Genomic DNA, 55,383 nt, shown 5'->3' on the forward strand with positions numbered 1-55,383 from the left:
GGCAGCGGTCCCCGCCACGAGCGAGTACGTCGCCGTGATGCTCGCGTTCGTCCCCGTCCTCGCCGCGTCCTTCGCGCTCGAGCAGATCGTCCGCTCCGAGGGTGCCGCGCGGCAGGCGATGATCGGCCTGGTCCTGTCCACGGTCGGCAACCTGGTGTTCGACGTCCTGTTCATCCTGGGGCTGCACTGGGGTGTCGGCGGCGCCGCACTCGCGGTGGGCCTGGCCAACGTGGTCTCGATCGCCTACTGGGTGACGTGGCTGCAGCGGAACAGCGAGAACGTCAGCTTCGCGCCCAAGTGGTTCACCCTGCGTGCGGACATCCTGAAGCCCGTGTTCGGCATCGGCGTCGGCGAGCTGCTGCAGTCCGCGTTCCTCATCGTCACGACACTCGTCCTCAACAACCTCGCCGCCGCCTACGGTGACGACCCGCTGGCAGCGATGGGCGTCGCGGTCCGCATCGCCCAGGTGCCGGAGTTCCTGGTGATGGGCGTGACCATCGGCGTGCTGCCACTGCTCGCCTACGCGTTCGGCGCGGGCGACGCCGATCGACTCCGCTCCGGCCTGCGCGCCGCGGCCCTGACCGTCGGCGGCATCGTGCTCGTCTTCTCCGGCACCGTGTTCGTGTTCCGCGAGCAGGTCTTCACGATCTTCTCCGGTGACCACTCGGTGCTCGCGATCGGCATGACGATCCTGACGGCACAGCTCGTCGCCGCCGTCGTCAACGGGTTCACGGGACTGCTCACCTCGCTGTTCCAGGCGACCGGGATGGTCATGCCCGCGATGGTGCTGTCGATGGCGCAGGGCGTGCTGTTCATCCCGATCGTGATCGCCGGCAACGTGTGGTTCGGGCTCGCCGGGATCATCTGGGCACTCACCGTCACCGAGGGCATCGTGTTCGTCGCCGCCGTCGTCCTCTGGCTGGCGACGCGGGGTCGCATCGCCCGAGGCCTGGCCGAGGGCAGCGCGGCACGCGCCGACGCCGCTCTGGAGGCCACCCCTGTGGCGTGAGGCGCGTCGCCCCCGGCGTCACGCACCACGTGCGGACGGGAGGCCCGCTGCCGGTCCGGCACCGGGCCTCCCGTCCGTCGCGTGGTCGCGTGACGTGCGCCGCGTGCGCTTCGTGCGTGCGCTTCGTGAGCAGGAACGGTCGGGTGCGCGCGTGCGACCCGACCGATTCTGCTCACGAAGTGCGCGACGCGACGCGACGCGGCGCCGCCCGCGCGCTACGCGCTGCGGCCGCGCCGCAGCAGCAGCACGACGACCGCGCCGGCCACCAGGACGGCCCCGGCGCCGAGGCCGATCCACACGCCCGGCGCGATGCCCGGCGACGAGGACGGAGCACCGTCCGAGGCTCCGGTGGCCGTCGCGGTGGCGCTCGGCGTGGGAGCGGTGCTCGCCGTCGGAGCGGGGCTCGGGGTCGGGGTGGCACTCGCGCTCGGGGTCGACGCCGGGGCTGCGGCCCGGTACTCGAACGCGAGCGTGCCCTCGATCGGGTGGCCGTCCGGCGACACGTACCGCCAGAGCACCGTGTAGCTGCCCTGGTCGAGGTCGACCGCGCGGCGCATGGTCGTCCCGGAGACCCTCACGTCACCCGTGGCGACGTCGGTGCCCGAAGCGTCGGTCACCTGGATCCGGAGTCCGGCGTCGAGGCCGGCGAGCGGCGCTTCCGAGAAGGTCAGGTCGACGGACTCGAGCGGTTCGGTGACGACCGCCCCGTCCGCCGGGGTACTGCCGGTCAGGGCCGAGTGGGCCGACGCGGGCTGGACACCGACGAGCGTCAGCAGTCCCGCCGCGACGATCGCCAGTGCCGCCGCCGTGGTTCGGGCTGTGCGCATGCGCAGACTCTACCGACGGCCGAGCGGCAGCCCGCTGGGGGTCAGAGCTGCTCGCCGAGGAAGTCCGCGTAGGTGGGCTCGTAGCGCGCTTCGCTGACGCTGACGAGCTGGTGGCCGGTTCCTTCGAGGCGTTCGGCGACGAGGGCGGCGAGGTCCTCGGGCGAACGGAGCCCGTGGCGGTGCCACGCGTTCTGGATGGTGGCGGTCATGGTGACCAGCCCTTCGTCGAGATGATGCGCATCTCGGATCCGCCCGGGTCGACCCGCTGTGCCAGACCCCACAGATCGTGAGGAGCATCGTGACGACGAGTCCCTGATGACTGACCCGGTACCGCAACGATACGGTCGGGCCGGATCGCCGTCGAGGCGGATGCGCTTCGCGGCTGACGGACGCGACGGACCGGCGACGCGGGTGCGCTGTAGCGTCGGCGCATGGAGATCCTCTTCGTCCACGGCGCGCTCGTCCGCGACGGCGACTGGTGGTGGCAGCCCACCGCCGACCTGCTGTTCGAACGCGCCGGTGTCCGCAGTCGATCGATGGCACTGCCGTCCTGCGGCGAGGGCCCGTCCGGCCGCCCCGAAGGCGGTCTCGCCGAGGACGCGGCAGCGCTCCGGGCCGCGCTCGACCGCAGCGACGGCGCGATCGTCGTCGGGCACTCGTACGGCGGCACGGTCGTCGCCGAGGCCGGTCAGCACGATGCTGTCGAGCACCTTGTCCACGCGTCGTCCTACCTGCCCGACGTCGGATCGGCGCAGGCCGGGATCATGTCGGACGAGCCCGACCCGGTGGCGATCGGTGATGCCGGGGACGGAGCCCTGGCACTGGTCGGGTACGACGCCTCGTCGTTCGGCGCGCGGTTCCTGCAGGACGCCGTCCCCGAGGTGCAGCGGGCTGCGTGGGACCGCGTCACCGCACAGTCCGCTGCCGCGTTCGTCACGCCGACGACCGCCGCGGGCTGGCAGGGCGTCGACTCCACCTACCTGGTCTGCACCGAGGACCGGAGCACCACCGTCGGCCTCCAGCGAGCGCACGCGGCACGGGCGACGCGGAGCGTCGACGTCCCCACCGGGCACCATCCCTTCATCACCCGACCCGACCTGGTCGTCGAGCAGCTCGAGCTGCTGCTCGGAAGCGCCGCGGCTTGAGACGTCGCGACGACGGACGGGAGGCCCGGTGCCAGCTGGCACCGGGCCTCCCGTCATCAGGGGGTCGCGCCCAGGGCGCGGGTCCGCTCGATCAGTCGGTGCCGGAGTCGAAGGCCGCGCCCTCGGACGCGAGGTCCGTGCGACGACCCATCGCGTCCTCGGCGTCGGAGGCGACGATCGCGCCGCCGAGGATCTCCTCGGCCTCGCCCGCCTCGAGCTCGCCGACGAGCTCGGCCGTCGCGCCACCGATGAGGCCGGCGGCGGCGTACTGCTCGAGCCGCGAACGGGAGTCCGCGATGTCGAGGTTGCGCATGGTGAGCTGGCCGATGCGGTCGTCCGGGCCGAAGGCGGCGTCGCCGACGCGCTCCATCGACAGCTTGTCCGGGTGGTACGACAGCGCCGGGCCCGTGGTGTCGAGGATCGTGTAGTCGTCACCGCGACGCAGGCGCAGCGTGACCTCGCCGGTGACGGCGGAGGCGACCCAGCGCTGCAGCGACTCGCGGAGCATGAGGGACTGCGGGTCGAGCCAGCGGCCCTCGTACATCAGGCGACCGAGACGGCGACCCTCGTTGTGGTACGAGGCGACCGTGTCCTCGTTGTGGATCGCGTTGAGCAGACGCTCGTAGGCGATGTGCAGCAGCGCCATGCCCGGAGCCTCGTAGATGCCGCGGCTCTTCGCTTCGATGATGCGGTTCTCGATCTGGTCGGACGCACCCAGGCCGTGGCGGCCGCCGATGGCGTTCGCCTCGTAGACCAGGGCGACCGCGTCCGTGTACTCGACGCCGTTGATCGCGACGGGGCGACCGGCCTCGAACCGGACGCTGACGATCTCGGTCGCGACCTCGACGTCGTCACGCCAGGCGGCGACACCCATGATCGGTTCGACGATGTCCAGGCCGCTCGACAGCTCTTCGAGGCTCTTCGCCTCGTGCGTCGCGCCCCAGATGTTCGCGTCCGTCGAGTACGCCTTCTCGGTGGAGTCGCGGTACGGGAACCCGCGGGCGACGAGCCACTCGCTCATCTCCTTGCGGCCGCCGAGCTCCTCGACGAACTCGGAGTCGAGCCACGGCTTGTAGACGCGCAGGCGCGGGTTGGCCATCAGGCCGTAGCGGTAGAACCGCTCGATGTCGTTGCCCTTGTAGGTGGAGCCGTCGCCCCAGATGTCGACGCCGTCTTCCTTCATCGCGCGGACGAGCATCGTGCCCGTCACCGCGCGGCCGAGCGGCGTCGTGTTGAAGTACGTCTTGCCACCGGAGCGGACGTGGAACGCACCCGTCTGCAGGGCGACCAGGCCTTCTTCGACCAGGGCGCTCTTCGCGTCGACCAGTCGGGCGATCTCGGCGCCGTACTCGTGGGCGCGGCTCGGGACGGCGTCGATGTCCGGCTCGTCGTACTGGCCGATGTCGGCCGTGTACGTGCAGGGGATCGCTCCCTTCTCGCGCATCCAGGCAACGGCGCAGGAGGTGTCGAGACCCCCTGAGAACGCGATGCCGACTCGTTCGCCGACGGGGAGACTGCTCAGGACCTTGGACACGGGTCAATCGTACGGGGCCAGCGGGCCCGACTACCGTCCGGGGCGACGGTTGTGGAGAACTCCACCGCCGGAGTGCGGCCTTCTGGTCGCGTGCTGGTGCCCCTGGACGGCACTGCAGGGACTCGAACCCCTTCGACCTGCTGGTGCACCGAAGCGAAGCGTTCGCAAACTATCGGACACCGGTAAGACGCTTGTCCGAGATGGCGCGTGACGGCCGGTTGGCCGAGGTGCTGTCCGGGCCCGTACGCCATGAGCCGAAGCAGAGGGAGCTCGCACAGCAACGGCGCCTCTCCCCCGCCGAGATCGACCGCCTCGCTGCGGAGTACTCGGCGGGCGCAGTGACCGTCCGGCAGCTGGCCGGCAAGTGGGGCGTCAGCCGAAACATCGTCCTGAAGCATCTGCGGAGCCGAGGGTTGGAGCTCGGACCGCAGCCGTTGACCCGCTCGGAGATCTTCCAAGCTCGAAGGTTCGCCAGCACGTGCATGTCGCTGAACGCGATCGGACGGGAGATCGGACGGGATCCGAAGACGGTGAAGGCGGCGCTGGCGGGAACGGATTCGGACTAGGCGGCCTCGTCGGCCTCGCGTCTGTTACGGTCGAGCCCGCCGAGCTCGAGGAACGTGCGGGCGAGCTTCCGCATGTCGATCCCCGGACGGACGACCGGAAAGACATGCACCCCAGCCCCTACCGACTCGACATCCGGTCCCGCCGCGGCGACGAGGTCTCGCGACAGCAGGAATCGGATGGCCGGCCAGTTCCCCGCGCCCACCATTCCTACATAGGCGGAGTGCAGGTTCGAGAGATGAGCCCGGTGCTTTCCGACGCGGTTCGGAAGCGAAGGCTCCCGTCTCGACGCCTCAGCGATGTGCGCGAGGACCTGCTCGTCGGAAAGGTCGACCGAGGGTGCGTAGAAGCGGTGGATCTCCCATTGGGCGACAGGAGGAACCAGGGCAAAGAACTGGGGCGCCTCGAGCCAGAGCAACGCGAGCAGCGACTTGCGGACCAGGTGCGCCTCAGGACCGATTCGTGCCATGCCGTCCGATCATCTGTCGTCAGGATGAGCTTCGACGAGCCAGAACGCAAGCGTAAGCGTGCTGATCTGGCTAGATGATCCTTACCTCCTGATGGTCCGTAGCGACACACACTCCGTCCTTGACCAGGTAAACTTCGACGTAATGGCGACCCCGATATGCAGTCGGTTCGTTACGGCGAAGTGTCCCCTCGTCGAGAAAGACCTGCCCGCGGATGCAATTGGCCTTGATCGCTTCGGCCCCCGTGTTCCGCACTTTCCAGTAGACGTCCACCTTCCCAGTAGCGTTATGGGTGACCCGGAACCTAATCGTCGATCCCCGCAAAACGACGTTCCCACTTTTCGTGAGAACCCGGTCGCGGAAGCCTTGCCGCCTCGCCGTTTGACCGGCAATTCGAATCCGATGCTCTCCGTCGAGCCGAGTGCGGATCCCCCATTTTCCTTCGAGCGTCTCCTCGGTGTTTTTAACCCCGGCCAAACCGAGGTGCGCGGCGCTGGCCTTCTTCAGTTCCGTGTCAAATGTGGCGAACTTGTCGCCGAATAGACGGCGCCATTTCGCTTTCGACTGTTCGAGGTCGGTCTCGTCATAGGCCTCGTCGACCCAGCCGCGGTACGTGTGAATCCGGTTCCGGAAATTCTCGTACTTTTCCTGGGTCCACCGGTGATTGAAGTTCTGCGAGGGCTCGCTCGGATCGTCGATGCTTGGCATCACCTCGTTGTCCTGGAGGTAGTCGTCGAGCGATCCGATGATGCTCTTCAGCGCGCTAGGCACGTCCTTGTACTGCGAATCGTCTCCCCACGCGGCCGCGTCGTTCACACTGTTGCCAAGAAGGATCGAGAGAATGACCGACTTGCAGTCGAAGGTATTTTTGAAATCCCGAAGATACTTCATGAGACGGATTACCTTGACGAGGCGTCCGCTGGCCAGACGATTCTTTCCGTCCAGCCACTCGTTGTAACCCTCGGGATTCGTCAGTTCGAACAAGTTTTCGTCGCGGTTCGTGATGTAGTGCTCGCCGTGACGCTCCATGTACGGAACGACGTCAATATGGAACGCATTCGCGTAATCGACTTTCACGCACCGAGCGTGTCGGCTCACCATATCTCGGTATGTCGCGCTCGAACGAAAGACCGTGTAGAGCTCCTGCACGTAGTCCTCCGCCTCCCACCCTTCAACTTCGTCCATTTCGAGGAGGAGGTCGGCGTCAAACTCGTCGTTCTGCTGGACGGGATTGATTATCGTCCGGTGCGCGTAGCTGCCCTGCGGAAGCACATCAATGAAGTTCTCCGCGAACTGGTCTTCGCCGGTCTGCAAAAAATTCGTGATCGCGGCAACTCGCTCGTTGAGTTGAGTGATCCGGGCGTCGCTCAGATTCACCTTGTTGGCAAGAAAGGCATCGAAGTGCTTTACGAGCTTCATTTCGTCTCCTGTTCCGAAATCAGCGACCGAACGGGGACGAACGGTTCAGCAGGCGAGTCGAAGAAAGTTTTGCGAAGGAGCGGAAGCTGGGTCCGGGCATAATCGGCGCCGAGCGCCCTGAGCTCCGGAATCCCCGCGATGTCGTCGAGCGCGTACTGCCGTTCATCCACAGACGGTGACACACGAACCACACGCTCGTGCCCCAACAGTAGCATCGCCGTACCTATCGATGCGGACGACTGTCCTGCCATGAAGACCTTCACAATGCGCTTCGCCCAGTAGTTGAGCAAGCCGAGTCGTCGCGAACGGCTCGCCTTGAAGTTCGCCGGCGAATCGGTACACCCTACAGCGAGCAGGTCGACGTCACCCTTCCTCCACTCAAGCAGTCCAATTGCCTCAACAGCGCCAGTGCCCATGGGGTTGTTCGCCCACATTCCCCCGTCAACCAACGGAACCCCGTTGGACAGGCGGTGCGTCGGAAAGTACGTCGGGGCCGCAGCGGTCGCCATCGCAACATCGACGGCCTTCATCTTGTAGTCGCGTTCGAAGCGCTCGTGATGGGCGGTCTTGAACACGTTCACGGCGCCTGTGGAAAGGTTCAGGGATGGAATCACGAGACGGGTGACGCTTTCGCCGAGCAGTCGGTCACCAAGGACTTCCTCGAGAGCCTTCCTGAGCGGGGCTGGGTCGTATTTGGCCGCAAGGACCTGCTTCAGCATGCCCACCTTTTTGCCGCCGCGGAAGATCAGCGGGCCCTTCTCTTCATAGAAGGCGAGCACATCCTTCGCCGGAATGCCTAGCCCAAGGGCGATCGCGATAATTCCACCAGTCGAGGTACCGACGATGAGGTCGAAGTAAGATCCGATCGGCTGATCGAGCTCGCTCTCCAAATCTGCAAGAAAGGCGGCAGGAAATACTCCTTTGATACCTCCGCCGTCGATAGTGAGGACTCGCCGTGGAGTGTGTTCGTTCATATCTGTACTCATTGCTCTCCTACTTATGCGCTGTCAGGTTGATTTTTGCAAGCACCACCGACATTTCCCCGCAACGGTGGGTCGTCTGACCAATATTTCATAGTCGTGTGAACGACATCACCGATACATACCCCAGGGTGACGTCAGCGCCGAGACGCCCTCAAACCAGATACCGGCGCAAAAAGCCTTATGGGAGACTAACTTTCCGACAGGGGTCGTCTACACGGCTCGCCGCGTCATAGAAATGAAAAAGTCCGATACGGCCTGGCCGATCGGACTATCCGGACCCCTGCAATAAGGGATACGTATTCATAATATTGGTGCCCCTGGAGGGACTCGAACCCCCAACCGTTTCCTTAGGACGGAACTGCTCTTCCATTGAGCTACAGAGGCTGGCGCGTCCACTCTAGCGGCGGAAGCCCTGGAGGAACGCGTGCAGTTCGTCGACGAACAGGTCGGGCTGCTCGAACGGCGCGAAGTGCCCACCGCGGTCGAGTTCGTGGTGGAACACCAGGTTCGTGGTGCGCTCGAGCCACTCGCGCGGCGCCCGCACGATGTCGCCGGGGAAGATCGAGAACCCGGACGGCACCTCCACCCGTCGTTCCAGCTGCTCCGCCGGGATCGCCGCGTTCGCGTGGTACATCCGCATCGCCGAGCCGATCGTGCCCGTGGCCCAGTACTCGGTGAGCAGCGCCAGCACCTCGTCGCGCGTGTAGACCGACCACGGGTCCCCGTCGCAGTCGCTCCACGCCCGGAGCTTCTCGAGGATCCAGGCGGCGAGCCCCGCGGGCGAGTCGTTCAGCCCGACGGCGGCGGTCTGCGGCTTCGTGCGGTGCAGCATCGCGTAGGCGCCCTCGGCGGTGCGCCACCGATCGGTCGCGGCGACGAACTCCCGCTCGGCGGCGGACAACGTCGACGGATCGAGGCCCGGCCAGGCGAGCCCGCCGTCGATGCGGTGCACGGCGACGACCCGGTCTGGGTGGTCGAGTGCCAGGTAGCGGGCGACGTGCGTGCCGATGTCGCCACCGGACACCGCGAACAGCTCGTACCCGAGGTCCGTCATCAGCGTCGCCCACATGCCGGCCACCTGCCGGGCGTCGAGCACCTGCGGCGGTGCATCCGAGAACCCGTAGCCGGGCATGTCCGGCACGACGACGTCGTACCCGGCGGCGACGAGCATCGGCAGCACCTTGCGGTACCGCCAGCCGGAGTCCGGCCAGCCGTGCGCGAGCAGGACCGGCAGGGCGTCGGACCGCTCGGCACGGGCGTGGAGCACGTGGATCCCGATGCCGTCCACGACGGCACGGCGCGAGGGCAGCGCGGCGAGCTCGGCGCGGTGTGCGTCGAAGTCGAACCCGTCGGCCCAGTACTCGACGAGCGGGCGCAGGACGTCGAGGTCCACGCCGAGCGACCAGCCGACCCCGGCGGGCGCGTCCGGCCAGCGCGTGGCACGCAGCCGAGCGCGCAGGTCGTCGATGGTCGCGTCGTCGATGTGCGGTGTCTCGCCCATGCCGGCGACGCTAGTCAGCGCCACCGACGAACGGAAGACCGCAGACCGAGCGTGACCTCGTCGAGGTCCCGTGCCTGGCGACGCCCGTCAGTCGCGGTCGCTGCCCTGCGGCTTCGGCAGGTACGGCTGGATGGCCGCCGCGAGGGCCGCGGGAGTCATCGACTGCAGCCACATCGTGCCCGGCCCGTGCACCTCGGCGAGGAACATCGAGTCGCCGAAGACCTTGTTCTTGATGCCCTTCACCGTGGCGAACTCGACGGGCATCCCGGCGCGGTACATCGCCAGGTGCCCCGGGTGGATCAGCAGCGACTCCCCCGCCGCGAGCTTCACCTCGGTGAGTGCCCCAGCGAGCTGCACCCAGGCGGTCCCGGTCCCGCTCAGCTTCTGGAACACGACACCGGCACCGCCGAAGATGCCGGCGCCGAGCCGCTTCTGCAGCCCCACCGACACGTCCACGCCGAGGGTGCTGGCGGTGTACGAGCCGTTCTGCACCATGTAGGTGTCGTCCGGGTCGACGGTGATCTCCCGGATCGTGCCGGGCAGTTGCGCGGCGATGCTGAGCTGCCCACCGATTGGTGGCGCCGTGTACCGGGTGAGGAACAGCTGCCCACCGCCGAGCACCCGCTTCAACCCGTTCAGGAAGCCGCCTCCGCCAGCGTGCGTGGTCGAGGTGTCCATCTCGAACCCCGTGGTGAGCCAGGCGATGTCGCCGCCCTCGGCGATGACCTGCTCGCCGGCGTCGAGGGTGATGTGCAGGACGGGCATCGTCGTTCCGGAGATCTCGCTGTGCATCAGTCATTCATCCCTCGTGTCGCGGGTCCGTCGGTCTCGCCGCCGCCGGTGGTTGTGTGGCGTTCCCGGCGGCTGCGGAGTGTCTCGCGCGCCACGCTGATCGCGATCGCGACCGAGAGTGCGATCAGGATGATCTCGATGACTCCGGTGGTTGCCGGGGGCTCGGCGCCCTCGTGGTTGCGGCCCGCCGTCTGCAGGAACAGCGCGGCGTCGTTGAGCCCGTGCAGGAGCATCGGCACCCACAGCTTCCCGGTGGCGCGGCGGGCCGCGTAGAAGAGCGCTCCGTCCATGCTGAGGAACGCAACCTGGAACAGGACCAGGCCGAGCGGGAGTCCGGCGATCACGAAGCCGACCACGTGGGCGAGGCCGAACATCACCGAGGAGACGATGAGGACGACGAACTCGGAGTGGTGTGCCCGGAGCGCGGTGACGAGGATCCCGCGGAAGAACAGCTCCTCGCCGACGCCGACGCCGAGCGCACCGATGAGCACGACGACGATGATCCCGGCCGACGCCTCGGACCACGGCACGAGGCTGAACAGGATGGCCGTGCCGGTCAGCGACAGAGCCGGCGCTGCAAGCCACCACCAGCGCCGGGGTTGCCCGACGGCGACGGAGCGCTCGTGCCAGATGTCGTTCCACCAACCCGACCGCCGAGCGAAGAACACTCCGGCGACGACCATGATGCCGACCGGGACCCAGGTGCCGACGAGCCAGTCCGCGATCGGGTGGTGCTCCCCGTCGACGACGGCGCTGAGCAGGTTCCCCACCCCGGCGGCCATGAGGACGTAGACCACACAGGCGACGAGGGCGATCCAGAACAGCCGCGGGACCTCGCGACGCCCATCGATCGGGGCGGTCATGCGGCCACTCCCTGCTGGTCGGTCTCGGTCGAGGCCCCGGTCTCGGGGCTGCTGGCACGGCCCTTGATGAAGAAGAGCACCAGGAGTGCGAGCACCGGGTAGGCGAAGTTGAAGATCCCCGCGAAACCGATCAGCCCGGCGTCACCGGCGGCTGCAGCGGTGGTGTCGATGCCACCGGTCGCCAGGATCGTGGTCGGGTCGGTCGCCGCGTGCAGGAGCATCGCGGGGACGATGCTGCCCGTGACCCGCATCGACAGGTAGAACATCATGCCGGCGCCGAACGTGTACACGACCGTGACGGCCACCGTGACGAGCGGTGTCCCTCCGATGGCGTTCGAGGCGTGCATCAACCCGAACAGCAGCGACGACAGCAGCGCGACGGTGCGTTCGGTGTGGTGCCCGCGTCGGAGGAGGTTCACGGCGACGCCACGGGCGATGAGCTCCTCGGCGAACCCGATGCAGAGACCGAGGAAGAGCACCGCGAAGACCACGGAGACCGAGTACGACGACCAGTTCGTCGCGACGAGCCGGATCACGATCGGGACGAGCAGCAGGACGACGGCGATCCACATCCACCCGCGTCCGGGCAGTGGCTGGCGACCGAAGACCTCGCGTCCCCATCCGAGCGTGCGGACGAAGACCAGGGTGAGCAGCCCCATCACGATGATCGGCAGGGCGACGCCCACGATGACCCCGCGGGGTGTGGCGAACACCTCGTCCGCGGTGATGCCGCTGGCGAGGGTGTGGGCGTTCAGCCAGCCGAGCCCCTCGTAGACCGCCAGGTAGAGGACGACGGCCAGCACCGCGCGCCACCAGCCGCCGCGGTTCCAGAACCGCTGCCACGGGTTCCGACCGGCTGCCGTGTCGGTCGAGCGCTCTGTTCCTGCGGCCATGCTGTCCTCGCGGGTCTCGGTCGTCGGGGCACGTGGTGACTCGTCCTCACGTCAGCGTAGTGCGAACTCGGATCGCTCCGAGCGCCGTGAACGCGCGACGGGACGGACTGGAGGCCCGTGGCCGTGCCCGCCACGGGCCTCCAGTCCGACACGCGGCGCGCCGCGGCGGCCGCTACGCGGCCACGAGGTACTCGTCCCACTCCGCCTGCGGACGCTCGATGCCGCGCACGACCCACGAGGACCCGTGCGGCACCTTCGGCGGGAACCGGAGGCGCCACCCCATCTCCTGCGGGGTGCGGTCGCCCTTGGTGTTGTTGCAGGCCAGGCAGCAGGCGACGAGGTTCTCCCACGAGTCCTGCCCACCGCGCGACCGCGGCTGCACGTGGTCGATCGTGGTGGCGTGGCGGCCGCAGTAGGCACAGTGGTTGCCGTCCCGACGCAGCACACCGCGACGGGACACCGGCACGAGCCTGGAGTGCGGGATGCGCACGTAGCGGGTGAGGATGATGACGGACGGACGGTCGTAGCTCGACGTCGACCCGGTGACCGGGTGTTCGACGTCGGCGGCGACGATGGCGGCCTTCTGGTTCATGACCAGCACGAGGGCTCGTCGGAACGAGATCACCGCGAGGGGCTCGTAACCGGCGTTGAGGACGAGAGTGCGCATGGGTTCCCTTCCGACGTGCCTGGACGGCTTCCAGGCGCTGCGGGTGCGTCGGACCGACGACGCGAACAGGTGAGGACGACCTGTTCACACCCCTGGAACCACGAAGAGCACCACCCGGATGGGCAGTGCTCTCGTCATGCAGGGGCGTGCTCGTGCACGCAGGCTGTGCTCGACCATATGTCGACGCGCGCGCGCCGACCCATGGTGCGGGTCGTGCGGAACATCGACATGAGGGTCTCCTGTTCGCGCCGGTGCGGACCGGTGCAGCGTCAGGTTAACCCAGAAACCGGCCCGGCACGAGAGTGCGCGGGCCGGTTCCGGTGAAGTTCACACGCCGGAGGGGCAGTGGTCGCTAGATCCCGAAACGGACGATGTGGTAGTCGCTGGTCCAGATCGGGCGGATCTGCACGGTGCCGCCGGGCTTCGGGGCGTCCATGATCATGCCGTTCCCCATGTAGAAGCCGTCGTGCGCCTCGTTGTTGAAGATGACGACGTCACCGGGCTGGGCCTCGGACTCGGGGATCGTGGTGCCGGCCTGGTCCTGCAGCGGCACCGAGTGCGCGAGGTTGATGCCGTACTGGGCGTACACGAACATGATGAAGCCCGAGCAGTCGAAGCCCGACGGGTCCGCGCCACCGAAGACGTAGGGGGTGCCGATGTACTGCTTGCCCGTGGCGACCACGGCCGGCAGCGAGAACGGGGTGTCGGCGGCGGACGAGCTGGCCGCGTACTCGGCGGCCGTCGGTCCGGTGTACGAGGAGTACTGCTTCGCCGTCGCGGCCCGGGCGGACTGGGTCTGCTCGGCCTGCTCGGCGGCTTCCTTCGCTGCGGCGGCCTGGTCGGCGGCGGCCTGCTTGGCGGCCTTCTCGGCGTCGAGCGTCGCGGTGGAGGTCGCGCCGAAGCCGTCACGGCTCGTGTCGGCGAGCGCCACGGCGTCGGAGACCGACAGTTCCTGGCTCTGCGTGGCACGGACCTGACGCTGGGCATCCGCGGCGGCGGTCGAGTTGCTCGAGGTCGTCGCGGCGAAGGCCGGGGCGACCGCGACCGTGCCGAACATGCCGGCGGCCACGGTGAGGACGACCGGCGCGAGGAACTTGCGCTTGCGCGACGACGAGCTGGCCTTCGCGGTGCTCGCGGCTGCGGCGGCCTGCGCGGCACGACGACCACCGGGCAGCGGGGCGGAGCGCACCGGCACGACCTTGCGGACCGGGCGGCCCTCGGTCTCGCGCACGGCCCGCCGGGTGAGCGGGGCGGTGGTGGCGTTCTCGGTGTTCGTCGGGTTCGCGGGCGTCTGGTCGTCCGCGGCGGTACCGGTCTGCGTCAAGAGGTGGGTCTCCAACGTCTCGTCATCACGCCGCCGTGGGTGTCCGGCGGTGTGCAACCCCATCCGTTCGTCATCGTTTCCGATCGAGGCAGGAGACGGGTTCGAGACGTCCTGCCACGGGTCTCCGGCTCAGGGGCAGCGCGGCGACTCGGACGAGTGTACGGAGGCGTCGTTACCGTGTCGAGACCAAACGCCCCGGAGGTAACGAAACGGTAAAGACTCTCAGGGAGGAACAGGAACGGTCAGTCCCGCTCGATGTAGACGTGCTGCGCGACCTCGATGGGCAGCTCGATGCCCGAGTCCTCGCCCTCGACGCGGACCGCGACGTAGGCGCCCGCACGCTGCACGCTCGCCATGCGCCCGGGCATGACCCCGGCGGTGCGGAGCTGGTGCAGGAGCTCCGGTTCGAACTGCACGGGCTCGCCCAGGCGTCGGACGACCCCGGTCGTGACGGCGTCGGTGCCCTCGGTCGCGGCGACGATGTTCTGGACACCGTCGAGGAACCCGGCGGCCGCGGGGCCACCGATCTCGGCCAGTCCGGGGATCGGGTTGCCGTACGGCGACTCCGTCGGGTTGCCGAGCATCTCGAGCAGGCGGACCTCGACCTGCTCGCTCATGACGTGCTCCCACCGGCAGGCCTCGTCGTGCACGAAGGCCCAGTCGAGTCCGATGACGTCGGCCAGCAGTCGTTCGGCCAGACGGTGCTTGCGCATCACGTGGGTGGCACGGGAACGACCTTCGTCGGTGAGCTCCAGGTGGCGGTCACCGGAGACGACGACCAGGCCGTCGCGCTCCATGCGGGCGATGGTCTGCGAGACCGTCGGGCCCGAGTGTCCGAGGCGCTCGGAGATGCGCGCGCGCAGCGGCACGATCGCCTCTTCCTCGAGGTCGAGGATGGTGCGAAGGTACATCTCCGTGGTGTCGACGAGATCGGTCACGGTCCGCCTCTCATGTCTGGGCCCAGCGCCGACCACACTACTTGTTCGCACCGACGAACACCGACCGGCGCCCGGGTGCACGTGAGAAAGGGTCATCCGACGCGGTGGACGAGCGGGTCGAACCCTCCCCGTCCGGCCGGTACACGGGCTCGGGCAGGCGGATCGTCGTCGGTAGGATCGGTGCATGGCAGACATCGTCATCCCGGCCGAACTCCTCCCCACCGACGGTCGCTTCGGCTGCGGTCCGTCGAAGATCCGCGGCGCCCAGCTCGAGTCCCTCGTGACGCGCGGTGCCACGATCCTCGGCACCTCGCACCGCCAGAAGCCCGTGAAGGACCTGGTCGGCAGCGTCCGCTCCGGCCTCGCCGACCTGTTCCAGATCCCCGAGGGCTACGAGGTCGTCCTCGGCAACGGCGGCTCGACCGCGTTCTGGGACGCCGCCGCGTTCGGCCTCATCGAGCGCCGGGCCGAGAACCTGTCCTTCGGCGAGTTCGGGTCGAAGTTCGCCAAGGCCGCAGCGGCCCCGTGGCTCGAGGCTCCGCACGTCGTCGAGGCACCGGGTGGCTCCCTCGCCGCACTCGAATCGGTCGAGGGCGTGGACGTCTACGCCTACCCGCACAACGAGACCTCGACGGGCGTCATGGCTCCGGTCGTCCGCGCGACCGGTGACGCCGGCGCCCTCACCGTCGTCGACGCGACCAGCGCCGCCGGTGGCGCCCTGTTCGACGTCAGCGCCACCGACGTCTACTACTTCGCCCCGCAGAAGAACTTCGCCTCGGACGGCGGCCTGTGGCTCGCGCTGCTCTCCCCCGCCGCGATCGAGCGGATCGAGCGGATCGCCGCCTCCGACCGGTACATCCCGGAGTTCCTGTCGCTCAAGAACGCCGTCGACAACTCGCGCCTGAACCAGACCCTGAACACCCCGGCGATCTCCACGCTGCTGCTCCTCGACGAGCAGGTGCGGTGGATGAACGAGTCCGGTGGCCTGGCGTGGGCGGACCTCCGCACGAAGACCTCGTCGTCGACGATCTACGACTGGGCCGAGGCCAGCGCCTGGGCGACCCCGTTCGTCACCGACCCCGCCGCTCGCTCCCAGGTCGTCGCCACGATCGACCTCGACGACTCGATCGACGCCAAGGCCGTGGCCGCGACCCTGCGCGCGAACGGCATCGTCGACACCGAGCCGTACCGGAAGCTCGGCCGCAACCAGCTGCGCGTCGCGACGTTCACCGCGATCGACCCGGACGACGTCGCGAAGCTCGTGCGCGCGATCGACTTCACGATCGACGCCCTGCGCTGACGTCGGGGACACCCGCCAGAACGAGGACGGGCCCGGCACCACCGGATCGGTGGTGCCGGGCCCGTTCGTCGGTCCGGGTGGGTCAGGCGCGGTGGAAGCCCGGGTCGGCCTCGCCGGCGTCGAGCTGGTCGACCTCGAGATCGGCGTCGGGCTCGAACGGCTGCACGCGGCGGGCACGGCGGCGACGGGGCGGTTGCGGGGCCTCGTCCTCGGCAGCCGAGCTGGCGGAGGTGTCGGTGTCGCTGTCGCTCACATCGGCGAGCGCATCGACGTCCACACCCTCGATGTCATCGTCGTCCGATTCGTCGAGGTCGTCCTCGTCGGCGTCGAACTCGTCGTCATCGTCATCGTCGTCGTCCGACTCGTCGTCGTCCTCGTCGTCATCCGAGCCGTCGTAGTCGTCGTCCTCGTCCGAGTCCTCGTCGTCCGACTCGTCGTCGTCTTCGTCGTCGTCGGACTCGTCGTCGTAGTCCTCGTCGTCGGAGTCCTCGTCCGACGCGTCCTCGGCGCCGTCCTCGCCCTCGTGCTCCTGCGCGGCCCGGTACTCGGCCAGTCGCTCGGACCACGGCACCCACTCGGGCGCGACGAGCGAGCCGTCCCCGGGCATCAGCTCGACCTCGAGCACGGTCGGTTCGTCGTCGCCGACCTTGGCGACGCTGACGGTCCACCGCCACCCGGGGTAGCCGGGCAGCCGGTTGGCGAACAGGACGGACACGACGCCGTCCCCTTCGTCCACGGTGCCGACGGGTGCACCGACGGTCGACTCCGGGGTGACCTCGAGCAACGCCTCGCGCGCCAGGTCGGTGTAGTTGATGGACGCTGCGTCGATGGGCGCTGCGTCGATGGGCGCTGCGTCGATGGACGCTGCGTCGATGGGCGCTGCGTCGATGGGCGCTGCGTCGGTCGACGCTGCGTCGGGAGCCGTCTCGGCCCCTGCTGTCTCGGACTCGGTCATGGGGTCACGCCTCCAACTGGTCTGCGACGTGCCGCAGGATGGCGGCGATGCGATCGCCGTTCTTCGGGTAGCGGCCGTGGCGGAGGTCTCCGCTGATCCGGTCGAGTTCCTTCACCAGGTCCTCGACGATCACGGCCATGTCGTCCGCGGAGCGACGGGTCATCCGCGACAGCGACGGCTGGGGCTCGAGCAGCCGCACGGACAACGCCTGCGACCCCTTCTTGCCCTGGACGACGCCGTACTCCAGCCGCGTGCCGGCCTTGACGGTCACGACGCCGTCGGGCAGCGAGGACGCGTGCAGGAACACCTGGTCGCCGTCGTCTCCGGTGATGAAGCCGAAGCCCTTGTCGTCGTCGTAGAACTTGACCTTGCCGGTGGGCATGCGTGGACTCCTCGAGGTCGTGGTACGGCCGTGGTGCGTCGGATATCCTGGGTCGATGGCCAAGCCGACCCGATCAACCGGGAACCCGCAGGACTCCGCAGAACCCCCGGTGACGTTCAATCGTACCGAACGCGCTCTGGCGTTCATGATCGGTGGGATCATCATCCTCGGCTTGCTCTGCTTCGTCGCGATGATCATCATGTGGCTCACCGCACCGGCTGCCCAGGGTGCGATGCCGTGGCCGGTGGTCATGGCGATCCCGCTCTTCGGCTTCCCGATCGCCATGGTGCTGGTCTTCACGCTCCTCGGCATCACCTGGACACGTCGCGCACGAGCGAACCGGACGGCTCGCTGACGTCCGCCCCGGACGCTGGCACCGGACGATGACGACCACCGCCGACCTCGCCGCCCGACTCCGGGCGATGCCGGACGATGCGCTCGAGCGCCTCGTCACGGCGAGGCGACTCCCCACCGCTGCACTCGCCGAGACGGGCCCGCAGCGCATCACCGACTTCTTCGACCTCGCCGAGGCGCTCCGCAGCGACGACGCCGTGGACGCCGCCGTCGAGCACCTTCCGCGCGCGACGATCCTCGCGCTGCGTGACGGCGGAGCCGTCGACGCGCTCGGCCCCGCGATCGAGCTCGGCCTCGCCGACGAGGACGGCGCGGTCGACGACGCGGTCGCCGCACGCGTGGCCGCCCACCCCGACCTCACCTCGCTCGACGAGCAGCCTGGAGGCCCGGAGCAGGTCCGCCCCGCTGCTCCCGCCCTCGACGCCGCGGCGCTCGAGCGTGCGCGCACCACCGGCGCGGAGCAGGCGTTCGCGACGATGACCGTGCTCGCCGAACTGCTGCGGGCGGTCGACGCCGGCGCGGTCCGCGAACTCGTCAAGGGCGGGATCGGCATGCCGCTCGCCCGCACCCTCGCCGAGCGCATCGGCACCGACGCCGAACTCGTCGCGGGTCGCCTGGCGCTGCTCGACGGCATCGGGTTCGCCGACCCCGACACCGGACGCTGGATCGTCACCGACGCCGGGCACGCCTGGTTGCTCGCCGGGTGGCCGGAGCGCTGGGTGTCGCTGGTGGCCGCGTGGTCGGACACGCTCCCGCCCGCCGTGCACCAGGTGCTCGACCTGGCCGACGGGGACCTGCGCGACCTCGTGCCGCTCGGGCGCTGGGCGTACCCGGCGGGGTCCCGCTGGCTCGATGCCCTGCTGCTCGACGTCGCCGGCACCGCGGCGTCGCTCGGCCTGGCGGTCGACGGCATCGTGACGAGCACCGGCCGGGCGCTCCTCGACGGCGACGCCGAGCAGGCCGCCGACGACCTGCCGGGCACCGTCGAGCGGGTCTACCTGCAGCACGACCTCACCGTCATCGCACCGGGGCCGCTCGCGCCGGTGGACGACGACGCCCTGCGCACCGTCGCCGTGCTCGAGGCACCGGGCCTCGCGGCGCGCTACCGCATCTCCGAGGACACCCTGCGCGCGGCGTTCCGGGCCGGACACTCCCGCGACGACCTGCTGTCCCTGCTCGGACGGCTGTCGGCCACCGGGATCCCGCAGCCCCTCGCCTACCTGATCGACCAGGTGGCCGGACGCGACGGCAGCATCGTCGTCGACCGGGGGCCGGGTGGCGTCGGGACCGAGGTCCGCGGCACCGCCGACCAGCTCGACCTCGTCGGGGTGGACGCCGAGCTCCGGCAGCTCGCGTGGGAGCGGCCCGACCTGACGACGCTGACCACGCGCTACCCGCCGCACGTCGTGCACACCGCGCTCGAGGACCAGCGCTACCCGGCCGTCCTGACGACCGCAGCCCGCCCCGAAGCGCACCACGGGCCTCCCGGCCGGCGCAGCCCCACCGGACGCTCGCCGGAACAGTCGGCGCACGCACTCGTCGAACGGCTCCGTCTGACGACGCAGCGCGGCGACGCGGAGCCGGAGCAGGAGTGGCTCGGTCGGCAGATCGACCTGGCCGTGCGCGGTCGCACGCCGATCCGTGTGACCGTCCGGATGCCGGACGGCTCGGAGCGGCCGTTCTCGATCGTGCCGACCTCGGTCGCGGCCGGACGCGTCCGCGGGCGGGACACGGCCGTCGACGTCGAGCGGACCCTGCCACTGTCGCTCGTCGTGTCGGTCGAGAGCGACGCCTGAGCCGCGCGGTCACCCGCACGCAGGTGCCGACGGCTAGGCTGGCAGGTCATGAACGGACCGCTGATCGTGCAGAGCGACCGCACCGTGCTCCTCGAGGTCGCGCACCCCGATGCCGAGGACGCACGCCACGAGCTCGCGGCCTTCGCCGAGCTCGAACGCGCTCCCGAGCACGTGCACACCTACCGGATCACCCGCCTCGGACTCTGGAACGCGCGCGCCGCGGGCCACGACGCCGAGGCGATGATCGACACCCTGGAACGCTTCGCGAAGTTCCCCGTGCCGCAGAGCGTCACGGTCGACATCCGCGACACGGTCTCGCGCTACGGACGGCTCGTGATCCGTCGCGAGGAACGACCCGATGCACCCGTGATCGCGAACTCCCCCACCGAGGAACTCGAGCGGCTACCGCTCCTGCTCCTCACCGCCGAGGACCCGTCGGTGCTGGCTGAGGTCATCCGGTCGAAGCGCATCAAGCCGTTGCTCGGTGACATGCGGTCCTCGACCGAGGTCGAGCTGCAGCCGTGGGCGCGGGGACAGATCAAGCAGGAGCTCGTGAAGCTCGGCTGGCCGGCGGAGGACCTGGCGGGCTACACCCCTGGCCAACCCCACCCGATCGACCTGGACACGGCCGAGTGGCACATGCGGCCGTACCAGGAGCAGGCCGTCGACACGTTCTTCGCCCAGGGCTCCGGGGTCGTCGTGCTGCCCTGTGGTGCGGGCAAGACGCTCGTCGGCGCGGGCGCGATGGCGACCGTCAAGGCGACCACGCTCATCCTCGTGACGAACACCGTCTCGGCGCGGCAGTGGCGCACCGAGCTCCTCAAGCGCACGACCCTGACGCCGGAGGACATCGGCGAGTACTCGGGCAGTGTCAAGGAGATCCGGCCGGTCACGATCGCGACCTACCAGATCCTCACCGCCCGCCGGAAGGGCGAGTACACGCACCTGTCGCTCCTCGACGCCCTCGACTGGGGCCTCATCGTCTACGACGAGGTGCACCTGCTGCCGGCGCCGGTGTTCAAGCTGACCGCCGACCTGCAGGCACGCCGCCGCCTGGGCCTCACCGCGACGCTCGTGCGCGAGGACGGCCGCGAGGGCGACGTCTTCTCGCTCATCGGGCCGAAGCGGTACGACGCCCCGTGGAAGGAGATCGAGGCGCAGGGCTACATCTCGCCGGCCTCCTGCTACGAGGTCCGCATCGACCTGCCGCACCAGGACCGCCTGGAGTACGCGGCGTCGAGCGACGACGAGCGCTACCGGCTCGCCGCGACGTCCCCGGCCAAGACCCCGGTGGTGCGGGAACTCATCGAGAAGCACCGTGGTGAGCAGATCCTGGTGATCGGGCAGTACATCGACCAGCTCGACGAACTGGCTGCGTCGCTCGACGCCGCGGAGATCACGGGGGCGACCCCGGTCGACGAACGGGAGCGGCTGTACGACGCGTTCCGGTCCGGCGAGGTCGACGTGCTCGTCGTCTCGAAGGTCGCCAACTTCTCGATCGACCTGCCCGACGCGACCGTCGCCATCCAGGTCTCCGGCTCGTTCGGGTCCCGGCAGGAAGAGGCGCAGCGGCTCGGCCGGCTCCTCCGCCCGAACAAGGACGGCCTGCCCGCGTCGTTCTACACGCTCGTGGCCCGGGACACCGTCGACCAGGACTTCGCGCAGAACCGGCAGCGCTTCCTGGCGGAGCAGGGCTACTCGTACACGATCCTGGATGCCGACCAGGTCCAGACGCCCGTGGGCTGACGTACGAACCGCTCTCAGGAAACCCCGAGGGAACAGTCAGAAGATAAGACCATGAGCGATGGCCCCAAGATCCTGATCGTCGACGACGAGCCGAACATCCGCGACCTCCTGACGACCTCGTTGCGCTTCGCCGGTTTCGCCGTGCGTGCGGTGGGCAACGGAGCACAGGCGATCTCCGCCGTGCTGGAAGAAGAGCCGGACCTCATCATCCTCGACGTGATGCTGCCCGACATGAACGGCTTCGGCGTGACCAAGCGCCTGCGTTCCTCGGGCTACACGTCGCCGATCCTGTTCCTCACGGCGAAGGACGACACCGAGGACAAGATCACCGGCCTCACCGTCGGCGGCGACGACTACGTCACCAAGCCGTTCTCGCTCGACGAGATCGTCGCCCGCATCAAGGCCATCCTCCGTCGCACCATGAACGACGAGGAAGACGCGATCATCCGCGCCGGCGAGCTCACGATGGACCAGGACACGCACGAGGTCACGATCGGCGACGCGCAGATCGAGCTCTCGCCCACCGAGTTCAAGCTGCTCCGTTACCTGATGCTCAACCCGAACCGCGTGTTGTCGAAGGCGCAGATCCTCGACCACGTGTGGGAGTACGACTTCAACGGCGACGCGGGCATCGTCGAGAGCTACATCTCGTACCTGCGCCGCAAGCTCGACCAGTACTCCGCCGAGCCGATCATCCAGACCAAGCGCGGCTTCGGGTACATGCTGAAGGCGTCCAAGGCCTCGTAGCACCATCACCTCTTCACGGCGGTCGTCCGGTTTCACCGGGCGGCCGCTGTCTATCGTTGGGGCAGCATGCACACGCGAATGAACCACTGGTGGGACGGGATCTCCCTGCGCACCAAGATCACCGGGATCACGGTGCTGCTCGTCGCGCTCGGATTGCTCGTCGCCGGACTCGGCACGATGACGGTGCTGTCCACCTACCTCATGCAGCAGCTCGACAACACGGTCAAGCAGACGACCGAGCAGCTCGAGGGTCAGAACATCAGTGACGGCGAGCAGTACTGCAAGCTGTCCGTCGTGGTGTCGCAGAGCGCCTACGTCGCCGCGTACGACGCCGACGGTGACCGGATCTGCCAGACGAAGGCGTCGAGTCGACCCGACGTCCGTGAAGCCACCCTGGTCGAGGCCTCGCAGTCGAACCAGCGCATCTCGCTGTACGACAGCCAGCACAACCACGAGTGGCGTGCCCAGATCATCCCGGCGTCGCTGCAGAACCAGTCCGACGGCACCACCGAGACCGGCTACGTGCTCATCGCCGTCTCCAGTGCCGGCACCGACGAGACGATCGGCAAGTTCACCGCGATCTTCCTCGGGTTCGGGGCCTCGGTCATCCTGCTCGGCGCCATGCTCACCCGGCTGCTCGTCACCGCGACCTTCGACCCGCTGCGCGACGTCGAGGACACCGCTGCACGGTTCGCCGCGGGTGACTTCAACCAGCGCCTCGAGGCCGACACCCCGAACACCGAGGTCGGCCGCCTCAACCGCTCCCTCAACGTCATGCTCGAACGGATCGACTCCGCGTTCGAGGACCGCGAGCGCACCATCGCCCAGATGCGCCGGTTCGTCGGGGATGCCTCGCACGAGCTCCGCACGCCGCTGGTGTCCCTGCGCGGGTACGCCGAGCTGTACCGGATGGGGGCCCTGCGCAAGGAAGAGGACGTCGCCCAGGCGATGGAGCGCATCGAGAAGGAAGCGCAGCGGATGGGCCTGCTCGTGCAGGACCTGCTGCAGCTCGCCCGCATCGACGAGTCGAAGCCGCTCGAGCTCGGCCCGGTCGACCTCGTCGCCATCGCCCGTGACTCGGCGCTCGACACGATGGCCTCCAACCCCGACCGCGAGATCCAGGTCCTCGTCGAGGACTCCCTGACCGGCGAGAGCGTGCCCCAGGCCGTCCGTCCGTCGGCGTCGTCGTCCATCGGCTCTCCGGACTCCGGCGAAGCACCGCCCGTGTCGCCAACCTCGGCGAACACCACCGGGCCGATCGCGTTCTCGCGCCAGACCATCGCCCGACTCCGGGCCCGTCGCACCCGCGCCATGAACATCAACGCCGGTGCCGCGCCGACCGACGAGACCACCCCGCTGCCCACGGTCGTGCTGCCGAAGCGCCCGCCGATCGTCCTGGCGGAGGAGAACAAGATCCGCCAGATCGTCACGAACCTGATGGGCAACGCCATGCGGTTCACGGCGAACGACGACCCGATCGAGATCGGCATCGGCGTGGACGACGAGCGCGGCATGGCACACCTCGACGTGATCGACCACGGTGAGGGCATCCCGCCGCAGCTGCGCGAGAAGATCTTCCAGCGCTTCTGGCGTGCGGACACCTCCCGCGCCCGGGACACCGGCGGCTCGGGCCTCGGGCTCGCCATCGTGTCCGGCATCGTCGCGGCGCACAACGGCTCGGTCGAGGTATTCGACACCGAGGGCGGCGGCGCCACCTTCCGCGTCTGGCTCCCCCTGCTCCCCCGCGACTTCTCCGCCTGACCCACGCGGGGCGCGCGGCCCGGGCGGCCTTGCCGTCCCGCGTGCGTCCCGAGCGGTCACAACACCCCGTCCGACGCCGCCGAGTGGTCACGATCTGTCGTCTGCGCGCCCGCTGACCGACAGTTCGTGACCGACCGGCGCACAGCCGACGACATGTCGTGACCGCCCAGCGACCAGAACTTCGGCGTGGCGATCACGGCCGTCACGCTGACCGCCGACGACGTCCGACCGCTCGGACCTCGAACGCTTGGCGGAGTCGCTCGAACACCACCGCGGGTCGGTGTGCGTCCGACGCCGTCGCGTGGATCACGAGCCAGTCGTTCACCACGAACCCGTTGTCCCGTCGTTGATCGTGTCGGAAGGTGTCGCGCTCGCGGTGGTGATCGCCGTCGTACTCCAACGCGATGCCGAACTCCGACCACGCCATGTCGACGCGGCCGAGGAACCGACCCGCACCATCGTGCACGTCGACGTTCAGCTCCGGCTCGGGGAACCCCGCTTCGACCACTGCCAGACGGAGCCAGGTCTCCTGCGGCGACTCCACCCCGGCCCGGACGAGGTCCAGCGCGCGCCGAGCAGCGAGCGCGAAGCGTGTGCCGGGGCGGATCGACGCACGGAGGTCGTCCGCCGTCGCCAGCCCGGCTGGTCCGACGAGGTGGTCCCCGATTGCGACCAGCGCGTCCCGATCGACCACGCCGGCGCACTCGAACCACATCTGCGCGGGGACACTGACCGGGAACCCGCGGTGTTCGACGGTCCTCGGCCGGTCCAGCCGGTGCGCGACCACGCCGGGCCGACGCATCCGGCACCCGTCCCTCGCGGTCGAGACGTGCACCGGGCCGACCGAGCGCACCGACTGCGGCAGTGGCGCACCCCAGATCGCGGCGGCCGTCGTGTGGCTGAAGAACTGGTCGGGACGCATGACCAGGGTGACGGCGCCGATGAAGTCCACCGAGTCGATCGGAGCACGCACACCGTGGACCGGGGCTGCCAGGTCGGTGCGCCGGAGTCGTTCCGGATCGATGCCGTGACCGACCGCATCTGCCACGCGGAAGGTGGTGCGGTCGAACGGAGCAGGGAGGCGACGGGCAGCTGACATGCCGTCATGGTCGTTGCGGGGCACGTGGGCCGGCCACGGTCACTCGCAACCTGTGGAGAACGAGGTGAGCCGGGCCTCCTGTGTGGGAGAGACGACCCGCGGACACGCGCAGGCCGCACGCACGAGCCGGTCACGACTCCCCGCTCCCGCGCCGCCGGACGGTCACGATGTGTCGACTGGAACGGGCCGAGCCGACGGTTCGTGACCGCTCGGCGGACCTGAGCGGGGTGTTGTGACCGCCCGCCCGGGCCCCGCCACCGCACACGCGGAAGGCCCCCGCCCCCACACACACGGAAGGGCCCCACACGCGCAGCGTGCGGGGCCCTTCCGTCAGACGGACTTAGAAGTCCATGCCACCCGTCGGGTCGCCAGCCGGAGCGGCAGGGGTGCGCTCGGGCTTCTCGGCGACGACGACCTCGGTGGTCAGGAACAGACCGGCGATCGACGCAGCGTTCTGCAGCGCCGAACGCGTGACCTTGGCGGGGTCGATGATGCCGGCAGCGATCAGGTCGACGTACTCGCCGGTCGCGGCGTTGAGGCCCCAACCCGACTCGAGCTCGCGGACCTTGGCGGCGACGACACCCGGCTCGAGACCGGCGTTCAGCGCGATCTGCTTGAGCGGCGCGTCGATGGCCACGCGGACGATGTTCGCACCGGTCGCCTCGTCACCCTCGAGCTCGAGGGCCTCGAGTGCGACGGCACCGGCCTGGATGAGGGCGACGCCACCACCGGCGACGATGCCCTCTTCGACGGCAGCCTTCGCGTTGCGGACGGCGTCCTCGATGCGGTGCTTGCGCTCCTTGAGCTCGACCTCGGTCGCGGCACCCGCCTTGATGACGGCGACGCCACCGGCGAGCTTCGCGAGGCGCTCCTGGAGCTTCTCGCGGTCGTAGTCGGAGTCGGTCGCCTCGATCTCGGCACGGATCTGGCGGACACGGCCGGCGATCTGCTCGGCGTCGCCGGCACCCTCGACGATCGTGGTCTCGTCCTTGGTGATGACGACCTTGCGGGCACGACCGAGCAGGTCGAGCGTCGCGTTCTCGAGCTTGAGGCCGACCTCTTCCGAGATGACCTGGCCGCCGGTGAGGATCGCGATGTCCTGCAGCATGGCCTTGCGGCGGTCGCCGAAGCCCGGGGCCTTGACGGCGACGGACTTGAAGATGCCGCGGATCTTGTTCACGACGAGCGTGGCCAGGGCCTCGCCGTCGACGTCCTCGGCGATGATCAGGAGCTGCTTGCCCGCCTGGATCACCTTGTCGACGACCGGCAGGAGGTCCTTGATGTTCGAGATCTTCGAGTTGACGATCAGGATGTAGGCGTCCTCGAAGACGGCTTCCTGACGCTCGGGGTCGGTGACGAAGTACTGCGACAGGTAGCCCTTGTCGAAGCGCATGCCCTCGGTGAGCTCGAGCTCGGTGCCGAAGGTGTTCGACTCCTCGACGGTGACGACGCCTTCCTTGCCGACCTTGTCGATGGCCTCGGCGATGAGCGCGCCGATGGTCGGGTCAGCGGCCGAGATCGACGCGGTCGCGGCGATCTGGTCCTTGGTCTCGATGTCCTTCGCGTTGGCGAGGAGCTGGTCGGAGACGGCGGCGACGGCCTTCTCGATGCCGCGCTTGAGCGACACGGGGTCGGCACCGGCGGCGACGTTGCGGAGGCCTTCGCGGACGAGCGCCTGGGCGAGGACGGTCGCGGTGGTCGTTCCGTCACCGGCGACGTCGTCGGTCTTCTTGGCGACCTCCTTGACGAGCTCCGCACCGATCTTCTCGTACGGGTCGTCGAGCTCGATCTCCTTGGCGATGGAGACACCGTCGTTCGTGATCGTGGGGGCGCCCCACTTCTTCTCGAGGACGACGTTGCGGCCGCGCGGGCCGAGCGTCACCTTCACGGCGTCGGCCAGCTGGTTCAGGCCGCGCTCGAGGCCACGGCGGGCCTCCTCGTCGAAAGCAATGATCTTAGCCATGTGGTTTTTCGTCCCTCCCGGACGTCGTCTTGGGGGTCGTGCTGGCACTCAGCGTGAGCGAGTGCCAACGCCGATTCTGGCACTCGCCGGGTGTGAGTGCAACACAGTCGGGAGGCTCGTGACGACTTCCCAGGACACGTCGCGTCCGGCGGACCCCGCACCACCACCGCGGTCACGCTCCCGGCACCGGTCACCGTCCCCGCACACGACGAACGCGCCGCCCCTGACGGGACGGCGCGTTCTGGAAGTGGTCGTGCTCAGGCGGGGCGGACGGACTCTGCCTGCGGGCCCTTCGACCCGGTGCCGACGTCGAACACGACGGCCTGGCCCTCCTCGAGGACCTTGTAACCCGACATGTCGATGGCCGAGTAGTGCACGAACACGTCCTGGCCCCCTCCATCCACGGTGATGAAGCCGAAGCCCTTTTCAGCGTTGAACCACTTCACGGTTCCGTTGGCCATGATCTCTTGCTCCCTGGTACTGCAGTGCGGAACGACGTGATCGTCGTCTGCATGGGACTCTGACCGAACCGGTCCGATCAGGCAAGAGGTGTGACGTTGTTTCACGTCGATTCCGTCAGAAATCAACGTGCCCGAAACACAGCCGTCACACAATGCGCGAATAACGCGGTGGAACCGGGATCAGCCGGTGTAGTCGGCGCCGAGGACGACGCTCACGTCGGCGTTCGGGAACGCCGCGGACTGCTGCACGGCCGTGACGCCGAGCTGCTTCGCGATGCCCTGCGCGACCGCCGCCTGCGACGCCTGCTGGTAGTAGACGATCGTCGACGTGGAGCCCGTCGTGCCGGCGTCTCCGGTGGAGGCGACCTGCCAGCCGGCGCCGGTCAGCGCCGCACTCGCCCGGCTGGCGAGGCCCGTGGTGGTCGTGCCGTTCAGCACGACGACGGTGGTGGTGCCCTGCTGTGCCGGCGTCGCGGCCGCGGCGCTGCCCGCCCCGGCCGAACCGGACCCGGCGGACGAGGACGCGGACGGCTTCGACGTCGCCGAGGGCTTCGCCGTCGCGGACGTCGACGTGGACGTGGAGGGCGAATCGGATCCGTTGAAGGAGTAGCTGCCGTTCAGCACCGCGAGGGCGAGCACCGCGACGCCGACGAGCACGCCGGTGGCGAGCGCCGCCCAGGCGAAGACGATCCAGCCACGCCCGCGACGCTGTGCCCCGCGGTGCGCACCGACCCGCGGGCCGTCGGCGACGTCGTCGAACCGGTCTCGGGGGAATCTCGTGCTCATCGTTCCTCTTCACGTCCTTCGGGAGCTGCACCGGGCGCGACGAAGCTGCGCGTCGCCCGGGCGCTGGTGCGCGCGTGACGGAGCCGCTGCAGCCGGGTCACGAGCTGCGGGTCGTACGCGAGTGCCGCGGGTGAGTCGATCACGCGGTTCAGCACCTGGTAGTAGCGCGCCGCCGACATCTCGAACTCCACCCGGATCTCCGCTTCCTTCGTGCGGTCGTGCCGTGCCCGGTCCTGCTCGAACGACAGCACGTGCTTCGCGAGCTCACTGAGCTGGTCAGCACCGAGCTGGTCGGCACCGAGCTGATCAGCGCTGCGCTGGTCGACGCTGCGTTCGTCGGTGGGGCTGGTCACGGCGGTTCCGATCACGTATCGGGTAACGGGTCTCGCACATCGTAGGGGTGGAGTCGATCCGGACCCTGGTACGGCGCTGGACTGTCGCGAACACCGGTCACAGGTTCGGCGCACGGAACCAGCGCACACGCGTGCCGAACGGGTCGGAGACGGCGACCGCGACGCCGTCGAGCGAGACCGTCGCGAAGGCGTCAGGGTCGGCCGCGTCGACGTCGTCGGGCAGCGTCGCCGCCACCCCGCGCAGGATCCCGGTGCGTTCGAGGGCGATCCAGTGCACGCCCCGCGCACGGATCCGGTCCACGAACCGCTGCCGGTCCGCACCCGGCACGTAGACCAGGGTCCCGGTGGTCAGGACGACCGGTTCGACGTCGTCCGGCAGGGCGTCCAGTGCACGGTCGAGGTCGCCGGGCACGGCGCCGACGAGCCGGTCTGGAGGCACGGTGAGCGTCGCGCGCGCAGCCTGACGCATCAGGGCGGTCCGGTCCGACGCCTCGGGCGGGACGGCCTCGACCAGCCGGTCGAACGCACCGGGGACCGACAGGTCGATCGGGTTCGGGTCGAGCGCCACCCGGGCGCCGACCCTGATCGGGACGGTCGCGGGTGTGGGAACGGCCCCGGAGGTGTTCGCCACCAGCCGGACCGAGGGATCGGCGACCGCCGTGTGCATCCGGAGGACCGCGGCCCCGGAACCGACCCGGTAGTCCAGGGTCACCCGGTCCGGGATCGAGCACAGCCCGGCGGCGGCACCGGCGTCGACCAGGCCGAGCGGACGCGCGGACCCTTCGGCGAGCGCCGCGAACAGCGGGATGACCGGTGCGAGCCGTTGCGGGTCGTTGGCCTGCACCGTGGCGGAGGCGAGGGCCGTGATCAGCGCGGGGCGGGCCTCCAGGCCGAGCGCGCGCAGCGCACCAGGGTCCGACGGGTCCGCGCCCAGCCGCCGCGCGACCGCGAAGAACAGTTCCGGCTGCCGCTGCTGCTCGGGGACCTCGGCGAGGAGCGCGACGAGGGAGTCGTCGAGCGACCGTGCCCAGGCGGCGTACGCCGGCGAGACGGCCTGGACGCGGTCGGCGTAGGCGTCGTACCGGGCGCGGGTGTCCATCAGCGCCCGGGCCGGTGCATGCCGACGTGGCGGATGCCGGCCTCGTCGTACGGTTCCCCGAACCGCACGAAGCCGTACCGCTCGTACAGGGCGGCGACGTACTCCTGGGCGTGCAGGACGAACGGGTCGTGCCCGTGTTCGTCGAGGACGGCGGCGACGAGCCGGCCGGCGATCCCCTGCCCACGGTGTCCGGGGTCGGTCGCGACCCGGCCGATCACCCACGCCGGTGGCTCCGCGCCGTCGGGGTGGACCTCGTCGGCCGCCGGACGGATGAGCCGCAGGTACCCAACCGCATCGGTGTCCGTGCCGAACCACCAGTGCTCGGTGTCGGGCTCGCGGTCACGGCCGTCGAAGTCCTCGGCGGTGACCCGCTGCTCGAGCGCGAACACGCGGTTGCGCACGACGACGATGCCGTACAGTTCGTCCGTCGTCAGACGGGTCCAGCGGGCGTGGTGCACGGAATGCTCGGACATCGTGGCGAGTTTAGTGAAGTGGTCGGGAGTGCCCGGAAGAGCCCGGCCGGAAGCAGGAGGAACCAATGGCATACAACGTCGACAAGTCCGACGCCCAGTGGCGCGAGGAGCTCTCCCCGGACCAGTACGCCGTCCTCCGCCAGGCGGGGACCGAACGACCGTGGACGGGTGAACTCCTCGACGAGGAGCGCGCCGGCGTCTACACCTGTGCGGCCTGCAACGCGGAGCTGTTCAAGAGCGGCACGAAGTTCGACTCCGGCTGCGGCTGGCCGTCGTTCTACGAGTCGGTGAACCCGGACGCCGTGCAGCTCATCGAGGACAACTCCCTCGGCATGGCCCGCACCGAGGTCCGGTGCGCGAACTGCGGTTCGCACCTGGGCCACGTGTTCCCGGACGGGTTCGGCACCCCCACGGGTGACCGGTACTGCATGAACTCGATCTCGCTGAACTTCTCGGAGAAGTCGGGCGAGTGAGCCCCGGACGCCCTCACCGGTAGGATGAGCGGCGTCAGCCGGCATGGCGCAATTGGTAGCGCACCGTACTTGTAATACGGGGGTTGCGGGTTCAAGTCCCGCTGCCGGCCCCAGACGAAGCGATGCCCCGGGCGAAGTCTCGCCCGGGGCATCGGCACACGGAACGCGGATCAGGGGGCGTTCCGGGCGCTGGACGCGGTAACCAGCCGGTCGTGCGACGAGGATGACACCTCACCGACCCGCACGTCCACACCCGGACCCCACATCCGCGGAAATCCGCACGATGTGCACGAACGCGCAGCGGTCCTGTCCGCTCAGCGTCCGCCAGCTCAGCGTCCGCCAGCTCAGCGCCCGCCGGTGATCTTCCGCTCCCGCTGCGCGACGCCGGCCGTGCCGTAGGGGTAGTCGTCGATGCGGGGAGCGCTGGCGTCGGTCAGCCGGTCGAGCTCGCCGTCGGTGAGCACCAGGTCCGCGGCACCGAGGTTGTCCTCGAGCTGCGACAGGGTGCGGACGCCCAGGATCACGCTCGTGACCGCGGGCCGGGCCAGCAGCCAGGCGAGTGCGACCTGCGACTTCGAGGCGTCGTGGGCGTCGGCCACCTCGGAGACGGCGTCGAGCACCTCCCACGTGCGCTCGTCACCGTTGCGGGCTTCCCACGCCTCCATGCCGCGCTGCGGGTTCTCGCCCAGGCGGGTGGCGCCGGTCGGGGCCTCGTCGCGCTGGTACTTGCCGGAGAGCCAGCCGCCGGCCAGCGGCGACCAGGGCAGCAGGCCGATGCCGGCGTCGAGGCAGGCGGGCACGACCTCGTGCTCGATGTCGCGGACGAGCAGGTTGTACTGCGGCTGCAGGGTGACGGGCGGTGCCCAGCCGTGGGCCTTCGCCTCGTAGACGGCCTTGGTGACCTGGTAGCCGAGGTAGTTCGAGAACCCGTAGGAGCCGATCTTGCCGGCGGACACGGCGTCGTCGAGGAACCGCAGGGTCTCGTCGATGGGGGTCAGGGCGTCCCACGCGTGCATCTGGTACAGGTCGATGTGGTCGACGCCGAGCCGCTCGAGCGAGGCGTCGAGGGCCACGCGCAGGTGTCGTCGGGACAGGCCGAGGTCGTTCGGGCCGTCGCCCTGCGGGAACCGGCCCTTGGTGGCGAGGACGACCTGCGCGGCCTCGGTGGGGTGTGCTGCGAGCCAGCGGCCGATGATCCGCTCGGACTCGTTGCCGGAGTAGACGTCCGCCGTGTCGACGAGCGTGCCACCGGCGGCCACGAAGGCGTCGAGGATGGCGTGTGAGGTGGGTTCGTCGGCTTCGCTGCCGAACGTCATGGTGCCGAGGGTCAGCGTCGACACCGATGTCCCGCTGTTGCCGAGGAGTCTGTAGTCCATGGCGGGGACGGTACGCCCGGTGCCGTCCGACCGAGGGGACCCACGAGTACCCCTCAGCGCGGGGCGGACAGGAAGCGCAGCGCCGCTTCGCGGAACGGCCGCGAGGTCGGGGCGTTGAAGTGGTTGCGCCCCGGGATCTCGAAGAAGGTGGCGTCCGGCGCGGCCTCGGCGAGCCGGACCGCGCTGTCGCGGATGCCGTCCTCGCTGCCCGCGGCGATCAGGAGCGGCTGCGCCGGGGCGTTCTCCGGGGTCGGCTCGATGCTGTTCCGCATCCCCTCGACCATGGCCACGAGCGCGCCGAGGTCGTTGCCCTCGACGTTGCCCGCCATCGTCAGGTAGCCGTTGGTGACGCGGTCCTTGATCGGGGTGCCGTCGGCGATGTACGCCTTCGCCTGGTCGACGCGGACGCGACGCATCGGGTCGGCGTCCGGGATCCCGCCGAACACCGCGCGCGAGATCCGGCCCGGCAGCCGCTCGGCGGTGTGCCAGCCGACCCGTGCGCCGAGCGAGTAGCCGAGGAACGCGACGTCGTCGAGCAGGTACGTGTCGATGACCGTGGTGACGTCGGCGACGAGCAGGTCCATCGAGTAGGCACCCGGGTCGTGCGGCTTCGCGCTCGCGCCGTGCCCGCGCTGGTCGAGCGCCAGGACCCGGTACCCGGCACGGACCAGGTGCCGCGTCCAGCCCGAGGCGTGCCAGTTGAGCACCGCACCGGACGCGAAGCCGTGCACCGCGATGACGGCCGGGGCGTCGGGGTCGCCGAAGTCGTAGGTCGCGAGTCGCAGCCCGTCGGGCGACATCACGAACCGGGGGCGGGGCGCTTCGGGGACGAGTGACATGTCCTCTCAAGCGTATCGGGGCAGTGTGGTGGCCATGGACGGCTACGGCGGCGATCAGATCCGGGCGGCGGAGCGCCCCCACCTCGACGCGGGGGAACCCCTGATGCAGCGCGCCGCCGACGGGCTCGCGCGCATCGTCGGCGACCTGCTGGACGACCCGGCCGTGCGGCCGGTCGACGGGCCGGGATCCGTCCTCGTGCTCGCCGGCAGCGGCGACAACGGCGGTGACGCCCTGTTCGCGGGCGCTCGCCTGGCAGCGGCCGGGAGGCACGTGGCGGTCCTGCGCGTCGGCTCCCGTGTCCACGAGGCCGGCTTGGCAGCGGCGCTGGACGCCGGCGCCCGTCTGCTCGACGGCCCGTCCGGCGCCTCGGGACCGAAGGCGGGCGGAGCGGCCGACATCCTGCGAGCCGCCGGCCGGAGCGACGGCGAACACCTGGCGGACGTCGCGACCGAGGCGGCGCTCGAGGCCGACCTGGTGCTCGACGGCATCCTCGGCATCGGAGCACGGGGCGCGAACGCGCTGCGGTCCCCCGCACGCGAGGTCGTGGACGCCATCCGTGAGCTCGCCCGCGACCAGCGTGCGCCGTTCGTCGTCGCGGTGGACGTGCCGAGCGGCATCGACGTGGACACCGGCGGGGTCGCGGACGACCACGTCCTGCACGCCGACGTCACCGTCACCTTCGGCGGTGTGAAGGCCGGCCTGCTGACCGGACCCGCTGCCACCCTCGCCGGGCGGATCGAACTCGTCGACGTCGGGATCGGCGCGGACCTGGCGACGACGGAGCCGCTGATCCGCACCTGACCCCTCGCCCGTCAGTGGTGCTCGTACAGCACGGGCTCCGGCAGACCGTGCTCGGCGCGGATGCTGCGCGCGATGCCCTCGATGGCGACCAAGGCGTCGACCACGAGCTCCGGCGTCACCGGGAACGGCATGTTGTGGATGGTCTCGCCCTCCACCGTCGCGGCCTCGGCCACGGCGCGCAGCACGTCACGGTCGTCCACCGTCAGGCCGATCTCGGTCAGGGTGTTCGGCAGGCCGACCTTCGTGGTGAAGACGACGAAGTCCTCGATCTCCTCGGCCGGGGCACCCTCGAGCACCAGCTGGGCGATCGTCCCGATGTTCACCTTCTGCCCGTGCGCCAGGCCGTGCGCCTGCGGAGCCGCGGTCAGCCCGTTGTGGATCGCGTGGGCGGCGGCGAGCCCACCGGACTCGAAGCCCAGGCCCGACAGCAGGGTGTTCGCCTCGACGACCTTCTCGAGCGCCGGGGTGACGACCTTGGCCTTGACGGCCTCGATGGCCTGCAGGGCGTTCTCGTGCAGGAGCCTCCACGACAGCTCGGCGAGCGCGACGCCGGTCTGGGTCTGCAGACCGCCGGCCATGGTGTCGGCGTTGGCGCGCTTCGCGGCACGGGCCTCGACCCAGGTCGCCAGCGCGTCGCCGATGCCCGCGACCAGGAACTGCACCGGCGCGTTGGCGACGAGCCTGGTGTCGATGAGCACCAGGTCCGGGTTGTGCGGGAAGAAGCGGTACTCGATGAACTCGCCCTCGGCGGTGTAGATGACGGCGAGCGCCGAGGTCGGGGCGTCGGTGGACGCGGCCGTCGGCACGCTGGCCCACCGGATGCCGGCGAGGTGCCCAGCGGCCTTCGCGGCGTCGATCGCGGAGCCGCCGCCGAGCCCCACGATGACGTCGGCGTCCGTCGCACGGATCTGCTCGACGAGCTCGTCGACGGCCTCGGGGGTGGCGAAGCGGCCGAACCCGACACGCTCCACGGCCAGGTCGGCGGACCGGAAGCTCTCGGTGACGGCGGTCTCGACGATGCCCCAGACCACGTCGTCGGCGACGATCAGGGGCCGCTTGCCGATCGGGGCGATGAACTCGCCGACGCGGGTGATCGCGTCCTTGCCCTGGACGTAGCGGGCGGGGCTCATCACGGTGCTGATGGGAGTGGCCATTGTGCGGTTCCTTCCGGTTGTACGACAGGTGTACGACGGGTGTCGGGGTGGCCGACGCCGCCGACGGTACGCGGGGCCACTGATCGGGAGGTGCTGATCGGTAGGTTCGGGATCATGACGTTCAACGACGACTCCCGACTCCGGGGCGGCAAGGTCAAGCGGCGGGGTCGCACCACGGCGATCGGCGGAGGCGCCGTGGGCCTCACCGCCATCGTGGTGTTCGTGATCGCGCAGTTCACCGGCTTCGACCTGAGCGGGATCGTCGGCGGCGGCAACGGCCTGACGACCATCCAGCAGGAGGGTGAGTCACCCGACGCCGCCCCCGAGTGCCGGACCGGGCGCGACGCCAACCTGCGCGTCGAGTGCCGGATGGAGGGCGCGGCCGAGTCGCTCGACGCCTACTGGACCTCCGAGGCGCGGTCGCTCGGCATCTCGTACACGTCACCGGACTTCTTCCTGTTCCAGGACTCCACCGACACCTCGTGCGGGCAGGCCTCGGCCGCGACCGGCCCGTTCTACTGCCCGCCGGACCGTGCGATCTTCCTGGACACCGCGTTCTACGACGACCTGCAGTCGCAGTACGGCTCGTCCGGCGGTCCGCTCGCGCAGATGTACGTCGTCGCACACGAGTGGGGCCACCACGTGCAGCAGCTGCAGGGGTCGTTCGCGAACACCGACCGCTCCGGCACGGGTGCGTCGTCGGGCAGTGTCCGCGTCGAGCTGCAGGCGGACTGCTACGCCGGGGCCTGGGTCGGCGACGCCGCCACGACGAAGGACGCGAACGGCGAGACCTTCTTCGAACCGATCACCCGCTCCCAGATCACCGACGCCCTGTCGGCGGCGAGCGCCGTGGGCGACGACAGCATCCAGGAGCGTGCGACCGGCCGCGTCGACCCGGACTCGTTCACGCACGGGTCGAGCGAGCAGCGACAGCGCTGGTTCCTGCGGGGCTACCAGCAGGGCGCGACGAGCTGCGACACCCTGAGCATCCCGGGTTCGGCCCTGTAGCCGCACCGGTGACGGACGGGAGGCCCGGTGCCAGCTGGCACCGGGCCTCCCGTCCGTGGTCAGCGCGTCAGCGCTCGTCCAGACGTCAGCGCTCGTCCAGACGTCAGCGCTCGTCCGGCTGTCAGCGCTTGGTCGGCGTGGCAGACGGGGTCGCGCTGGGCGTGGGCGTCGGGGTCGCGTCGGTCGCCCCGGCGGCCGTCACCACGAAGGTGCGGAAGTCGTCGTTCGTGACCGGGGAAGTCAGCTCGTAGCGCTGCCCGTTCACGAGCACGAGCGGGGTGCCGGGGAACTCCTTGAGCGTCGAGCCGGGGATGGTGCCCCCGGACACCGCCGTCGTCTGCTCGTCCACCCACTTGGCGTAGTCCTGGTCGGCGATGCAGCTCCGGACGGCGCTGCGTTCCTGCAGCCCCTGCACACCCGTGACGACGTCGGTGAGCTCAGCGTCCGTCAGGCCCGCGGTGCCCTCGTCCGGCTGCTTCGCGAAGAGCGCCTGGTTCACCGCGTAGAACTGGTTCGGGGAGTGCTCGGCCACGCAGGCGGCGGCGTTCGCGGCGCGGAGGGAGTACTTCGTGCCCTGCGAGCGGTTCGACAGGATCGCGACGGGGTGGATGTCGACCGTGGCCGCACCGGAGTCGACGAGGTCCTTGATGTAGTCGCCGTTCGCCCGCTCGAACTGGCCGCAGCCCGGGCAGAGGTAGTCGACGTACAGGGTGATCCGGACGGTGCCGGCGCCGTCGGTCGCGGCACTGCTCGGCGACGCGGAGGCCGATCCGGACGCGGACGCCGCGACGGGCTTCAGACCCTGCCCGATGGTGATCCCGCCCTGCGACATGGTCGACGGGCCGGGGCCGGCGGGCTTCACGGAGTCGACCAGCACGAGCGTGACGATCGTCGCGGCGGCGAGGAGCACGACCCCGAGCCCGATCTGCAGGCCGAGCCGGACACCACGCTGGCGTCGCTTCTGCTGGGTCCGGGCACGCTGGGCTCGCTGGCGGGCGGCTTCACGGCGCTCGTTCCGCGCGGCGCGGGCGGCACCCTCGGGGCGGTTGTTCATCGGTGCGTCGTCCTCCTGATCGGTGTCCGCTCGGCGTTCCCCTGCTCGGCGGACGGACCCGGCGATTGTAGTGGGGCGCTCTGGGAAGCCGCCGACCAAGGGGGAAAACACTGGCGCACCCGGGTGAACTCGTGTTGTATGAACCTCGACAGTCGACGGCGACTGTCCGGGGCCCGTACGGGCACACCGCTTCACTCGGATCGTCCGGCACGTACCTGCCGGTGAAGGAAGGACCGAACGCTCATGGCGTCCGTCACCTATGACAAGGCAACCCGTCTCTACCCCGGAGGCAACCGTCCCGCGGTCGACTCCCTCGACCTGGACGTCGCCGACGGCGAGTTCCTCGTCCTCGTCGGCCCCTCGGGCTGCGGCAAGTCCACCTCGCTCCGCATGCTGGCCGGCCTCGAAGAGGTCAACTCCGGTCAGATCCGCATCGGCGACCGCGACGTCACGGACGTCCCGCCGAAGGACCGCGACATCGCGATGGTGTTCCAGAACTACGCGCTGTACCCGCACATGACCGTCGCCGAGAACATGGGCTTCGCGCTCAAGATCGCCGGCGTCGGCAAGGAAGAGCGCGCCACCCGCGTGCAGGAAGCCGCCAAGCTCCTCGACCTCGAGGACTACCTCGGCCGCAAGCCGAAGGCGCTCTCCGGTGGTCAGCGTCAGCGCGTCGCGATGGGCCGTGCGATCGTCCGTCAGCCGCAGGTGTTCCTCATGGACGAGCCGCTGTCGAACCTCGACGCCAAGCTCCGCGTCCAGACCCGCACGCAGATCGCGTCGCTGCAGCGTCGTCTCGGCGTCACCACGGTCTACGTCACGCACGACCAGACCGAGGCCCTCACCATGGGTGACCGCATCGCGGTGCTCAAGGACGGCATCCTGCAGCAGGTCGGCACCCCGCGCGACCTGTACGAGAAGCCGAACAACGTGTTCGTCGCCGGCTTCATCGGTTCGCCGGCCATGAACCTGCTGCCCGCCGACGTCATCGAGGGCGGCATCAGGTTCGGCACGCTCAACCACGCGATCGACCGCGACACCCTGTCGAACGCCCGTGCCGCACAGATCACGGTCGGCATCCGCCCCGAGGACGTCATCGTCTCGCAGTCCGGCGAGGGCCTGCCCGTCACGGTCGACGTCGTCGAGGAGCTCGGCGCCGACGGCTACCTCTACGGTCACGCCGACGTGAACGGCCAGCGCGCCGACATCGTCGCCCGTGTCGACGGTCGTGCGCACCCGTCGATCGGTGACACGATCGTCATCACGCCGAAGCAGGGCCACGTCCACGCCTTCGACACCGAGTCGGGCGACCGCCTCGACGACAAGGCCGTCGTCAGCGCGTAACCAGCGCACTCCCCCGAGAGCCCGCGCCCGCCTCACAAGGGCGGACGCGGGCTCTCGGCTGTCCCCGACACCAGAGGAACCACCGTGCCCGACTCGATGTCCATCACCGCCGCCACCGTCGACCCCGGCCTGCTCGACCTGCCGTGGGACCTGCCGCTCGCCGACTGGCCCGACGACACGATCGTCGCGCTGCCGAAGGGCATCTCGCGGCACCTCGTGCGGTTCGTGCACCTGAGCGGGTACGTCGCCGCGGTGAAGGAGACCGGCGAAGAGGTCGCCCGGTCCGAGTACGAGATGCTCCGGACCCTGCAGCGCATGGACGTGCCGTGCGTGGACCCGGTCGCGGTCATCACGAACCGCGTCGACGCCGACGGTGAACCACTGCACCCCGTGCTGGTGACCCGCCACCTGCGGTTCTCCCTGCCCTACCGCGCGCTCTACTCGCAGACGCTGCGCCCCGAGACCGCCACCCGCTTGGTCGACGCCCTCGCGCTGCTGCTCGTCCGCCTGCACGTCATCGGCTTCTACTGGGGCGACGTGTCCCTGTCGAACACGCTGTTCCGTCGCGACGCCGGAGCCTTCGCCGCGTACCTGGTCGACGCCGAGACCGGCAAGCTCTACCCCGGCGGGCTGTCGAACGGCCAGCGCGAGAACGACCTCGAGGTCGCCCGCGTGAACATCGCCGGCGAGCTGCTCGACCTCGAGGCCGGCGGACGACTCGACGAGAACGCCGACCCCGTCGACGTCTCGAACCGCATCGTCGCCCAGTACCGGACGCTCTGGACCGAGCTCACCGGCACCGAGCAGTTCGACATCAAGGAACGCTGGCGCATCAACGACCGCGTCGAGCGCCTGAACGAGCTCGGCTTCGACATCGAAGAGCTCTCGATCCACACGACCGAGGGCGGCTCGCAGGTCCGGATCCAGCCGAAGGTCGTCGACGCCGGGCACCACCAGCGCCGACTGCTGCGGCTCACCGGGCTCGACGCCGGCGAGAACCAGGCCCGGCGCCTGCTCAACGACCTCGACTCGTACCGTGCCCGCAACGGCCGTGACGAACTCGATGAGGAGATGGTGGCGCACGAGTGGGTCTCACGGGTCTTCGAGCCCGTCGTCCGCTCGATCCCCCGTGACCTGCGCGGCCGGCTCGAACCCGCCGAGGTGTTCCACGAGCTGCTCGAGCACCGCTGGTTCATGTCCCAGCAGGAGGAGCGCTCCGTCTCCCTGCCCGAGGCCACGACCGCCTACATCAACGACGTGCTCCGACACCGTCGCGACGAGCGCCTGCTCATCAACCCGCCGACCTCGTCGATCACCGTGCCGATCCCGGTGCTGGACGACGACGCCGACGAGTCCGACGAGTCCGACGACGTCGACGACTGGCGCGCCACGGTCTGACGCGGTCCCCGCTCGGTCACGACACCGTGCCGGGTGGGCGCCGACCGGTCGCAGACCGTCGCCTGCGGCGTCGCGCAGCGACGACCCGTGACCGCACGGCAGAGACCAGCCGACGTGTCCTGACCCTTCGGGGGTCGGCAACGCGACCGCCTGGAGGCCCGGCGCGGGTCCCGGAGACCGGCGCCGGCCCTCCAGACCGTCATGCCCAGCCCCGCCGGTGGTGACGTTGGACGTCGAGCGGTCACGACACCCCGCCGGGTGGGCGGCGACCGGTCACGGACCGTCACCTGCGGCGTCGCGCAGCGACGACTCGTGACCACACGGCAGGCACCAGCCGACGTGCCCTGACCCTTCGAGCCCGGCCCAGCCAGCACCGTGAGCAGGAATGGCCGCCTCCCGCTCGGGGAGGCGACCATTCCTGCTCACGAAGTGCTGTGGCTAGGCGGTGCGACGGCGCCGCGCGACCTCCCACAGGGTGACGCTCGCGGCGATGCCGGCGTTCAGGGACTCGGTGGCGCTCGAGATCGGGATCGACACGATCGCGTCACAGGTCTCGGTGACCAGGCGCGACAGGCCCTTGCCCTCGGAACCGACGACGATCACGATCGGACGGTCGGCGAGCTCGAGGCCGTCGAGCTCCACGTCACCGTCGCCGTCCAGGCCGAGGACGAACAGGCCCATTGACTTGAGCGACTTCAGGGTCTGCGTGAGGTTCGGAGCCATCGCGACGGGCGTGCGTGCCGCGGCACCGGCCGAGGTCTTCCACGCCGACGCCGTCACGCCGACCGAACGACGCTGCGGCACGATGACGCCGTGTCCGCCGAAGGCCGCGGTCGAGCGGATGATCGCGCCGAGGTTGCGGGGGTCCGTGATGCCGTCGAGTGCGACGAGCAGCGGGACCTGGTCGCGCGAGAACGCCTGCTCGACGATGTCCTCGGACACGGCGTACTGGTACGCCGGCACCTTGAGGGCGACGCCCTGGTGCACGCTGTCGTGTCCGGTGATGCGGTCGAGCTCGGGGCGCATGAGCTCGATGATCGGCACGCCACGGTGGTTGGCGAGCGCGAGGATCTCCTTCACGCGGTCGTCGACCTCGATGCGCGACGCGATGTAGAGCGTCGACGACGGGGTCTTCGTCCGCAGGGCCTCGAGCACGGAGTTGCGCCCGGTCACCAGCTCGGAGTCGTCGGTCTTGCGTGCCGGCGGACGGCCCGTGCGACCCTGCGGGGTGCTCGAGGAACCGTGACGACCCTTGGCCGCCTCGAAGCGGTCCTTCGCGGCCTTGCGCTTGCCGGCGGGGTGGTACGGGCGGTCCTCGGCCTTCGGGGTCGGCTTGCGACCCTCGAGCGCCTGGGCGCCCTGTCCGCCGGAACCGACCTGCTTGTTGCCCTTGCGACCGGTGCGGACGGCGCCGGGCCGACCCTTCTTGCTTCCCGAGACGTTCTTCATGCGTAGCTCCTGTTCGGCACTGCCGTGTTCAGGCGATGCTCCAGCGTGTTCCGGACGGCGTGTCCTCGATCGTGATGCCCGCGGCGGCGAGGTCGTCGCGCACGCGGTCGGCCGCGGTGAAGTCCCGTGCTGCCCTGGCGTCCGCGCGCTCCTGCACGAGGCGTTCGACGAGGGCGGCGAGCGGGCCTGCCGAGGTGTCGTGGCCGCCGCCCGACCAGTGGGCGGCTCGCGGATCGATGCCGAGCACCTCCACCATCGCAGCCACCTGATGGTACGCGGTCCCGAGCGTTTCCGCATCGTCGGCGTCCAGGGCGGCGTTGCCGGTGCGCACGGTCTCGTGCAGCACGGCCAGGGCCTGGGGCACGGACAGGTCGTCGTCCATGGCCGCGGCGAAGGCCTCGGGCACGGCAGGGGCATCGGCGAGGTGGACGCCCTCGAGCCGGGTCTCGCCGCGCTCGAGGAACCCGGCGATGCGGTCGTACGCCGCCTCGGCCTCGGCCAGGGAACCCTCGTGGTGGTCGATCGACGAGCGGTAGTGGGCGGCACCGAGGAAGTAGCGCACGACGGCGGGACGAGCGGATCCGAGGAAGTCCGCAGCGAAGATCGAGTTGCCGAGCGACTTCGACATCTTCTGGCCCTCGACCGTCACCAGGCCGTTGTGCAGCCAGTACGACGCGAACGGGTCCCCGGCGGCCGTGGACTGCGCCAGCTCGTTCTCGTGGTGCGGGAAGCGCAGGTCGAGCCCGCCGCCGTGGATGTCGAACGCCGGGCCGAGGTACCGACGGGACATCGCCGAGCACTCGATGTGCCAGCCCGGGCGGCCGGCACCCCACGGGGAGTCCCAGTTGGCCGTCGACGGCTCGCCGGGCTTCGCACCCTTCCAGAGCGCGAAGTCACGGGCGTCGCGCTTGCCACGCGGGTCGGCGTCGGCGGCCTCGACCATGTCCTCGCGCCGCTGCCGGGTGAGCACCCCGTAGTCGGACCAGCTGCCGGTGTCGAAGTAGACGTCACCGGAGCCGTCGTCGGCGGCGTAGGCGTGCCCGCGGTCGATCAAGCGCTGGATGATCTCGTGCATCTGCGGCACGCTCGCGGTGGCCCGTGGCTCGTACGTCGGGGGCAGGATGCCGAGGGCGTTGTACGCGGCGGTGAACTCGAGTTCGACCCGGTAGGCGCGGGCGAACCACTCCTCGTCCGTGCCGGCAGCCAGGTCGAGGACCTTGTCGTCGATGTCGGTGACGTTGCGCACCAGGGTCACCCGGTACCCGCGGTGGGTGAGCCACCGACGCCAGATGTCGTAGACGAGCGCGGACCGCAGGTGCCCGATGTGCGGCGACGACTGCACCGTCGGACCACAGACGTAGACGCTCACGTGTCCGTCGACCAGGGGCACGAGGTCGACGACGGCTGCGGCGCGGGAGTCGTAGAGGCGAACGGTCACGCCTCAACCCTAATCGGCGCGGGGCCGCGGTTTCAGGAGGGACGCACGAGTGCCGTGGCGATCGCCGCGAGCCCCTCGCCACGGCCGGTGAAGCCGAGGCCGTCGGTCGTCGTGCCGGACACGGCGACGGGCGCACCGACGACCGCGGACAGGGCGTCCTGCATCTCGTCACGGCGACGACCGATGCGCGGCCGGTTGCCGATGACCTGCACGGTGACGGACACCGGCACGAGCCCGGCATCGGCGAGCAACGCGACCGCACCCCGGACGAAGACGTCGCCCGTGGCGCCGGCGTACTGCGGATCAGCGGTGCCGAAGCGTCCGCCGATGTCGCCGAGGCCCCCGGCGGAGAGCAGGGCGTCGCACACCGCGTGCGCCACCGCGTCGCCGTCGCTGTGCCCGGAGAGGCCGGGTTCGCCGGGGAAGTCGAGCAGTCCGACACGGCAGGGCGAGGCGTCGTCGAAGGCGTGCACGTCGACCCCGAGCCCGAGTCGGACCGCCACGATGGCGTCGGCCGTCCCCGCACCGGCACCACCGGCCGCCTCGGTCCGCGCCCGCACGATCGACTCGGCCCGGCCGAGGTCCCACGGCGTCGTGATCTTGAAGGCGTCGGCGTCACCCGGCACGAACCGGACGGTGCCCCCGACGGCCTGGAACACCCCGGCGTCGTCCGTCTCGGACTGCGACGACACCGCGTACGCCCGCCGCAGTGCCGCGAGCGGGAAGCCCTGCGGCGTCTGCACCCCGACGAGCGCCGCACGGTCGACGGTCTCGACGACGACGTCACCGTCGACCCGCTTCACCGTGTCCGTGACGGGGAGCGCCGGCACGACACCCGCACCGTCACCGGCGGCGACGGCGTCGAACACCCGCGAGAACTGTGCCGCGGGCGTGAGGCACCGCGCCGCGTCGTGCACGAGCACCGTGGCGACGGAGTCCGGCAGGACGGCCAGGCCGGCCTCGACCGAACCGTGGCGATCCGCGCCTCCGGCGACGACGGCCGTGTACGCGACCGCAGCACCCGCGACCGAACCGACCACCTGCCGGCACTCGTCCAGGTGCGACGCCGGTGCGACCACGACGACCAGCGTCGGCGACGGCAAGGCGAACAGGGGTTCGAGCGCCCGTGCGAGCATGAGCGAACCGGCCACGGGCACGAACGCCTTCGCGGTCCCGATGCCGAGCCGGGTGCCGGAGCCGGCCGCAACGACGACGACCGCCCGGTCCACCCCTTCGGGGAACCGTGCGGCCGTCGTTCGTGCTGTCGTGTTCAGTGCGCTGTCGTCAGGCTCAGGAAGCCAGGACCTCGTCGAGGACGGTCGATGCCTTGTCCTCGTCGGTCTTCTCGGCCAGCGCGAGCTCGGAGATCAGGATCTGCCGGGCCTTGGCCAACATCCGCTTCTCACCCGCGGAGAGCCCGCGGTCCTGATCGCGCCGCCAGAGGTCGCGGACGACCTCGGACACCTTGATGACGTCACCGGAAGCGAGCTTCTCGAGGTTCGCCTTGTAGCGGCGTGACCAGTTGGTGGGCTCTTCCGTGAACGGCGCCCGGAGGACCTCGAACACCTTGTCGAGTCCTTCCTTGCCGATCACGTCGCGGACGCCGACCAGGTCGACGTTGTCCGCCGGGACCTCGATCGTCAGGTCACCCTGCGTCACCCGCAGTTTCAGGTAGACCTTTTCCTCGCCCTTGATGACGCGAGTCTTGACTTCAGAGATGGTTGCCGCCCCGTGATGGGGGTAGACGACGGTCTCGCCGACCTCGAATTGCATGTATCAGGCTCCGTTCCCAGACATCCAGTTTACCACAGGGGCCGTTCCGGTAAGGGGACCCTCAACGCTCACCCCTCCCGGTGATCGCTAGGATGGGCGCGGGGACCGCCCGGTCCTCATCGTGACTTACGGAGGAATCTCTTGCGACCTCGGGTACTCGTGTCCGTCGCCGTTGCGGCAACCATCGCGCTCGGCGCCACCGGGTGCGAGTTCATGTCGCCGGCCCACACCGTCGACATCAAGCAGATCACCGACGGCGTGGACGTCTCGACCGGCAAGGTCGACGTGCGGAACGCCCTCCTGATCTCGGACGACGGTGAGAGCGCCCGCTTCATCGGCACGCTCGTGAACAACGACGACCAGGACGACTACACCGTCTCGATCGAGATCGGCGGCGACACCCAGACCGTCGACGTGCCGGCGAACACCCACGTCGACCTCGCCATGGCCGCGGGTGCGGGCAGCGACGACGAGTCGAGCGTGCAAGAGGGCGACACCACGCAGGGCACCACCGCCGGTGACGCCGAGCCGATCGTGTTCGACAACGCGGACGCGAAGCCCGGTTCGCTCGTCAAGGTCTACTTCAGCTACCCCGACGCCGAGGGTGTCTCGGCGAACGTGCCGGTGCTGACGAGCTCGCAGGAGGAGTACCAGACCCTCGCGCCGAGCCCGACCCCGACGCCCACCTCGACGTCGCCGTCCGAGAGCGGCGCACAGTCGACCGGCGAGGCCGTCCCCGGCACGCAGCCCACCGACTCGCAGACGGATTCGTCCGAGGGCGACAACGGCACCAACTGACGCCGACGGGCGCGGCTGACACCGCGCCCGGATCGTTCGCACAGGAGGCCCGGTGCGAGTCCCGAGGACTCGCACCGGGCCTCCTGTCCGTCCGCCTCAGGCCTCGATGCGGTAGCCGAGGCCGCGGACCGTCACCAGGATCTCGGGGGTCGACGGGACCCGCTCGATCTTCGAGCGGATGCGCTTGATGTGCACGTCGAGGGTCTTGGTGTCACCGAAGTAGTCGGAACCCCACACCCGGTCGATGAGCTGCCCGCGGGTCAGCACACGGCCGGCGTTCCGGAGCAGCAGTTCGAGGAGCTCGAACTCCTTGAGCGGCATCGGGGTCTCGGACCCGTCGACCGACACCGTGTGCCGCTCGACGTCCATCCGGATGCCGCCGACCTGCAGGATCCCGCTGTCCGCCGGGTCGTCCTCGGTCCGGCGACGGAGCACGGCACGGATCCGGGCCAGGAGCTCCCGGGTCGAGTACGGCTTCGTCACGTAGTCGTCGGCGCCGAGCTCGAGCCCGACGACGATGTCCACCTCCGAGTCCTTCGCGGTCAGCATGATGATCGGCGCGTTCGACCGGGTCCGGATCTGCCGGCACACCTCGGTGCCGCTCAGGCCCGGCAGCATGAGGTCGAGGAGCACCAGGTCGGGGTTCTCCGCGTCGAACTTCGACAGCGCGGTCACGCCGTCGGCAGCGACGGAGGTCTCGTACCCCTCACGCTGCAGCAGGAACTCCAGGGGCTCGCTCAGGGCCGGCTCGTCGTCGACGATGAGGATCTTGGTCACGATGGCTGCTCTTCCAGTTGCTCTTCGAGTGCTGTGGTCAGTTCGGGATCTGCCTCGGGCAGACGGATGGTGAAGGTCGAACCCTTGCCGGGCTGCGACCAGACGCGCACGTCACCACCGTGGTTGCTGACGACGTGCTTGACGATCGCGAGCCCGAGGCCGGTGCCCCCGGTGGCACGCGACCGTGCGGGATCGACACGGTAGAACCGTTCGAAGACGCGGTCGAGGTCGGCCTCGGGGATGCCGACGCCCTGGTCGGTGATCGCGATCTCGACGAAGCCCTTCGACGACCGGACGCCCACACCGACGCGGGTGTTGTCCGGCGAGTACTTCACCGCGTTGGCGATGAGGTTCGACACCGCGACCTGCAGCAGCCCGCGGTCGCCCATCACCCGCAGCTTCGACTTCTTGGCGCGGATGATCTCGATCGAGCGGGCGCGGGCGACGACCTCGTTCGCGTCGATCGCCGCCTGCACGATCTTGTCGATGCCGGTCTCCTCGCTGTTCTCGAGCGCGTCGACGGACTGCAGCCGGGACAGCTCGATGATGTCCTTCGTCAGCGCCCCGAGCCGCTCGGACTCGGTGATCAGCTGCGCGGCGAACTTCTTCACGTGCGCGGGGTCGTCGGCGGCGAGGACGAGGGTCTCGGACAGCAGGCCGATGGCACCGATCGGCGTCTTCAGCTCGTGCGAGATGTTGGCGACGAAGTCGCGGCGGACCTCGTCGATGCGCCGGCTCTCGGTCAGGTCGTCGGCCGTGAGCAGGACGTACCGGTTGCCGAGCTGGGCGGCACGGAAGCTGAGGTAGCCGATGAGCTCCCCGTGGCGGCCGCGCGGCAGCTCGAGGTCCTCCGACCCCATCTCCCCGCTCTTGCGCACCCGGTCGATGAGCTCGAGCAGTTCGTGGTGCACCAGGCGTCGGCGCACGACGAGCCCCGCAGTGAGGGCCTGGGGGGATGCCGCGACGACGGTGTTCGACGGGTCGATGACGACCGCCGGGTTGTGCATCGTCGCGATGACCGCTGCGACGCCGTCCGGCAGGGTCCGCTCCGCCACGTCGGCAGCACGAGCCGTCCGCTCGGCGGTGATGATCAGCACCACGACGCCCGCGCCGAAGACCCCGCCGAGGAGCATCGACAGTGGCACGAGCCACGCGTTGTCCATGCCGCCAGTGTAGGGATGGTCATGCGGGGTTCCGGTACCGTTCACCGTCTGCGGAAGGCCAGAACGCGAAGCGTTCAGCCCCGCGTCACCGTTCGTTCACCTGGGCTGACGACACTCGTCCGGTACGCAGAGAGAGGTACTCCCCCATGCGCGAAGTCTTCCAGCAGGAACTCCAGGACGTCCAGGAGCGACTGACCGAGATCGCCGGGCTCGTCGAGTCCGCCATCACCCGAGCCACCCAGGCCTTCAGCGACTCCGACGTTGCCCTCGCCGAAGAGGTGATCGCCGACGACGAGAAGATCGACCTCGCCGCGAACAGCCTCGACGAGATCGCGATCGACATCCTCGCCCGCCAGGCACCGGTGGCCCGCGACCTGCGCGTCGTCGTCACCGCCCTGCGCGTCAGCTCCTCGCTCGAGCGCATGGGCGACATGGCCGAGCACATCGCGCAGCTCGCCCGTCAGCGCTTCCCCGAGAAGGTCGTGCCGAAGGGCCTGCGCAGCACGTTCAAGGAGATGGGCCGGCACGACGTCGCGATGGCGCAGAAGCTCACGCGACTGCTCGCCACCGAGGACATCGCGCTGTCGGCCGAGATCCGCGACGAGGACGACGCCGTTGACGAGCTGCACGCCAGCGTCTTCGACTTCGTGCTCGGCGAGGCCTGGAAGGGCGGTCCGATCGACACCGTCGACGCCACCCTGGCCTCCCGCTACCACGAGCGCTTCGCCGACCACGCGGTCTCGATCGCCAAGAAGGTCGAGTACCTGGCGACCGGCGACTGGACCGGCGCGTCCACCTCGACCGCGGCGGTCTGACCCGACCCGATCGGTCTGACCCGGCTCGATCGGTCTGCGAGGATCGTGGCATGGCCCAGGTCGCGATCATCGTCAACGGCATGCCCGGTTCCGGCAAGAGCAGCATCGGCACGGCACTCGCCGAGGTGCTCGGCTGCCCGTTCCTGTCGAAGGACCGCATCAAGGAGCCCCTCGCCGACGTCGTCGGCCCGATGATCGCCTCGCGGCCGCTCGGCGGCATCGCGATGGACACGATGTGGTCCATGGCGCGGGCCGTCGAGAACGGGGTCGTCCTCGACGCCGTCTGGCTGCCGTCGCGTGACCGGGACCTCCTGGAGGCCGGACTCGCGTCCGCCGGGTCGCCTCGCGCCGTCGAGGTGTGGTGCGACACGGACCGCGCCACCGCCGAGCAGCGGCTGCGCGACCGGTACGAACCGGGCACCGTGCCGGTGCGGCACGAGGTGCACGGGGACCTGGCCGACGTGCTGGCCTTCTGGGACGAGCACGGCGACGACGCCCGGCCCGTCGGGCTGCCCGGCGTCCCGGTGATCCGGGTCGACACGACGAAGCCCTACGACGTCGGAGCACTGGTGCAGGAGATCGCGTCACACTTCGTCTGAGCGTCCCGATGCGCGGGGCTCGGCTTCGACGTCGACACAGCGAAGGCCGCAGCCCCCGTCGGGACTGCGGCCTTCGTCGTTCGCGTGGGTGCTACTTCTTGGCACCCTGGGCGGCCACGGCGGCGGCGCCGGCTGCGGCGGCCTCGGGGTCCAGGTAGTACGCGGGCTTCGTCGGCGTGAAGTCGTCGTCGAGCTCGTACACCAGCGGGATGCCCGTCGGGATGTTCAGGCCGGCGATGTCGTCGTCGGAGATGCCGTCGAGGTGCTTCACGAGCGCACGCAGCGAGTTGCCGTGGGCCGTCACCAGCACGGTCTTGCCGGCGGCGAGGTCCTTCGTGATGTCGGACTCCCAGTACGGGAGCAGACGGTCGATCACGAGCTTGAGCGACTCGGTGCGGGGCAGCTGGTCGCCGAGCTCGGCGTAGCGACGGTCACCGAACTGCGACCACTCGGCGTCGTCGGCGATGGGGGGCGGCGGGACGTCGAACGAGCGGCGCCACTCCATGAACTGCTGCTCGCCGTACTCGGCCAGGGTCTGGGCCTTGTCCTTGCCCTGCAGGTCGCCGTAGTGGCGTTCGTTGAGGCGCCAGTCGCGCTTCACCGGCAGCCAGGCCAGGTCGGCCTGCAGCAGCGCGATGTCCGCCGTCTGGATCGCACGGGTCAGGAGCGAGGTGTACAGGACGTCGGGGACGATGCCGGACCCGGCGATGAGGTCGCCGGCGCGCTTCGCCTCCTTCTCGCCCAGCTCGCTGAGCCGGACGTCGACCCAACCGGTGAACAGGTTCTTCTGGTTCCAGTCACTGTTGCCGTGACGGAGCAGGACGAGCGTGGAGGTCATGCCTCCGAGTCTACCGAGCGGTACCGGCCCCGTACCCTTGACGCATGCCCATCGGGAACGTGACGCGCGGGACGACCGGGTACAACCGGCTCCGCCGCGTCGACCGGTGGATCGCGACCCTGCCGGTGCTGCGCCGGACGGACGACCCGCTCGTCGCCGACGTCGGCTACGGGGCATCGCCGACCACCACCCTCGAACTGCGCGACCGGCTGGCCGCCGTCCGACCCGACGTCGAGGTGACGGGCATCGAGATCGAGCCGTCGCGGGTCGCGCTCGCGAACGCCGGGGCCCGCGACGGCGTGACGTTCCGCCTGGGGGGCTTCGAGACCCCGACGCCCGGGCAGCGCCGGCCCGCCGTCATCCGGGCCTTCAACGTGCTGCGGCAGTACGACGAGTCCGCGGTGGTCGGGTCGTGGCGGATCATGCAGGACCGGCTGCAGCCCGGCGGTGCGCTCGTCGAGGGGACCTGCAACGAGGTCGGTCGGGTGGCCTCGTGGTTGACGCTCGACGACGTCGCGCCGCAGACCTTCACGGTGTCGCTCCGGCTCGCCGGGCTCGACGTGCCTTCGATCGTCGCCGAGCGCCTGCCGAAGGCGCTGATCCACCGCAACGTGCCCGGCGAACGGGTGCACGCGTTCCTGCGGGACCTCGACCTGTCGTGGGCGGTCGCCGCACCGCTCGGCACGTACGGGCCCCGGCAGCGGTGGATCGCCACGGTGCGCGGGATGCATGACCGCGGCTGGCCGGTGCTGCACGGTGTGACGCGCTGGCGGCTCGGTGAGCTCAGCGTCCCGTGGTCGGCCGTCGAGCCCGCCTGACGCTGCGACGCAGCACACCGGTGTTCGCGCTCCGAACACCCGCGAACCGCGGTGCGACCGGCGAACACCGGTGTCTTGCGACCCTCAGCGCGCAGGCTAGGAGCGCTTGACGGCTCCGAGGCGGGGCAGGCGCGGGACGTTCGCCGTGGCACCGGCCTCGGGCGGGACGATGGTCTCCTGCGCCGCGGTCACCACGACGTCGTCGGCCTCGAGCCGCAGGGTCGCGGTGGGGTCGAGCGAGCGCTTGACCACGGCGAGCCCGATGGGACCGAGCTCGTGGTGGATCGCCGACGCGGACAGCCGGCCGACGGGCTTGTCGTCGAGCAGCACCGGGGTCCCGGGGGCCGGCAGCACGCCGTCGGACCCGTCGAGGTGCAGCAGCACGGCCCGTCGCGGCGGGTGCCCGAGGTTGTGGACCTTGGCGACGGTCTCCTGCCCGCGGTAGCAGCCCTTCGACAGGTGCACGGCGGAGCGCAGCCAGTCGAGCTCGTGCGGGATCGTCCGCTCGTCCACGTCGGACAGGGTCGGGCGCCACGCGGCGATCCGCAGCGCCTCGTACGCGAGCAGCCCCGCAACGGGCACGTCCGACGCGGCGATCGCGGCCGCGGTGCCGGGGGTGACCACGGCGATGCGGAGGGTCCAGTCGGAGCCGGGGTGCGCCTCCGGGGCGGCGTAGCCCCATCCGCCCGGCGTGACGGCGCTCCACGGGTCGACCCACTCGGCGACGGGCGGTTCCGGCAGTTCGACGGACGCGAACGGGGCGTCCGCCCCGAACCAGCCGAGGGTGACGAAGTCGGCGGAGCGTTCGGCGACCTCGACCCGGAGCATGAAGCGCATCGAGTCGAGCCACCCGGCGAGCGGCGCAGCGTCAGCGCGCTCGGTGAGCAGCCAGACCGTCGCACCGTCGTCGACGACGCGGGCCGCGTGCTCGACGCGTCCGGCCTGGTCGAGCACGAGCGTCTCGGTGCTGACGCCGGTCGGCGACCCGGTGAGCTGCTGCGAGGTGATCGAGTTGAGCCACGACAGCCGGTCCGGTCCGGTGACGGTGACGACACCGAGTCCGAGCTCGACGACGGCACGCCCCCGGGTCAGCAGGCGCTGCTCCCCGATCGGGTTGCCGAAGTGCGCGGCGACGGAGTCGGCGGCGACGAAGCCGTCACGCGCGGCGAACACCGACATCAGTCGACCTTCGCGAGCTGCCCCGAGGCGTGCGAGGTGAGTTCGCGACCGAGCGCGGCGATGTCCCACGCCCAGAAGAGCTTGCCCTCGACCAGTCCGTACAGGCGGGTCGCGGCGGAGTAGTCCTTCGCGTTCGGCGAGCGCAGCACGGCGTCGGTCGACAGGTCGATCCGGCCCTTCAGCACACGGCCGACGTAGAGCTCATTGACGCCCGTCGGGTGGATGATCGCGGCCTCGACGTCGAAGCCGTCCGTGGTGTTGCGGAGCGCTTCGACGCTCTCGACCGTGCTGAAGGGCGTGGGCCCGTCGCCCAGGAGCATCGCGGGGCCGCGGTCGCCGGGCTCGGTCGGACGGTCGATCCGCCAGTAGCCCATCTCGGCGGCGAGCGGGGTGTGGTCGTCGTCGAGCAGCCAGGTGGTGGACGAGTAGTTCAGGTACGGCAGGCCGTCGTGGCTGAAGCTGACGCGCTGGCCGAACTCGTAGTTCCGGACCTCGTCGTCGTCACCGACCGGGTACTCGACCACACCGGTGCCCTCCCACACGCCGACCAGCCACGACAGCGGGACCAGTTCGGGGGCGAGGCCCTCGGGCAGCTCGATCAACGCTGGCCCTTGAACAGCTTCACGACGACGACCACCGAGATGAACGCGATCGCGAGCGACGCCAGGCCGAGGAGGCCGACGTAGAAGAGCTCGAGCGCAAGCAGCGAATCCATGCTCGGAGTCTACGCGGCTCGGCTCAACGCGCCAGGAGCACCACCGCGGTGACGAGGACCACGACGAACGCCCCGGACGACGCGATGCTGATCCGTTCGACCAGACCGTCCTTCGTGGCGGTGATGAGCTGCAGCACGAAGCTGACCATCACGCAGGCGACGAAGACGAGCAGCAGCCAGGCGAAGGCGTCGCGCTCGGCCACGGTCAGCACGAGCACGGCCCCGACGACCGCCAGCACCCAGACCGGCAGGACGGACGTCAGCCGCAGGCGACGCTGGTCGGTGGGGTGCACGGGCTCGGTCACGCGCTCCATCATGTCAGGGACGTGCGGAACGCACGCACCGCGCGGTGCCGTTCGTGCGCCGTGGGGTGCGGTGCTCGCACCGTGGGGGTGCGGGACGACGCGCAATCCGTCCGGCCGGATGAGTCCTTCCCGAGCATCACTAGGATGTCTCCACGACGTCATCCACCTCCGGAGGTCCTGTGGCACAGCTCCTGGTACTCACCTCGACCGCGCCCGGAGACGTCCTGCCGAGCCTGGGCCTCCTGAGCCACCGGATCCGCCACGTGCCGGCCGAGGCCGCACAGCTGGTCAACGCCCCGCAGAGCGACCTGATGTTCGTGGACGCCCGCACCGACCTGGTCAGCGCGAAGGCCCTGTGCAAGATCCTCGCCTCGTCGGGATCGACCACGCCGATCGTGCTCGTCGTCACCGAGGGCGGGCTGACCGCCGTGAACAGCGACTGGAACGTCGACGACGTCGTGCTCGAGAGCGCCGGCCCGGCCGAGATCGACGCCCGCATCCGGCTGTCGGCCGGTCGTGCGGCGAAGGGCCAGACGAGCTCGAAGATCCAGGCGTCCGGTGTCGTCATCGACGAGGCCAGCTACTCCGCCAAGGTGCGCGGCCGGCCGCTCGACCTGACGTTCAAGGAGTTCGAGCTCCTGCGCTTCTTCGCCACCCACCCGTCACGCGTCTTCACCCGCGAGCAGCTGCTCAGCGAGGTCTGGGGCTACGACTACTTCGGTGGCACCCGCACGGTCGACGTGCACGTCCGACGGCTGCGCGCCAAGCTCGGCGACCTCGAGTCGCTCATCGGCACCGTCCGCAACGTCGGGTACCGCTTCAACGTCTACGACGACGAGGCCGAGCGCCTGATGGGGCAGTAGTGCTGCCCGACCTCGGCAGCTTCGTCGCCCCCAGCGAGGCTCCCCCGTTCTCCGACCAGACCCTGGTCGACGTCCGCGCGGGGCGCGCGACGGTCCTGACCGTCGACCACGGGATCGCCGTGGTCCGTGACGGCGAGCTGGAACTCGTCGTCGCCCAGGAGGCCCGTGGCCGGGGCATCGGCACGGCCCTGGTGTCGCAGGCACTCGCGCTGGGCGGCGGGGCCGCTCCCCGGCTCGCGTGGGCGCACGGGGACCACCCGGCAGCGCGTGCACTGGCCGACCGGTTCGGCTGGCGCGCGGTCCGCACGCTGCTGCAGCTCCGGGCACCCGTCGCCGAGTCCGGTATCGACGTGGCGCTGCCCGACGGCTACTCCCTGTCGGCGTTCCGCCCCGGGACCGACGACGAGACCGACTGGCTCGCGCTGAACGCCGCCGCCTTCGCCCACCACCCCGAGCAGGGGCGGATGACGCTCGACGACCTGCACGCACGCGAGGCGGACGACTGGTTCGCAGGCGAGGACCTGCTGCTGCTCCGCGACGCCTCCGGGCAGCTCGCCGGCTCGTGCTGGCTCAAGGTCGAGGACGGCATCGGCGAGTTCTACGCCGTCGCCGTGCGGCCCGACCTGCAGGGGCAGCGACTCGGCGGTGTGCTCATGCGTGCCGGGACCGCTCGGCTGCGCGGCCACGGCCTGACCGCCGCCGCACTGTACGTCGAGGGGGACAACGAGCCGGCGCTGGCGCTGTACCGGCGCTCGGGGTTCACGCAGCACGCGATCGACGTGCAGTACGCGGCGCCGGAGCAGGCCGCCGGCCGGTAACATTGCGTGGTCGGCGAGGGGTCGGCCATCGGGGGGATCGGGGAACGCGTGGCGCAGGACCGTCAAGGGCAGTACGGCCAGGGCGAACCGCTCGGTGCGTCCTACCGACTGGTCGAGCTCCTCGGGACCGGCGCCACCGGAGAGGTCTGGCTAGTCGAGCACTCCGCGACCGGCGAGGCTTTCGCGGCCAAGCTCCTGCGTGCCGAACTCGCCGCCGACCCGCAGATCGTCGAGCGCTTCGTCCGCGAACGCTCGGTGCTCCTCGCCCTGCAGCACCCGTCCATCGTGCGCGTCCGCGACCTGGTCGTCGAGGGCGACCGGCTCGCGATCGTCATGGACCTGGTGCCGGGTGGGTCTGCCCGCGACCTGCTGGCGTCGAACGGTCCGCTCCTCCCGCGGGACGCGCTGACGATCACCGCCGAGACCCTCGACGCACTCACCGCGGCGCACGAGCAGGACGTCACCCACCGTGACGTGAAGCCCGACAACGTCCTGCTCCAGACCGCGTGGGTCCCCGGTGCCACCGGTGCCGTCCGGGTCACCGACTTCGGGATCGCGTCGGTCGTGGCCGAACGCGAACGCACGACCACCGGGCTCCTCGGCACGCCGCAGTACATGGCACCCGAGTCGATCAGCCACGGACGCTCGGGTCCGGCAGCCGACGTCTACGGTGCCGGGGTCATGCTCTACGAGCTGCTGTCCGGTCGCACGCCGTTCGCCGGACCGGGCACGGACTTCGCCGTGGCCTACCGCCACGTCACCTCGAACCCGCCCCCGCTCGACGTGCCCGACGCCCTGTGGGCCGCGGTGTCCGCCCTGCTCGCGAAGGACCCGAACGCGCGGCCGTCGGCGGCCCACGCGGCGGGGACCCTCCGTCGGCTCGCACGGTCCCTCGCCTCGGCACCCGCACTGGTCGCCTCCAGCGACCCGGACTCGTTCGACGAGGTCGAGCGTCCGGCGACCGTCGTCCGTGGGGTCCGTCCCGACGACGCGGCGGGATCCCGGACCACCGCCACCGGGGACGACGCCGCGGTCGTCGGGCCGGCCCCGGAGCTCGGCCCCGCCGGGTCGCAGACCGTCATCCGGCCGATGGCGCGGCAGCCGCTGCCCGCCGCACCGGCCGCCGAGCCCGAACCGACGCGTCGGTTCGCCCGCCCCGAGTGGCTGACCGACCGTGCACTCCTGTTCGGCGGCATCGGCGTCGTGCTCGTCGCCGCGCTGGTCGTCGGTGGCGTCGTGTGGCTGCCAGGGGCCCTCCGGAAGACGCCGGGCGCCGGTACCGCGACCACACAGGCCGCCAACGCCTACCAGCAGGACCGGCCGCTGCCCACCGGGCTGGCGACCACACGGCGCGCCACCGTCGACCCGGCGAAGGGCACCGTGGAC

General features: G+C 70.1%; 57 protein-coding genes and 2 tRNA genes (2 of these 59 only partly in view). 22 read left to right on the forward strand and 37 right to left on the reverse strand.

Annotated elements, in window-relative coordinates:
* Nucleotides 1–1,009, forward strand: the 3' portion of a protein-coding gene (locus tag BR70_RS21085; protein WP_035809216.1) for an MATE family efflux transporter. Its footprint begins 419 nt before the window's first position; the window shows 1,009 of its 1,428 coding nt (coding positions 420–1,428); its start codon lies beyond the left edge, outside the window; the stop codon is at nt 1,007–1,009.
* 215 nt (nt 1,010–1,224) lie between these two features.
* Here BR70_RS21085 and BR70_RS21090 read toward each other — a convergent pair whose 3' ends face one another.
* Nucleotides 1,225–1,836 (reverse strand): copper resistance CopC family protein, encoded by a 612-nt coding sequence (locus BR70_RS21090; RefSeq protein WP_035809218.1) that lies wholly within the window; start codon nt 1,834–1,836, stop codon nt 1,225–1,227.
* 41 nt (nt 1,837–1,877) lie between these two features.
* Nucleotides 1,878–2,045, reverse strand: a complete 168-nt coding sequence (locus tag BR70_RS23360) for a hypothetical protein (protein ID WP_155896891.1) — start codon at nt 2,043–2,045, stop codon at nt 1,878–1,880.
* A gap of 222 nt (nt 2,046–2,267) precedes the next feature.
* On the opposite strand from BR70_RS23360, the gene BR70_RS0114065 reads away from it, so the two are divergent.
* Nucleotides 2,268–2,981, forward strand: a complete 714-nt coding sequence (locus tag BR70_RS0114065; protein ID WP_027466583.1) for an alpha/beta hydrolase — start codon at nt 2,268–2,270, stop codon at nt 2,979–2,981.
* Nucleotides 2,982–3,072: 91 nt separating this feature from the next.
* Here BR70_RS0114065 and argG read toward each other — a convergent pair whose 3' ends face one another.
* Entirely contained in the window at nt 3,073–4,515 is a 1,443-nt protein-coding gene (argG, locus tag BR70_RS0114070) for an argininosuccinate synthase (protein ID WP_027466584.1), read from the reverse strand.
* Between the two features lie 200 nt (nt 4,516–4,715).
* Here argG and BR70_RS0114075 point away from each other — a divergent pair, with 200 nt between their 5' ends.
* On the forward strand, nt 4,716–5,081 hold the full coding sequence (locus BR70_RS0114075) for a hypothetical protein (RefSeq protein WP_027466585.1): 366 nt from the start codon (nt 4,716–4,718) through the stop codon (nt 5,079–5,081).
* Here the strand turns inward: BR70_RS0114075 and BR70_RS0114080 are convergent.
* The 11 genes from BR70_RS0114080 to BR70_RS0114130 form a co-directional block, all read right to left on the reverse strand.
* On the reverse strand, nt 5,078–5,548 hold the full coding sequence (locus BR70_RS0114080; protein ID WP_027466586.1) for a hypothetical protein: 471 nt from the start codon (nt 5,546–5,548) through the stop codon (nt 5,078–5,080). The two genes, BR70_RS0114075 and BR70_RS0114080, sit on opposite strands and share 4 nt — an antisense overlap.
* Nucleotides 5,549–5,618: 70 nt before the next feature.
* Nucleotides 5,619–6,965: an SMODS domain-containing nucleotidyltransferase gene (locus BR70_RS21095; protein ID WP_051596966.1), complete on the reverse strand. Its 1,347-nt coding sequence runs from the start codon at nt 6,963–6,965 to the stop codon at nt 5,619–5,621.
* The gene (locus tag BR70_RS0114090) at nt 6,962–7,939 is read right to left on the reverse strand and encodes a CBASS cGAMP-activated phospholipase (protein WP_051596967.1); all 978 of its coding nucleotides are present in this window, start codon (nt 7,937–7,939) and stop codon (nt 6,962–6,964) included. The genes BR70_RS21095 and BR70_RS0114090 overlap by 4 nt, the downstream gene beginning before the upstream one ends.
* Before the next feature lie 318 nt (nt 7,940–8,257).
* Nucleotides 8,258–8,332 (reverse strand) — tRNA-Arg (locus BR70_RS0114095).
* Nucleotides 8,333–8,345: 13 nt separating this feature from the next.
* Complete coding sequence (locus tag BR70_RS0114100; RefSeq protein WP_027466588.1) at nt 8,346–9,449, reverse strand: epoxide hydrolase family protein; 1,104 nt, start codon at nt 9,447–9,449, stop codon at nt 8,346–8,348.
* A gap of 87 nt (nt 9,450–9,536) precedes the next feature.
* Nucleotides 9,537–10,241 (reverse strand): AIM24 family protein, encoded by a 705-nt coding sequence (locus tag BR70_RS21100; protein WP_035809222.1) that lies wholly within the window; start codon nt 10,239–10,241, stop codon nt 9,537–9,539.
* The gene (locus BR70_RS22505; protein ID WP_027466589.1) at nt 10,241–11,104 is read right to left on the reverse strand and encodes a CPBP family intramembrane glutamic endopeptidase; all 864 of its coding nucleotides are present in this window, start codon (nt 11,102–11,104) and stop codon (nt 10,241–10,243) included. Before BR70_RS22505 ends, BR70_RS21100 begins: the two co-directional genes overlap by 1 nt.
* On the reverse strand, nt 11,101–11,997 hold the full coding sequence (locus BR70_RS0114115; protein ID WP_027466590.1) for a CPBP family intramembrane glutamic endopeptidase: 897 nt from the start codon (nt 11,995–11,997) through the stop codon (nt 11,101–11,103). Before BR70_RS0114115 ends, BR70_RS22505 begins: the two co-directional genes overlap by 4 nt.
* A gap of 172 nt (nt 11,998–12,169) precedes the next feature.
* A complete protein-coding gene (locus tag BR70_RS0114120) occupies nt 12,170–12,664 on the reverse strand; it encodes an HNH endonuclease (RefSeq protein ID WP_027466591.1) in 495 nt (164 codons plus the stop codon).
* A gap of 352 nt (nt 12,665–13,016) precedes the next feature.
* Nucleotides 13,017–14,003: a C40 family peptidase gene (locus tag BR70_RS23865; RefSeq protein ID WP_176709426.1), complete on the reverse strand. Its 987-nt coding sequence runs from the start codon at nt 14,001–14,003 to the stop codon at nt 13,017–13,019.
* Between the two features lie 227 nt (nt 14,004–14,230).
* Entirely contained in the window at nt 14,231–14,926 is a 696-nt protein-coding gene (locus tag BR70_RS0114130; protein ID WP_027466592.1) for an iron-dependent transcriptional repressor DtxR, read from the reverse strand.
* A 184-nt stretch (nt 14,927–15,110) separates the two neighbouring features.
* On the opposite strand from BR70_RS0114130, the gene serC reads away from it, so the two are divergent.
* Nucleotides 15,111–16,226 carry a phosphoserine transaminase gene (gene serC / locus BR70_RS0114135; RefSeq protein ID WP_027466593.1) on the forward strand — a complete coding sequence of 372 codons (1,116 nt, stop codon included), beginning with the start codon at nt 15,111–15,113 and terminating at the stop codon, nt 16,224–16,226.
* Nucleotides 16,227–16,308: 82 nt separating this feature from the next.
* Here the strand turns inward: serC and BR70_RS22905 are convergent, their stop codons facing one another.
* Nucleotides 16,309–17,181, reverse strand: coding sequence for a DUF3027 domain-containing protein (locus BR70_RS22905; RefSeq protein ID WP_081827405.1), 873 nt, complete (start codon nt 17,179–17,181; stop codon nt 16,309–16,311).
* Nucleotides 17,182–17,185: 4 nt separating this feature from the next.
* Nucleotides 17,186–17,563: a cold-shock protein gene (locus BR70_RS0114145; protein WP_017888041.1), complete on the reverse strand. Its 378-nt coding sequence runs from the start codon at nt 17,561–17,563 to the stop codon at nt 17,186–17,188.
* Between the two features lie 55 nt (nt 17,564–17,618).
* On the opposite strand from BR70_RS0114145, the gene BR70_RS21120 reads away from it, so the two are divergent.
* The 5 genes from BR70_RS21120 (at nt 17,619) to BR70_RS0114170 (ending at nt 23,967) form a co-directional block, all read left to right on the forward strand.
* A complete protein-coding gene (locus BR70_RS21120; RefSeq protein WP_071244038.1) occupies nt 17,619–17,918 on the forward strand; it encodes a hypothetical protein in 300 nt (99 codons plus the stop codon).
* A gap of 28 nt (nt 17,919–17,946) precedes the next feature.
* Entirely contained in the window at nt 17,947–19,713 is a 1,767-nt protein-coding gene (locus BR70_RS22510; protein ID WP_051596970.1) for a helicase-associated domain-containing protein, read from the forward strand.
* Between the two features lie 48 nt (nt 19,714–19,761).
* Entirely contained in the window at nt 19,762–21,459 is a 1,698-nt protein-coding gene (locus BR70_RS0114160; RefSeq protein ID WP_027466594.1) for a DNA repair helicase XPB, read from the forward strand.
* A gap of 51 nt (nt 21,460–21,510) precedes the next feature.
* The gene (locus BR70_RS0114165; protein WP_017888045.1) at nt 21,511–22,206 is read left to right on the forward strand and encodes a response regulator transcription factor; all 696 of its coding nucleotides are present in this window, start codon (nt 21,511–21,513) and stop codon (nt 22,204–22,206) included.
* Nucleotides 22,207–22,272: 66 nt separating this feature from the next.
* On the forward strand, nt 22,273–23,967 hold the full coding sequence (locus BR70_RS0114170) for a sensor histidine kinase (protein WP_027466595.1): 1,695 nt from the start codon (nt 22,273–22,275) through the stop codon (nt 23,965–23,967).
* Nucleotides 23,968–24,169: 202 nt separating this feature from the next.
* Here the strand turns inward: BR70_RS0114170 and BR70_RS21130 are convergent, their stop codons facing one another.
* From BR70_RS21130 to BR70_RS0114210, 7 genes are all read right to left on the reverse strand, one after another.
* Nucleotides 24,170–25,066, reverse strand: coding sequence for a hypothetical protein (locus BR70_RS21130; protein ID WP_051596971.1), 897 nt, complete (start codon nt 25,064–25,066; stop codon nt 24,170–24,172).
* Between the two features lie 340 nt (nt 25,067–25,406).
* On the reverse strand, nt 25,407–27,029 hold the full coding sequence (gene groL, locus BR70_RS0114185; RefSeq protein ID WP_017888048.1) for a chaperonin GroEL: 1,623 nt from the start codon (nt 27,027–27,029) through the stop codon (nt 25,407–25,409).
* A gap of 257 nt (nt 27,030–27,286) precedes the next feature.
* Nucleotides 27,287–27,490, reverse strand: coding sequence for a cold-shock protein (locus BR70_RS0114190; RefSeq protein WP_017888049.1), 204 nt, complete (start codon nt 27,488–27,490; stop codon nt 27,287–27,289).
* Nucleotides 27,491–27,670: 180 nt separating this feature from the next.
* A complete protein-coding gene (locus BR70_RS0114195) occupies nt 27,671–28,276 on the reverse strand; it encodes a LytR C-terminal domain-containing protein (protein WP_027466596.1) in 606 nt (201 codons plus the stop codon).
* The gene (locus BR70_RS21135; RefSeq protein ID WP_051597083.1) at nt 28,273–28,629 is read right to left on the reverse strand and encodes a DUF3263 domain-containing protein; all 357 of its coding nucleotides are present in this window, start codon (nt 28,627–28,629) and stop codon (nt 28,273–28,275) included. The genes BR70_RS0114195 and BR70_RS21135 overlap by 4 nt, the downstream gene beginning before the upstream one ends.
* Nucleotides 28,630–28,726: 97 nt before the next feature.
* Entirely contained in the window at nt 28,727–29,728 is a 1,002-nt protein-coding gene (locus BR70_RS0114205; RefSeq protein WP_027466597.1) for a DUF2332 family protein, read from the reverse strand.
* Nucleotides 29,728–30,201, reverse strand: a complete 474-nt coding sequence (locus BR70_RS0114210) for a GNAT family N-acetyltransferase (RefSeq protein ID WP_035809228.1) — start codon at nt 30,199–30,201, stop codon at nt 29,728–29,730. The genes BR70_RS0114205 and BR70_RS0114210 overlap by 1 nt, the downstream gene beginning before the upstream one ends.
* A gap of 65 nt (nt 30,202–30,266) precedes the next feature.
* Between BR70_RS0114210 and msrB the strand changes: the two genes are divergently transcribed.
* Entirely contained in the window at nt 30,267–30,674 is a 408-nt protein-coding gene (gene msrB / locus BR70_RS0114215) for a peptide-methionine (R)-S-oxide reductase MsrB (protein ID WP_027466599.1), read from the forward strand.
* Nucleotides 30,675–30,711: 37 nt separating this feature from the next.
* Nucleotides 30,712–30,787, forward strand: a tRNA-Thr gene (locus tag BR70_RS0114220).
* A 231-nt stretch (nt 30,788–31,018) separates the two neighbouring features.
* Here the strand turns inward: BR70_RS0114220 and BR70_RS0114225 are convergent.
* Complete coding sequence (locus BR70_RS0114225) at nt 31,019–32,050, reverse strand: aldo/keto reductase (protein WP_027466600.1); 1,032 nt, start codon at nt 32,048–32,050, stop codon at nt 31,019–31,021.
* A gap of 53 nt (nt 32,051–32,103) precedes the next feature.
* Nucleotides 32,104–32,889: an alpha/beta fold hydrolase gene (locus BR70_RS0114230; protein WP_027466601.1), complete on the reverse strand. Its 786-nt coding sequence runs from the start codon at nt 32,887–32,889 to the stop codon at nt 32,104–32,106.
* Between BR70_RS0114230 and BR70_RS0114235 the strand changes: the two genes are divergently transcribed.
* On the forward strand, nt 32,888–33,691 hold the full coding sequence (locus BR70_RS0114235) for an NAD(P)H-hydrate epimerase (protein WP_027466602.1): 804 nt from the start codon (nt 32,888–32,890) through the stop codon (nt 33,689–33,691). The genes BR70_RS0114230 and BR70_RS0114235 overlap by 2 nt on opposite strands.
* 11 nt (nt 33,692–33,702) lie before the next feature.
* Here the strand turns inward: BR70_RS0114235 and BR70_RS0114240 are convergent, their stop codons facing one another.
* Nucleotides 33,703–34,845 carry a glycerol dehydrogenase gene (locus tag BR70_RS0114240; protein ID WP_027466603.1) on the reverse strand — a complete coding sequence of 381 codons (1,143 nt, stop codon included), beginning with the start codon at nt 34,843–34,845 and terminating at the stop codon, nt 33,703–33,705.
* A gap of 114 nt (nt 34,846–34,959) precedes the next feature.
* On the opposite strand from BR70_RS0114240, the gene ypfJ reads away from it, so the two are divergent.
* The gene (gene ypfJ / locus BR70_RS0114245; RefSeq protein ID WP_027466604.1) at nt 34,960–35,853 is read left to right on the forward strand and encodes a KPN_02809 family neutral zinc metallopeptidase; all 894 of its coding nucleotides are present in this window, start codon (nt 34,960–34,962) and stop codon (nt 35,851–35,853) included.
* 121 nt (nt 35,854–35,974) lie between these two features.
* Here the strand turns inward: ypfJ and BR70_RS21140 are convergent, their stop codons facing one another.
* Nucleotides 35,975–36,907, reverse strand: a complete 933-nt coding sequence (locus BR70_RS21140; protein WP_035809232.1) for a DsbA family protein — start codon at nt 36,905–36,907, stop codon at nt 35,975–35,977.
* A gap of 243 nt (nt 36,908–37,150) precedes the next feature.
* Here BR70_RS21140 and BR70_RS0114255 point away from each other — a divergent pair, with 243 nt between their 5' ends.
* Together BR70_RS0114255 and BR70_RS0114260 are read left to right on the forward strand one after the other, a co-directional pair.
* The gene (locus BR70_RS0114255) at nt 37,151–38,251 is read left to right on the forward strand and encodes an ABC transporter ATP-binding protein (RefSeq protein WP_027466605.1); all 1,101 of its coding nucleotides are present in this window, start codon (nt 37,151–37,153) and stop codon (nt 38,249–38,251) included.
* A gap of 84 nt (nt 38,252–38,335) precedes the next feature.
* Nucleotides 38,336–39,649, forward strand: coding sequence for a DUF4032 domain-containing protein (locus BR70_RS0114260; RefSeq protein WP_027466606.1), 1,314 nt, complete (start codon nt 38,336–38,338; stop codon nt 39,647–39,649).
* Nucleotides 39,650–40,087: 438 nt separating this feature from the next.
* Here BR70_RS0114260 and rlmB read toward each other — a convergent pair whose 3' ends face one another.
* From rlmB to BR70_RS0114280, 4 genes are read right to left on the reverse strand one after another with little or no spacing between them, the layout of a single operon-like run.
* Nucleotides 40,088–41,098, reverse strand: coding sequence for a 23S rRNA (guanosine(2251)-2'-O)-methyltransferase RlmB (gene rlmB, locus BR70_RS0114265; RefSeq protein ID WP_027466607.1), 1,011 nt, complete (start codon nt 41,096–41,098; stop codon nt 40,088–40,090).
* A 28-nt stretch (nt 41,099–41,126) separates the two neighbouring features.
* A complete protein-coding gene (gene cysS, locus BR70_RS0114270) occupies nt 41,127–42,536 on the reverse strand; it encodes a cysteine--tRNA ligase (RefSeq protein ID WP_027466608.1) in 1,410 nt (469 codons plus the stop codon).
* 32 nt (nt 42,537–42,568) lie between these two features.
* Entirely contained in the window at nt 42,569–43,810 is a 1,242-nt protein-coding gene (gene ispD, locus BR70_RS0114275) for a 2-C-methyl-D-erythritol 4-phosphate cytidylyltransferase (RefSeq protein ID WP_442854655.1), read from the reverse strand.
* Between the two features lie 16 nt (nt 43,811–43,826).
* A complete protein-coding gene (locus tag BR70_RS0114280) occupies nt 43,827–44,309 on the reverse strand; it encodes a CarD family transcriptional regulator (protein WP_017888066.1) in 483 nt (160 codons plus the stop codon).
* Nucleotides 44,310–44,450: 141 nt separating this feature from the next.
* Here BR70_RS0114280 and BR70_RS0114285 point away from each other — a divergent pair, with 141 nt between their 5' ends.
* The gene (locus tag BR70_RS0114285) at nt 44,451–45,107 is read left to right on the forward strand and encodes a hypothetical protein (RefSeq protein WP_155896892.1); all 657 of its coding nucleotides are present in this window, start codon (nt 44,451–44,453) and stop codon (nt 45,105–45,107) included.
* A 96-nt stretch (nt 45,108–45,203) separates the two neighbouring features.
* On the opposite strand, the gene BR70_RS0114290 is transcribed toward BR70_RS0114285, so the two are convergent.
* Nucleotides 45,204–45,884, reverse strand: coding sequence for a response regulator transcription factor (locus BR70_RS0114290; protein WP_027466611.1), 681 nt, complete (start codon nt 45,882–45,884; stop codon nt 45,204–45,206).
* Nucleotides 45,881–47,047 carry a sensor histidine kinase gene (locus BR70_RS0114295; protein ID WP_027466612.1) on the reverse strand — a complete coding sequence of 389 codons (1,167 nt, stop codon included), beginning with the start codon at nt 47,045–47,047 and terminating at the stop codon, nt 45,881–45,883. The genes BR70_RS0114290 and BR70_RS0114295 overlap by 4 nt, the downstream gene beginning before the upstream one ends.
* 146 nt (nt 47,048–47,193) lie before the next feature.
* Between BR70_RS0114295 and phoU the strand changes: the two genes are divergently transcribed.
* Both phoU and BR70_RS21145 read left to right on the forward strand, forming a co-directional pair.
* Nucleotides 47,194–47,862, forward strand: coding sequence for a phosphate signaling complex protein PhoU (gene phoU, locus BR70_RS0114300; RefSeq protein WP_027466613.1), 669 nt, complete (start codon nt 47,194–47,196; stop codon nt 47,860–47,862).
* Nucleotides 47,863–47,912: 50 nt separating this feature from the next.
* A complete protein-coding gene (locus BR70_RS21145) occupies nt 47,913–48,461 on the forward strand; it encodes a P-loop nucleotide/nucleoside kinase family protein (protein WP_035809234.1) in 549 nt (182 codons plus the stop codon).
* A 91-nt stretch (nt 48,462–48,552) separates the two neighbouring features.
* On the opposite strand, the gene BR70_RS0114310 is transcribed toward BR70_RS21145, so the two are convergent.
* Nucleotides 48,553–49,299 carry a phosphoglyceromutase gene (locus BR70_RS0114310; RefSeq protein WP_027466614.1) on the reverse strand — a complete coding sequence of 249 codons (747 nt, stop codon included), beginning with the start codon at nt 49,297–49,299 and terminating at the stop codon, nt 48,553–48,555.
* Between the two features lie 44 nt (nt 49,300–49,343).
* On the opposite strand from BR70_RS0114310, the gene BR70_RS0114315 reads away from it, so the two are divergent.
* Nucleotides 49,344–50,117: a class I SAM-dependent methyltransferase gene (locus tag BR70_RS0114315; protein ID WP_027466615.1), complete on the forward strand. Its 774-nt coding sequence runs from the start codon at nt 49,344–49,346 to the stop codon at nt 50,115–50,117.
* Nucleotides 50,118–50,213: 96 nt separating this feature from the next.
* Here the strand turns inward: BR70_RS0114315 and ygfZ are convergent, their stop codons facing one another.
* The 3 genes from ygfZ to BR70_RS0114335 form a co-directional block, all read right to left on the reverse strand.
* Nucleotides 50,214–51,296, reverse strand: coding sequence for a CAF17-like 4Fe-4S cluster assembly/insertion protein YgfZ (ygfZ, locus tag BR70_RS0114320; RefSeq protein ID WP_027466616.1), 1,083 nt, complete (start codon nt 51,294–51,296; stop codon nt 50,214–50,216).
* A complete protein-coding gene (locus BR70_RS0114325; RefSeq protein ID WP_027466617.1) occupies nt 51,296–51,898 on the reverse strand; it encodes a heme-binding beta-barrel domain-containing protein in 603 nt (200 codons plus the stop codon). The genes ygfZ and BR70_RS0114325 overlap by 1 nt, the downstream gene beginning before the upstream one ends.
* Before the next feature lie 136 nt (nt 51,899–52,034).
* Complete coding sequence (locus BR70_RS0114335) at nt 52,035–52,316, reverse strand: hypothetical protein (protein WP_128780538.1); 282 nt, start codon at nt 52,314–52,316, stop codon at nt 52,035–52,037.
* Between the two features lie 179 nt (nt 52,317–52,495).
* Here BR70_RS0114335 and BR70_RS0114340 point away from each other — a divergent pair, with 179 nt between their 5' ends.
* The 3 genes in view from BR70_RS0114340 to BR70_RS0114350 are tightly spaced (at most 48 nt apart) and all read left to right on the forward strand, a layout consistent with a single transcriptional unit that may run on beyond the window.
* Nucleotides 52,496–53,179 (forward strand): response regulator transcription factor, encoded by a 684-nt coding sequence (locus BR70_RS0114340; protein WP_017888078.1) that lies wholly within the window; start codon nt 52,496–52,498, stop codon nt 53,177–53,179.
* Complete coding sequence (gene mshD / locus BR70_RS21150; protein ID WP_051596973.1) at nt 53,179–53,997, forward strand: mycothiol synthase; 819 nt, start codon at nt 53,179–53,181, stop codon at nt 53,995–53,997. The genes BR70_RS0114340 and mshD overlap by 1 nt, the downstream gene beginning before the upstream one ends.
* Nucleotides 53,998–54,045: 48 nt before the next feature.
* On the forward strand, nt 54,046–55,383 hold the 5' portion of the coding sequence (locus tag BR70_RS0114350; protein ID WP_027466619.1) for a serine/threonine-protein kinase. The gene runs 678 nt beyond the window's last position; the window shows 1,338 of its 2,016 coding nt (coding positions 1–1,338); it begins with the start codon at nt 54,046–54,048; its stop codon lies beyond the right edge, outside the window.

Origin of the sequence: Curtobacterium sp. UNCCL17 (assembly GCF_000686685.1) — a bacterium.
Lineage (GTDB): Bacteria > Actinomycetota > Actinomycetes > Actinomycetales > Microbacteriaceae > Curtobacterium > Curtobacterium flaccumfaciens.

What these genes read in the sequence shown, in the direction of transcription:
- BR70_RS21130 (WP_051596971.1), bottom strand. Translation starts at nt 25,066, where the DNA reads ATGTCAGCTGCCCGTCGCCTCCCTGCTCCGTTCGACCGCACCACCTTC.
- BR70_RS0114195 (WP_027466596.1), bottom strand. Translation starts at nt 28,276, where the DNA reads ATGAGCACGAGATTCCCCCGAGACCGGTTCGACGACGTCGCCGACGGC.
- msrB (WP_027466599.1), top strand. Translation starts at nt 30,267, where the DNA reads ATGGCATACAACGTCGACAAGTCCGACGCCCAGTGGCGCGAGGAGCTC.
- BR70_RS22905 (WP_081827405.1), bottom strand. Translation starts at nt 17,181, where the DNA reads ATGACCGAGTCCGAGACAGCAGGGGCCGAGACGGCTCCCGACGCAGCG.
- groL (WP_017888048.1), bottom strand. Translation starts at nt 27,029, where the DNA reads ATGGCTAAGATCATTGCTTTCGACGAGGAGGCCCGCCGTGGCCTCGAG.
- BR70_RS0114280 (WP_017888066.1), bottom strand. Translation starts at nt 44,309, where the DNA reads ATGCAATTCGAGGTCGGCGAGACCGTCGTCTACCCCCATCACGGGGCG.
- BR70_RS0114075 (WP_027466585.1), top strand. Translation starts at nt 4,716, where the DNA reads ATGGCGCGTGACGGCCGGTTGGCCGAGGTGCTGTCCGGGCCCGTACGC.
- BR70_RS0114255 (WP_027466605.1), top strand. Translation starts at nt 37,151, where the DNA reads ATGGCGTCCGTCACCTATGACAAGGCAACCCGTCTCTACCCCGGAGGC.
- BR70_RS21095 (WP_051596966.1), bottom strand. Translation starts at nt 6,965, where the DNA reads ATGAAGCTCGTAAAGCACTTCGATGCCTTTCTTGCCAACAAGGTGAAT.
- BR70_RS0114315 (WP_027466615.1), top strand. Translation starts at nt 49,344, where the DNA reads ATGCCCATCGGGAACGTGACGCGCGGGACGACCGGGTACAACCGGCTC.
- BR70_RS21120 (WP_071244038.1), top strand. Translation starts at nt 17,619, where the DNA reads ATGGCCAAGCCGACCCGATCAACCGGGAACCCGCAGGACTCCGCAGAA.
- BR70_RS0114120 (WP_027466591.1), bottom strand. Translation starts at nt 12,664, where the DNA reads ATGCGCACTCTCGTCCTCAACGCCGGTTACGAGCCCCTCGCGGTGATC.
- BR70_RS0114090 (WP_051596967.1), bottom strand. Translation starts at nt 7,939, where the DNA reads ATGAACGAACACACTCCACGGCGAGTCCTCACTATCGACGGCGGAGGT.
- serC (WP_027466593.1), top strand. Translation starts at nt 15,111, where the DNA reads ATGGCAGACATCGTCATCCCGGCCGAACTCCTCCCCACCGACGGTCGC.
- BR70_RS0114165 (WP_017888045.1), top strand. Translation starts at nt 21,511, where the DNA reads ATGAGCGATGGCCCCAAGATCCTGATCGTCGACGACGAGCCGAACATC.
- BR70_RS0114210 (WP_035809228.1), bottom strand. Translation starts at nt 30,201, where the DNA reads ATGTCCGAGCATTCCGTGCACCACGCCCGCTGGACCCGTCTGACGACG.
- BR70_RS0114310 (WP_027466614.1), bottom strand. Translation starts at nt 49,299, where the DNA reads ATGACCTCCACGCTCGTCCTGCTCCGTCACGGCAACAGTGACTGGAAC.
- BR70_RS22505 (WP_027466589.1), bottom strand. Translation starts at nt 11,104, where the DNA reads ATGACCGCCCCGATCGATGGGCGTCGCGAGGTCCCGCGGCTGTTCTGG.
- BR70_RS21145 (WP_035809234.1), top strand. Translation starts at nt 47,913, where the DNA reads ATGGCCCAGGTCGCGATCATCGTCAACGGCATGCCCGGTTCCGGCAAG.
- phoU (WP_027466613.1), top strand. Translation starts at nt 47,194, where the DNA reads ATGCGCGAAGTCTTCCAGCAGGAACTCCAGGACGTCCAGGAGCGACTG.
- BR70_RS0114080 (WP_027466586.1), bottom strand. Translation starts at nt 5,548, where the DNA reads ATGGCACGAATCGGTCCTGAGGCGCACCTGGTCCGCAAGTCGCTGCTC.
- BR70_RS21140 (WP_035809232.1), bottom strand. Translation starts at nt 36,907, where the DNA reads ATGAACAACCGCCCCGAGGGTGCCGCCCGCGCCGCGCGGAACGAGCGC.
- BR70_RS0114100 (WP_027466588.1), bottom strand. Translation starts at nt 9,449, where the DNA reads ATGGGCGAGACACCGCACATCGACGACGCGACCATCGACGACCTGCGC.
- BR70_RS0114160 (WP_027466594.1), top strand. Translation starts at nt 19,762, where the DNA reads ATGAACGGACCGCTGATCGTGCAGAGCGACCGCACCGTGCTCCTCGAG.
- BR70_RS0114065 (WP_027466583.1), top strand. Translation starts at nt 2,268, where the DNA reads ATGGAGATCCTCTTCGTCCACGGCGCGCTCGTCCGCGACGGCGACTGG.
- BR70_RS0114115 (WP_027466590.1), bottom strand. Translation starts at nt 11,997, where the DNA reads ATGGCCGCAGGAACAGAGCGCTCGACCGACACGGCAGCCGGTCGGAAC.
- BR70_RS0114240 (WP_027466603.1), bottom strand. Translation starts at nt 34,845, where the DNA reads ATGGCCACTCCCATCAGCACCGTGATGAGCCCCGCCCGCTACGTCCAG.
- BR70_RS23360 (WP_155896891.1), bottom strand. Translation starts at nt 2,045, where the DNA reads ATGACCGCCACCATCCAGAACGCGTGGCACCGCCACGGGCTCCGTTCG.
- BR70_RS0114170 (WP_027466595.1), top strand. Translation starts at nt 22,273, where the DNA reads ATGCACACGCGAATGAACCACTGGTGGGACGGGATCTCCCTGCGCACC.
- BR70_RS0114190 (WP_017888049.1), bottom strand. Translation starts at nt 27,490, where the DNA reads ATGGCCAACGGAACCGTGAAGTGGTTCAACGCTGAAAAGGGCTTCGGC.
- BR70_RS0114225 (WP_027466600.1), bottom strand. Translation starts at nt 32,050, where the DNA reads ATGGACTACAGACTCCTCGGCAACAGCGGGACATCGGTGTCGACGCTG.
- rlmB (WP_027466607.1), bottom strand. Translation starts at nt 41,098, where the DNA reads ATGAAGAACGTCTCGGGAAGCAAGAAGGGTCGGCCCGGCGCCGTCCGC.
- BR70_RS21100 (WP_035809222.1), bottom strand. Translation starts at nt 10,241, where the DNA reads ATGCACAGCGAGATCTCCGGAACGACGATGCCCGTCCTGCACATCACC.
- BR70_RS21090 (WP_035809218.1), bottom strand. Translation starts at nt 1,836, where the DNA reads ATGCGCACAGCCCGAACCACGGCGGCGGCACTGGCGATCGTCGCGGCG.
- BR70_RS0114145 (WP_017888041.1), bottom strand. Translation starts at nt 17,563, where the DNA reads ATGCCCACCGGCAAGGTCAAGTTCTACGACGACGACAAGGGCTTCGGC.
- ypfJ (WP_027466604.1), top strand. Translation starts at nt 34,960, where the DNA reads ATGACGTTCAACGACGACTCCCGACTCCGGGGCGGCAAGGTCAAGCGG.
- BR70_RS22510 (WP_051596970.1), top strand. Translation starts at nt 17,947, where the DNA reads ATGACGACCACCGCCGACCTCGCCGCCCGACTCCGGGCGATGCCGGAC.
- BR70_RS0114295 (WP_027466612.1), bottom strand. Translation starts at nt 47,047, where the DNA reads ATGGACAACGCGTGGCTCGTGCCACTGTCGATGCTCCTCGGCGGGGTC.
- BR70_RS0114205 (WP_027466597.1), bottom strand. Translation starts at nt 29,728, where the DNA reads ATGGACACCCGCGCCCGGTACGACGCCTACGCCGACCGCGTCCAGGCC.
- ygfZ (WP_027466616.1), bottom strand. Translation starts at nt 51,296, where the DNA reads ATGTCGGTGTTCGCCGCGCGTGACGGCTTCGTCGCCGCCGACTCCGTC.
- BR70_RS0114230 (WP_027466601.1), bottom strand. Translation starts at nt 32,889, where the DNA reads ATGTCACTCGTCCCCGAAGCGCCCCGCCCCCGGTTCGTGATGTCGCCC.
- BR70_RS0114235 (WP_027466602.1), top strand. Translation starts at nt 32,888, where the DNA reads ATGTCCTCTCAAGCGTATCGGGGCAGTGTGGTGGCCATGGACGGCTAC.